Source organism: Micromonospora sp. BL4, from assembly GCF_003667505.1.
GTDB lineage: Bacteria > Actinomycetota > Actinomycetes > Mycobacteriales > Micromonosporaceae > Micromonospora.
In genome coordinates this window covers 57239-114909 of record NZ_RCVJ01000054.1, presented here as the reverse complement: position 1 = coordinate 114909, position 57671 = coordinate 57239, and the positions used below count along the sequence as shown (strand labels likewise).

Genomic DNA, 57671 nt, shown 5'->3' with positions numbered 1-57671 from the left:
CTGTCGAGTATCAGTCGGCCCACGGCGGGAACCAGTTCCCGTAGCTTCACGGCCGGATTCGCAGCGTCCGCTCAGGGCAGGTTGATCGTGTACTCGGCGGTGTGCACCTTTCCGCTCACCTGGAAGTCGAAGAACGCCCGGTACCGGCCTGAACTCGGTGCCGTCAGCCAGAACTGGACCGCACCGTCGACAAGCTCCTGTTCGGGATGGACGTGCACGTAGCCGAGGTCGCCCTCGCGGACGACGACCAGGTGCCCGTACGTGCCCAGGTACCGCTCGAGCTGGGCGGGCGTGGTCGTGTCGGCGCTCTTGACCTGGAACTGCATCGGCGCCGTCACTCCCACGGCCGGGGTGCCGTTCATCGACACCGCGTACGGCCCGGCCGTCGCCTGTGCCTGCGCCGGCGGGAGGGCGGTGGGGGTGTGCGCGCCGGGCACGGTGTGGTCGACGCCCAGCACGAGGGGTATCTGCGTACCGTTGGTCGTGGTGACGGAGAAGTCGGCGTAGACGCGGTAGCCGCCCGGTCGGGCCAGCGTCAGCGGGACGCTCCAGGTGCCGTCGGGTGCCATCGTCGGATGCAGATGCTGGTAGCCGGTCAGGTCGCGTCCTACCACGATCATGTGCAACGGCTTGTCGTGCACGACCGCGAACTGTGTCGCGGCCTGCCGGTCGGTGCCGACGATCCGGAAACGGTAGTCGGCGCGTACGCCAGCCGGTTGAGACCGCTCCAGCGGTTGCAGGGTGTAGCCACCGGCGCCGATCGTCGTCCCGGTCGCCAGCGTCTCGCCCGTCGCGCCGTCACCCGGATGGGTGTGTGGGCCGATGCCCGGCGCATGCTGATGCCCGTCGCCCGCGGACACCGCCTGCCCTGAGGCCGGCGAACCGCCACCTGGCTGCCGCGCGTTGTTGGCGGCCGGGCTCTGGTCGGCGGTGCCGATGCGGCCCAACCCGAATCCAGCCAGCAGGGCCAGCACCAGCCCACCGACGAGCAGCGCCAGGTGGCTGTTGCTCAGCCGGGATCCCGGTGCCATGGCGGCGACGTCCACGTCGGACGCCGATGCCGGGTCGACGAGCCCAGGCGGCGACTCGGCGTCCGTCCTGGCGAGGGCCCTTGCCTCCCGATCGGTCGGAACCAGATCGACCGCGACGCCCGTCCGGGCCACGACAGTCGTGTTGCCCTTGCGCGCCGCCGGCACGGTGCCGGGTCGCCGCCTGCTGCCGGCGGCGGGCGCACCAGCGCCGGTGGCCGCACCGGTCCTGCCGCCGACGGTCTTGTTTCCGGAACGGCCACCGGAACTGCGTCGGCCGGAGGTCGCCGGCGATGTGCGGCTCCGGCCGGTGGGCCTTCCCCTGGAAGCCGGGCGGCGACGCCAAACGACGAAGGCGGCCACCACTGCCACGGCGGCCACCGCCCAGCCGGCCCAGGTGATCGCTCCGGGGCCGTCTTCGTCAGTCGACTCGACCGGGGGAGCCGCCGCCGGTTCGGTCGCCGACCCGGCCGGTGTGGTCGGTACCGCCGACGCTTGCCCGGACGTCTTGTGCTGCTCGGTGGCGGCCAACAGCGCCGGGTCCGGCTGGTTCGTCGGCGAACTCCACCCCTGCGGCGCAGCAGTCGTGCGCCCGCTGTAGCGGAAGGTCATCGTGCCTCGGACCGTGTCGCCGTCCGAGGCGACCGACAGGTAGCTCACCGAGTACTGACCCGTCGCGGGCAGATGCGCGAGGGCCACCACCGCCGGGAACCCTGTCGTGTACTCGCGTGGCTCGAACTGCCCGTTGACCAGGAAATACTCCCGCACCGGCTTGTCCAGCGGCTTCGGCTCCCCGTACGTCCAGCCGTTGTCGATCCGGCTGCCACCCGGGGCGGTGATCGTGAAGTACGCGTTGGCGGCGACCTTCTCGGTGAAGTACAGCCGCACCGACGTCAACGGCTCGCGCACCGTCGCGGCGGCCGCAGGGGTCGACATGGCGAGAGTCCCGTGGGCTGCGGCCGGCTGACCGGACGCGAGCAGTGCGACCACCGAGGCGAGGGCGAGCGCGAGCAGGCCCGAAACCACCCGGCCAGGAGCCTGAGGGAGATGACGCATCTGAATATCCTCGCCGTGCCGAGGCTTTTTGCAATAGGGCGCGATCTTTTTCCTCAGATAGCAAAAGTTGGAGGTGCGCCGACGGTGCTGCGCCGCAACGAGTTCCGCGGCGGTATCTCGTGGCCGGTTGTAGTCGTCTGGTCCCAGCCCGGCGATGCTCAGTGCGAGTTCAGGGGGCCCGCGCCGTCATGCGACACCTGGCTCGATCGGTTGGAACAGAAGATGGATGGCACCGTCGAGGTCCAGGCGCTGAATGTTGATGCCGTACACCGGTTCGAGGACGGCGGGTTCCAACACCTCGTCGACGGTGCCTGCGGTGACAACCCCCTCTTGCCCCAGCAGCACCAGGTCGTCGCAGTATCGGGCGGCGAGGTTGAGATCGTGCAGGACCACGATGGAGCAGGTGCCCAGGTTCCGGACCAGCTGAAGGATCTCGTGCTGATAGCGGATGTCGAGGTGGTTGGTGGGCTCGTCGAGGAGCAGGTGGGTGGCCTGCTGGGCGAGGGCACGGGCGATGAGCACACGTTGACGTTCACCTCCGGAGAGGCGGGCGAAGGCCCGGGTCGCGAGGTGCGCGGCGCCGACCCGGGTCAGGCAGCGGGCGGCGATCTCGTGGTCGGCCTTACCGGTGCGTTGGAACGTTGACAGGTGTGGCCCGCGGCCCAGGAGCACCAACTCCGCGACGGTCAGCGCCGTCTCACCGCCGGTCTCCTGGACGACGACCGCGAGCCGCCGGGCGGCTTCCCGTGGGGCAAGGGTGCCCAGGTTGTCGCCGTCGACCAGTACCTGCCCGGCGCCGCTGCGCAGGGCGCCGTAGAGAAGCCGCAGCAGGGTGGTCTTGCCGCTGCCGTTCGGGCCGATCAGGCCGAGTACCCGGCCGGGCCTGGCGGTCACGCTCACCCCGTCGATGACGGGGTTCGTGCCGTACCGCCAGGAGACCCCGGTCGCCTCGATCACGCGGGCGCCTTGAAACGCTGCACGATCCGCTCGAGGCCGTCGATCGACAGCGGGGTCGGCGGCTCGGTGAAGTTGAACAGCTGGGTCATGACGTTCCCGGTACGGACCGCGTTGAGCTTCTCGGCGCCGGGGAGACCGGTCAGGGCCTGCTCGACGGCCTTGGGGTCGCCGTCGTTGTAGAGCAGGATCAGCACGTCAGGGTTGCGGCCGAGCAGTTCTTCGACGGTGACCTCGAAGACGCGCTCCTTGACGTCGCCGAAGACGTTGCGGAAACCGGCCGCCTCCAGCTGCGGCTGGGCCATGCTGGTGGTGCCGTAGGCGTAGGTGGTACCGCCGCCGACGGTGGGGTAGAGCACCGCCGCGGTACGTCCGGACGCGGAGCCCACCTCGGCCTTGACCTTGGTCATCCGCTCCTTCAGCGCGGTGACCGCCGTCGCCGCCTCGGCCTCGCGGCCGAACACCTTGCCGTAGGTCTGCATCTGGGAGTAGATGTCGTCGAAGGTCGGCACGGTGGTGCTGTCGGGGCACATCGCGGGTTCCTCGAGCAGGGGGATACCCACGGCGGAGAGGGTGTCACGGGACAGGTTGTTGGCCTCGCCGAGGACCAGGTCCGGTTGCTGGCTGATCACCACCTCTTTGGAGATCTGCAGGTGTCCGCTGGTGTCGGTCTTCTCGGTCAGCAGCGGGACCTTGTCCAGTTCGGCCAGGGTCGCGGCGTCGTAGTACTCCTTCGGGTACTGCCCGGCCCGGGCGGTGACCCGGTCCATGACACCGAGGGAGTGCAGGTACGGGACGGCGGCGCTCTTGAGTAGGACGACCCGCTTCGGCGCGCTGGTGAAGGTGACCTTCGCGCCGCAGTTGGTGAGAGTGACCGGGCTGCCCTGGCCTGCCGTTGTGGGCTCGTCACCGGCGCCGCCGCATCCGGCGGCGAGCAGCACGAGAGCGGCGGTGGCGGCGGTGACGGCGAGACGCCGTGTCTTCATTCGGTTTCTCCTTGAGACGGGCCGGGTTCAGGCGCCGGAGGCGTGCAGACGGCGGATCAGGATCAGCAGGAAGGGAGCGCCGAGCAGCGAGGTGATGATCCCGATCGGGATCTCCTGGGGGGCCAGCAGGACCCGAGCGAGCACGTCGGCCCAGACCAGGAGGACGGCCCCGAGGATGGCGGCCACCGGCACGACACGTACGTGTGGCGCCCCGACGAGGCGGCGGGCCAGGTGCGGGACGACAAGCCCGACGAAGCCGATGCTGCCGGCGGCGGACACCAGCACGCCGACGCTGAGCGAGACCACGACGAGCAGGCCCATCCGGAATCGGGCGGGTGACACACCCAGGGTCTGCGCGGTCTCGTCGCCGATGGCCAGCGCGTCGAGCCGTCGCCCGACGATGGTCAGGTAGAGGACTGTGCCGCCCAGCACGATCGCGGCTATCAGCAGCAGGGCGTTCCATCGGGCCAGTCCCAGCGACCCGAGGAGCCAGAACATCACCGAGCGGGCCCCCTCGGCCGATCCGGACGCGAAGATCAGAAAGCTGGTGGTGGCGTACAGCGCGTATCCGACCGCGACCCCGGACAGCAGCAACCGGAGTGAGGTCAACCGGCCGCCGCTGCGGGCGATCAGGAAGACCAGCAGTGACGCCGCGAGCGCGCCGGCGAAGGCGCTGGTGGACAGGGCGTACTGGCCGAACCCCGCGCCGGCACCGAACAGGATGGCCGCTGCGGCGCCGCTGGAGGCGCCGGAGTTGATGCCGAGCAGGTACGGGTCGGCCAGCACGTTTCGTACCATCGCCTGCAGCGCCACCCCGCAGACCGCGAGCCCGGCGCCGACGAGCATGCCCAGCAGCACGCGTGGCAGCCGGACCTGCCAGACGATCGCCTCCTGCGGCGGCGTCCAGGTCACGTCGCCGGGTACGCCAAGCAGTTGGTGCCCGATGATCCGGGCCACGGTCAGCGGGGGGATCCCGATCGCACCGGACCCGACCGCGACCACGCCGGTCAGGATCAGCCCGGCCGTCAGCGCGAGCAGCCAGATCGCCGTCCGACGTCGTTGCGCCGCGACACCGAGTAGGCCCTCCGATCCCTCCGACAGGCTGGTGGCCATCGCCGTACTCCCTATTGCCGGTATATGGCTTCTGCCAAAGCTTGGCAATAAGCTAACAGCAAGATCAATCGGGTGGAAGTCGGTGAGCCGCTGGTCACAGCGGAGTTCCGGCCTGCACGCCGCCGAGCGTCGAGGCTGCGGGCGTACGCGCCGACCCGGCACGTCGATGACGGCCCGCAGCCCATCTGGTGACGCGGCGGCGGGGGCGCTGAGTTTTTCCGATCTTGTACCCATCCGTCTGCGGGTCGGGCTCGAATGCCTCATGTCAGCAGCACTCGAGTACAGACATCTGAGGAGTTCGTATGAAGCGGCGCCTGTTTGCCACGGTCGGCGTAATCACCGTGCTGGCCCTGTCCGCCTGCGGGGGCACCGACAGCGAGAACACGGCCGGCGGTGCGAGTGCCCCGCCGAGCATGTCGGCGAGCGCGCCGATGGCCTCGGCGTCGCCGTCGATGATGGCGGGGCAGTTCGGCTCGGGCTGTGCGTCGGTGCCGACGGACCCGGCGAACCCGGGCAGTTTCGAGGCGATGGCGAAGGTGCCGGTGGCCACCGCCGCGTCCGGTAACCCGCTGCTCTCAACGCTGGTGACGGCCGTGAAGAAGGCCAACCTGGTGGACTCCCTCAACGGCGCGCAGGGCGTGACGGTGTTCGCGCCCACCAACGAGGCGTTCGCCAAGATTCCGAAGGCCGACCTGGACAAGGTCCTGGCCGACGACGCGATGCTGAAGAAGGTCCTGACCTACCACGTGGTGACGACCCAGCTGTCCCCGGACACCCTGGCCGGCACCCACAAGACGCTGCAGGGCGACGACGTCACGGTGACCGGCAGCGGCACGTCGTTCACCGTCGATGGCACTTCGATGGTGGTCTGTGGGAACGTCTCGACCGCCAACGCCACCGTGTACATCGTCGACACCGTTCTGATGCCCAAGAGCTGATGGTGTCCACCGACATCGAGCCCCGGCCGGCGACCCGCCGGCCGGGGTGGTCCCGGAGCATCACCGCCACCCGTGGCCTGGTCGTCGGCGTGCTGACCGCCGGGGTCGCCCTCGGCGTGGCGCATCTCGTCGCGGCGTTGGTCAATCCCGCCGCCGACCCGGTGCTGGCAGTCGGCAGTGTCGCTATCGACCTGGCACCGCAACCGCTCAAGGCGTACGCCATCCGCACCTTCGGCGCCAACGACAAGATCGCCCTTCTTGGCGGCGTCTACACCCTCCTGACCCTGGCTGCGGTGCTGCTCGGCGCAGGGGCGGTGCGGCGGCGTCGCTACGGCGCGGCCGGTCTCGCCGCGTTCGCCGGTCTCGGTGTTGTCGCCGTCCTGTCCCGCCCGATCACGACGCCGGTGGACATCCTGCCGGTACTGGCGGGTGCCGGCATCGGGATGGCCGCGATGCTGGTGTTGGTGCGCGCCGCCCGCACGGTCACGGCCAGCGCGTCGAGCCGGCCGCGGCTGCTCAACCGCCGCCAGTTCCTCGCCACGACGGCAGGGGCAGCGCTCACCGCCGGCGCCACGGCAACCATCGGCCAGGCTGTCGGTCGCCGCAGCGCGGTGGGTGCCCGTGCCCGCGCAGCCGTTCGCCTACCGCCGCCGGTGCGTCCCGCACCGCCGCTACCCGCCGGTGTGTCCGCCAGGGTGGACGGGGTCTCGGCGTTCCGCACCCCCAACCGGGACTTCTACCGTGTCGACACCGCCCTCACCGTCCCGCAGGTCGACCTGGAGACCTGGCGGCTGACCCTGGACGGGGCGGTCGACCGGCCCCGCACCTGGACATTCGACGACCTCCTCGCCCGTGGACTCGTGGAGCGCGACATCACCCTCAATTGCGTGTCCAACGAGGTCGGCGGCCCCTACGTCGGCACCGCTCGCTGGAGCGGGGTTCCCCTGGCGCCGCTGCTCCGCGAGGCGGGTATCCACCCCGGGCAGAACCAGCTCGTCAGTCGCTCAGTGGAGGGCATGACCATCGGCACGCCACTCGAGGCGATCCTGGACGGCCGCGACGCGCTCCTGGCCGTGGCCATGAACGGTGAACCCCTGCCCCTGGAACACGGCTTTCCCGTCCGCATGCTCGTACCCGGCCTCTACGGATACGTCGGCGCCTGCAAATGGCTCACCTCCATGAAGGTGACCACGTTCGACGCGTTCGACCCCTACTGGGTACAGCGAGGGTGGGCCGCCGACGCACCCGTCAAGACCGCATCCCGCATCGACACCCCGAAACCCTTCGCCCAACGGCGGGCCGGCCCCGTCATGCTCGCCGGTGTCGCCTGGGCGCAACGTCGCGGGATCACCGCCGTCGAGGTGCAGATCGACGACGGGCCGTGGCGGCAGGCCCGCCTCGCCGACGGCCCGTCACCGGACCTGTGGCGGCAGTGGACCTACCGTTGGGACGCGCCTGTCGGCAGTCACACCCTGCGCGTCCGGGCAACCGACGGCACCGGCGCCACCCAGACCGGGCAACGGGCCACACCCTTTCCTGACGGCGCGACCGGCTGGCACAGCACCACCGTCACCATCACCTGATCCGGCGCCCTCGGCGCAGGCCGGTCAGCTGGCTGCTCACGACCGCACCAGATGAATGGCTCGCCGCCCGGACCGGAAAAGAACTCGGTCCAGCACCCATCCGGTGGTCGCCCCGCGACGAATCCCTCCCGACAGCAACCGAATGCCAACGCCGATCCGGCGGAGACGGAGATTTGTTGTGAGACTGTCCCGAGCCCTGCTCACCGTGCCCGCGGCAGCGCTGATCCTCGCGCTCCCGGCAGTCGCGTACGCCGACGAGAGCGTGCAGGTCCAGTTGCAGGACCTCAACGAGACCGGTGCCACCGGTACCGCGACGTTGACCGCGACGAGCGGCGGTGACCTGAAGGTCATGGTCCGGTCGAAGGGCATGACGCCGAACTCGCCGCACGCCCAGCACGTGCACGGCGCCGCGAACGGCATGGACTTCCACTGCCCGGACAAGTCCGCGGACGCCAACGGCAACGGCTACGTCAGCACCGAAGAGGGCCTCAAGATGTACGGGGACATCTTCATCTCGCTGACCACCACCGGAGACACGACAAAGGCCAGCGGCCTGGCGGTGGACCGGATGCCGAAGGCCGACGCCAAGGGCAACCTCAGCTACGAGCGCACCATCCCCGCTGCGGACCTACCGAAGGGCACCGTCGAGCACCTGAAGGACCTGCACCTCGTGCAGCACGGCATCGACGCCAACAAGAACGGCACGTACGACATGGAGGCGCTCGGGGAGTCGACGTTCGCCAAGTCCGTCGGCGTCAACGGCATCCCCGCCGAGGCCACCGACCCCGCGACGTGCGGCATGGTCAGCGGCGCGGCCGCCGGCTCCGTACCCGCCGGGGGAGTCGCCACCGGCGACGGCAGCACCTCCGGTGGGTCGCCGATGATGATGTACACCGTGGGTGGCATCGCGCTGCTCGGCGCCGCCGGTGCGGTCGTCGCGCGCCGCCGGCTCGCCGTCGAGCGCTGATTCGGATCATCCGATGGACAACGGCGACGCACCAGTGCCGACCGACCGCCGCCAGGGGCACCGCACCCTCCTGACGGTGGCCGGCGTCCTCACCGTGACGGCGGCCGTGTCGATCGGTCTCGCGGTGGCCGACCGGGGTGGTGATCCACCTCGGCCCGACGCCTCCGCTGCGGCACCAGCCGCGAAGGCGTCGCCTGCTCCGGCGACCAGGCCGGGCGAACTGACCTCGGGACCACTGATGGCCAGCTCGCCGCCGGTGCGGGTGTCGATCCCGTCGTTGCGGGCCACCGCCGCGATTGTCGCCCTCGGCCTACAGGCGGACGGTGCGATGCAGGTGCCGGACAGCGCCGCCGACGTGGGCTGGTTCACCAAAGCACCGACGCCCGGGGCGCTCGGTCCGGCCGTGCTGGCCGGGCACGTCAACTGGAAGGGCCGTCGCGGGACGTTCTTCGATCTGGGCAAGCTGTCCGTCGGCGCCGGCATAACGGTCAACCGTCAGGACGGCAGTACCGCGATGTTCACCGTCAGCAAGGTCGAGCAGTATCCCAAGGACCACTTCCCCACCGATGAGGTGTACGGGGCCACCGACCACGCGGCGCTCCGCCTGATCACCTGCGGCGGCCAGTTCGACGACACCACTCAGCACTACCGCGACAATGTCATCGTCTACGCGCGCCTCGCCCACGCTCATGCCGCCTAGCACCGGAGTAACCGGCGGCGGCACAACGCACCGCCGCCAGCACAGGAGAGGACATGCCGACGATGAGCGGTGACCCGGAACAGGCGCGGCGGTTGCGATCGGTGCCGCCGGACACCGCGAACCCACCGAGCGCCGACGAGTTGCTGTCTCGGGTGGCACGGGGTGACGAGGCCGCGTTCGCGGCGCTGTACGACGCCGTGGCGGGCAGGGTCCTCGGGTTGGCCCGCCGGGTGGTGCGCGACCCGGCGCAGGCGGAGGAGGTGACGCAGGAGGTGATGGTCGAGGTGTGGCGCACCGCTGGCCGCTTCGACGCCGGTCGTGGCTCGGCCTCGGCGTGGATCCTCACCATGGCACACCGCCGGGCGGTGGATCGGGTGCGCTCCGAGCAGGCCCACACCGACCGTGCCTCGCGGGTCGCCGCGACCGAGTCGCACGCCCCCTACGACGAGGTGGTCGAGGATGTCACCGCCCGGTTGGAGCGGGAACAGGTCCGCCGGTGCCTGGGCCGGTTGACGCCGGTGCAGCGGGAGGCGGTGGCCCTGGCCTACTACGGCGGCCACACCTACCGTGAGGTCGCCGAAAAACTGAAGACACCGCTGCCGACGGTGAAGACGCGGATGCGCGACGGGCTGATCCGGATGCGCGACTGCCTGGGCATCGAGATGGAGGGACGGGCATGAGCGCCGACATCCACACCCTCGCCGGCGCGTACGCCCTGAACGCGGTCGACGACCTCGAGAGGGCTGCGTTCGAGCGGCACCTGACCGACTGCGAGCCGTGCCGCCGGGAGGTGGCCGAGCTGCGCGAGACGGTTGCACGGCTCGCCGACGACACCGTCGTCGAGGCCACACCCCCGGGGTTACGGGAGCGCACCCTCACCCAGGCGGCGCGCACCCCGCAGCTGCGCTCCGGTGCCGCAGACGACAGCGCGAGACGGCAGGCAGGCAGGTGGCGACGGCTCACCGTGGCCGCCGCCGCAGCCGTCCTCGTGGCCGGTGGGGCGAGCGCGGTCACCTGGACCGTGAGCAACGATCGGATCAGCGACGAGCAGGCCAGCAGCGCCCAGGCCCGGCAGATCGCCGCCGTCCTGGACGCCCCGGACGCCCGGGTGTTCGAACGGTCGCTGCAGCCCGGCGGCGCCGCGACCGTGGTGGTCTCGCGCGACCGCGACCGAGGAGTGGTGCTGCTGCGCGACCTGCCCGAGCCCGGCCCGGGGCGGATCTACGAACTCTGGCTCATCCGTGGCAGCGAGCCCCGCAAGGTGGGACGACTCGCCGAGGGGGTCCGGGCGTCGACCGCGGTCATTGGCCCGATCGCCGAGGCTGGGACGTTCGGGGTGTCCAATGAGCCCGTGGGTGGCTCCGCCGCCCCGACCCGGATCGTGGGTACGGTCGAGCTGAGCTGAGCCCGGGCCGGCCGCGGTCACGCTGTCGGCCGGCCCGACCCGTTTCCTGCGACCACGCCGCCGTTGAAGATGCCGGTCGTCTGAGCTTCACCGGTGAGGAGGCCGGGGTTGAGATCGTTGTTGGTGTAGGCGGCGCCGCGCTGCGTCCCGGCGACGGCCTCCTGCGTCAGCCGCGCGTTCGATGGCGGCAGCGGCACCATCAGCACGCTGAAGTTCTGTCGCGGATCGGTAAACCCTGGGGCCCGGTGCGGTGTCTTGGTAACCGACGGGGACCGGGAGGCCAGATGCGAGATTCGCGTGGTGCGGAGTTCGACGATTTCGTTCGTGCGCGATCGGTGGCCCTGCTGCGGGTTGCTTATCTGCTGACGGGTGATCGACACGCGGCGGAAGACCTGCTTCAGGAGGTGCTGGAGCAGGTGTACGTGCGCTGGCGTCAGGTGCGAACCACACCGGAGGGCTACGCCAGGCGGGCACTGGTCAATCGGGCCGCCAACCGGTGGCGGCGGCGCGCCCGGCGGCCTGAGCAGACGCTGGGAGACGTGGACCGCGTCGAACAGGACCACGCCGATGACGTGGCGCTCCGCGAGGCGGTCATTGCGGCGCTGCTCACTCTGCCGCCTCGGCAGCGCGCCGCGGTCGTCCTCCGATACCTGGAGGACCTGTCCGTCGCCGACGTGGCCGCCGCACTGGCCTGTTCCGAAGGCGCGGTGAAAAGCCAGGCGTCGCGAGGCCTCGCTCACCTGCGAGAGGCGTTCGCCGGATCCGACCTCGTCGTGTCCTTCACCAACATCTCCCGGAGCTCGCGATGACTATGCATGACAGTGACGTGCGCGCCATCCTGCAGCGCGCGACGGATCATGTGACCGGCCCTCCGGACCTTCTCGACAAGGTGCGCCGAGGTGGGCGACGCCGGATCATGCGTCGCCGGGCCGTCCTGGCCGCGGCTTTCGCAGTTGTCGTGGCAGCCCCTCTGGTCGGTGCACTCCAGTTCCCGGGCACCAGGGACCGGGGCGAGGTCGCCTCGCCGATCTTCGGCCAGGCGACACGTGGAGACCTGGCTGGCGACAAGGGTTATCTGCGGCAGGTCCGCGAGAGGTGGCTGCGTCGCTTCGAAGAGAACGCTCTGGACGAAGGTCTGCGCGGCGAGCCGCACGTGGTCTGGGCGGGACGTACGCCGGCAGGCCCCGCCGCCTACGTCGCCCAACGCACCGCCAACAATCCGGCGGTGAGTGATCCGCCGGGCGACCGCATGGTCGCGGTCGCGGCGTTCGTCGAGCCCACCGCCGACGGGCCACGTGTCATGGACCCGGAATCGGTTACCGACACCGGCACCCACGGCAACTCGCAGGCCGCCCTGCTGGGCCCCGATCGAAACGTGCTGCTCGTGCTCGACGCCGGAGCGCCGGTCGAGTTCTCGCCGGAATTGCGGTACACGGCAGACGGCAGGATCGACCGTACCTTCCAGCCGGTCGCGTTCCGGGACGGCGCCGCCGTACTGCAGGTGCCGCCGCAGCGCACGAAGATCACGGTCGCTCTCGCCAGGACACCGGTCAGCATGGAAAACCAGGTCCACATCACCAACGCCACGGACATTCTGTTCCCGAACGACGAGGACCTGCCGCCGCAACCGACCCTCAGCCACACGCTGGCCGGCGCGGAGGAAGTGTGGGGCGACAAGGACGTCTCTGCGGAGCCGGCCTTCGACGCCTACTACGACGCGGGCGGCGCCCACACCCACGACGGGTCCCCCCTCCTGTACATCAAAGGTGCCACCCCGGACGGCCGGCGGCTGCTGCTCCAAACCATTCAGTACGACGACGACCCGGCCCGCGTGATCGTGCTGCTCGCCCGCGGCGACGGTCCCTTCACGGCGGCGGCCAGCGGGTTCGTGGACTGGAATGCGCCGTTGCCGGTGCGGCTGCGGCTGCCCGACGAGCAGGGCATTCTGGTCGCCGCCGAGGGCGCAGCGCTCAACTATCGGATCGGCACCGGGAAGTGGCACGACGCCGGCCGAGACGCGGCCCTGCTGCCCCACAACGCCACCGAGGTCCGTGTCACCCCCACCAACGGCAAAGCCAGCACCGTGACCACCGGACCCTGACCGCCGAGCCTCACCGGCAGCTCGCGGCCCGCAACGCGGGCTGCGAGCTGCCCGTCAGACCAGCCCAGCTCATCGTCGGTGGTCTGCCCCACGAAGTCCGCCGCGGATTGCCGCCTTCGAGAGTCCATCATGGAGCCCGGACGCGGTGTACCGTCGCCGCATGACGGTGCTGCAGGAGTTTGTCGCCGCTCTTTCCAGCGGCCAGATCCAGGTTGTCGACCTCACCGCTCCGCTCTCGGACCAGACCCCGATCCTGGGTCTGCCCGAGCAGTTCGGCCAGACCTGGCCGTTCCAGCTCAGCGAGATCAGCCGATACGACGACCGCGGTCCGGCCTGGTACTGGAACAACTTCTCCACCGGCGAGCACACCGGCACCCACTTCGACGCCCCGGTGCACTGGGTCACCGGTCAACAGGGCGCGGACGTGTCGCAGGTCCCGGTGAGCCAGTTGATCGCCCCGGCGGTGGTGATCGACCACGCCGCCGACGCCGCCGACGACCCTGACTTCCTGCTCGAGGTCGAGCACATCAAGGCGTGGGAGGCGGAACACGGTGCCCTGCCCACCGGTGGCTGGCTGCTCTACCGCACCGGCTGGGACGCGTACGGCGACGACCCGGAGCGGTACGCCAACGGCGGGCGTACCCCGGGCATCTCCGTCGAGTGCGCCCGCTGGCTCGCCGAGGAGTCGCCGATCCAGGGCGTCGGGGTGGAGACGGTCGGCACCGACGCGGGCGCCGCGCATTCGTTCGACCCGCCGTTCCCGTGCCACTCGTTCCTGCTCGGCCAGGAGAAGTACGGCCTGACCCAGCTCCGTAACCTGGCGCAGTTGCCGGCGACCGGCGCGGTGGTGATCGCCGGGCCACTGCCGATCGTCTCCGGGTCCGGCAGCCCGTGCCGGGTCCTCGCGCTGGTCGAACGGTAGGACCGGGTCACAGATGCGGGTAGCGGAGGTGGTCGGGCGGGTTCTGCACGGACACGGCGCACGCTACGTCTTCGGGGTGGTCGGCAGCGGCAACTTCCATGTCACGAACGCGTTGGTGGCGGCCGGCGCCCGGTTCGTCGCGGCGGCCCACGAGGGCGGCGCGGCGAGCATGGCCGACGGGTACGCCCGCACCTCCGGGACGGTCAGTCTGCTCTCGGTGCACCAGGGTCCGGGCGTCACCAACGCGCTGACCGGCCTGACCGAGGCCGCGAAGAGCCGTACCCCGATGGTGGTCCTGGCCCCGGAGGCGACCGCGCCGCGGTCGAACTTCTTCATCGACCTGCCGTCGCTCGCCGCCTCGGTCGGGGCCGACTTCCATCGGGTACGCGCGACGCACGCGGCCGAGGACGCGAGCGCGGCGTACCGGGCCGCCGCCCGGGGCGCGACGGTGTTGCTGGCCCTCCCGTTGGAGGTGCAGAGCACCGTGACCGAACCGTGGTCCGGCCCGGTCCCCGCGGTCGCGTCGACCCCGGCCGCCGCCCCGCAGGTCGAGCCGTTGCTGGCGGCGCTCCGGGCCGCGCGTCGACCGGTCTTCATCGCGGGTCGGGGCGCCCGGGCGGCCCGGGAACCGCTGGTCCGGCTCGCCGACGCGTGCGGCGCGCTGCTCGCGGTCTCGGCGGCGGCGAAGGGGCTGTTCTCCGGGAACCCGTGGAACATCGATGTGGCCGGCGGCTTCGCCACCCCGCTCGCCGTCGAGCTGATCGGCGCGGCGGACCTGGTCGTCGCGTGGGGCAGCACGCTGAACATGTGGACCACCCGGCACGGCGAACTGATCCCGCCCTCCGCCGTCGTCGTCCAGGTGGACCAGGACCCGGCCGCTCTCGGGGTGAACCGCCCGGTTGACCTGGCGGTGGCCGGTGAGGTGGCGGGGGTCGCCGAGGCGGTGCTCGATCGGCTGGGCGCCGGCTCCACGGCGCCCGTGGACGCCGGGGCCGATGGCTGGCGTACGCCGGAGCTGGCACAACGGATTCGCGACCACGGCCGGTGGCGGACGGTCCCGTACCGGGACGAGGGTATGTCGGCGCGGGCCGGCGCCCCGGCGACGATCGACCCGAGGACGCTCTCGGCCGCCCTGGACGACCTGCTGCCGTCCGACCGGACGGTGGTGGTCGACTCCGGCAACTTCATGGGCTACCCGTCGATGTGGCTCGACGTGCCGGACGTGGCCGGATTCTGTTTCACCCAGGCGTTCCAGTCGGTCGGGCTCGGGCTGGCCAGTTCGCTCGGCGCGGCGGTCGCCCGGCCGGACCGGCTCACCGTCGCCGCGGTCGGCGACGGTGGCTTCGTCATGTCCGCAACCGAGTTGGTCACCGCGGTCCGGCTGGCGCTGCCACTGCTCGTGGTGATCTACGACGACGCGGCGTACGGCGCCGAGGTGCACCACTTCGGCCCGGACGGGCACCCGCTGGAGACGGTCACCTTCCCCGAGACCGACCTGGCCGCGATCGCCCGTGGTTACGGCTGCGACGGGTTGACCGTCCGGACCGTCGACGATCTCGGGCCGGTACGCCAGTGGCTCGCCGGCCCGCGTACCCGGCCGCTGGTGGTCGACGCCAAGGTCTGCGCCGCGCGCGGCTCATGGTGGCTGGAGGAAGCGTTCCGTGGCCATTGAGCCACCGCCGGATCAGGGCTGAAGCCGACCGGGGGCGCGGCGAGTCCGACCAATATGAGACGGGCGGGATACCCTACCTGCGCTGCCTGGAACCGCCTGACCGGAGGAGTCGATGCTGGGATGACGGCAGGGCGACCGATGCCCGACCAGGACGACGTGCTCGGGTACTTCGAGACGCTGTCGAACTGGGGACGGTGGGGCGACGAGGACGAGCTCGGCACTCTGAACCACATCACCGACGACGTCCGGCTGGCGGCGGCGCGGGCCGTGCGCCACGGCAGGAGCGTGTCCTGCGCTTGGGAGGTTGCCGTACCGGAGGACGCGGAGCGGTCGACGACGACGTGCCCGTGCGCCGCCGACATGCCGGGTGCCGAGAACATGCCGCCCGCCTTCCACGCCGACCGGCGCTGGGGTTTTTCGTCCGAGCGGCTCGGCATCAGTTTCCACGGCAACACGCTCACCCACGTCGACTCGCCGTGCCACATCTTCTGGGACGGCACGATGTACAACGGGCGGTCGCACTCGTTGGTCGACGCCACGACGGGTTCGGCGTGGGCGGCCGTCACGGCGGCGGCGAACGGGATCATCACGCGTGGTGTCCTGCTGGACGTTGCGAGGGCCCGCGGTGTGCCGTGGTTGGAACCGGGGCAGGGCGTGTTTCCGGACGACCTTGAGGAGGCCGAGCGTCGCCAGGGTGTACGGGTGCGGTCCGGCGACGCGGTACTCCTGCGGACCGGCTATGGCCGCGCCCGGCACGAGGCCGGCGCGGCCGGCGGTTTCACGCAGGCCGGCTGGCACGCGTCCTGCCTGCCGTGGCTCCATGAACGCGAGGTCGCACTGATCGGCGCCGACACCCCGCAGGACGTCCAGCCGTCGGGGTACGAGGACGTGTTGATGCCGGTTCATGCCGTGAGTCTCGTCGCGATGGGCTTGTGGCTGCTCGACAACTGCGACCTGGAGGCGTGCGCGGCAACGGCTGCCGAGCTCGGCCAGTGGGACTTCCACCTCGCGGTCGCGCCGGTTCGCTTCGCCGGCACGTCCGGCAGCCCGGTCAACCCGATCGCCACATTCTGATCGCGCTTCACGAGGGGTGCGATGCCATCGGCCCGCCCTCGTGAAACGCGGTCGTGGGCGGTGAGCACACCCGCCCAACGTCGCAGTGCCGTCATGGTGCCGGTGACCGCACCAGGGCGACGCGTCGTCGGTAGTCGGCGGCCACGGCTACGACGAGGGGGCCCCAGGCGACCAGTGGCGCGTAGTATCGCAAGACGTCCCAGCCCGGAGCCGGAAGTGCCGGACCGTCCTGGCCTATCCCCACCCAGCCGCGTTCCACGAAATGGAACCTGCTGTTCAAGAAGAAATATGCGCAGATGGCGACGAGCAACGAGCCGCCGATCAGCGCGACGAGCACGACCGGACGTGCCGGGATGGGACGACCCCCGAGCAGCGGCACCCAGCGTGGGACCTGTTGTCCCCAGCGGTGCACCAGTCCGAGTGTCGACAGGGCCAACCCCATCGACAGGACGGACAAGAAGATCATGTACCACGTGGTGGCGGCGTCGTCCGTGAACACGAGGGACAGCCGCCAGGCGGCAGACGGTAGGACGCAGACCGGGACGGCGTAGGCGGCCCAGACGGCCCAGGGCGACGGGGCGGCGGCCCAGGTACGGCCAGGGTCAGCGGGATTCATGAGCGCTCCGATCTTCGAGGGTTGACGTCGTTGAGGCCCCGGCTGCGGTCGACCCGACCGGTGGCTCGCGCCGAGAGGCCGGTGTTCGCGACGCGGGCCGGACGCGGCCGGTGGCGAGGGCGTAGCCGGTGGTCGTGACGCCCAGCGACACTCCCCAGCCGAGGAACACCAGCAGCGTGGCGGCCACCGCCCACCCCTCCCACACGTCGGACCAGCGCAGGTCACCCGCGGTCAGTTGGCCGACGAACACCGCGACGCTCAACACGCCGTAGGTGATCAGCGCGAGCGCCACCACCCCGGCCGGGATCACCGCCAGCAACCGGGGGACCGGCCGACCGCCCAGTCCCGGCACCCAGCGCGGGAACTGCTGCCCCCACCGCTGAACCAACCCGAGAACGAGCAGGCCGGCGAGCGGCGGGACGACGGTGATCGCCACGCCCGTCGGGATGGAGAGATTCAGGTGGATGTCATCCAGCTCCCGCTGGGAGATGCCGAACGGAACGCCGAGCACCCACAGCCCGTGCGGCACCGCCCAACCGGCCACCGGCAGCGCAACCGCCACGTACGCCCAACGGCGGGTCCACCGCGGCACCGGCCGGTAGCCGGGAGCCACCGGTCGGCGCGGCGGACCGGACGAGTTCGCCAGCCCGGCGAACAGGACGCCACCGGTCACCAACGCGAGCCGGGCGCCGAGGTCACGCCAGTCCGAGGGACGCCCCGTCAACGCCGCCGGGACCTCGAAGAGCAGATGCAGCGGGAACGCGACCACCATAAGCAGCGTGGCCGCCACCCAGCTGCCGGCGGCCGTGGAACGGCCCGGGAACCGGACCGAGCACGCCACCAGCACCGCCAGGGCGACACCGACTCCCAGCGCTCCCCAACCTGACCAGAACGGCGGCGCCTCGACCCGGTCCGCGCCGCATCCCCCCGCTGGATCGACCAGAGCGGTCCGGTCGCAGGCGGTGTACCCCCACCGGCCGCCGGCGATCCAGTACAGACGCAGAGCCACCTCACCGACGACGAAGACGACGCAGGCAACCGCCCACCGCCCGCCCCAGAAACGCTGAATGACTGGCATGAATCAATAAGACGTGGCGACGGACCGGGTGTCCTCCCGTGCAGAAGGGAACACGCTCCCTCTGCTCGGGGAGCGGCTTCCGGGATGCCGGGGTTGAGGAAGAACCGGGACAGCGGTCAGCGGTTGAGGTGGGCCGCGAGGCCGCCGAGTTCTTCGCTGGCGATGAACACCGACCGTACGTTGAGGATGGCTTCTTCGACGTGGGCAGGGCAGCCCCACACCGCATCGCCCCACGACTCCCGGGCGTGCGGGCCCGTGCCCAGCACAACCCGCACGTCGCGGCCGGTGTAGGGCTCTCCCGTGCGTAGACCTGGTCCAGCAGGGCGAGGAAGCCCTGACCGGCCAGCTCCGGCACCAGGTCCGCGAGCGCGACCCCCGTGCGAGCCCGCACCTCCTCTCCGGGCGGATGACCGGCTCAATCGGGGTGGTCGAATCGGCTACGGCGCCGTCCGGGCGGGTGTGCCCTGCCGCCCAGCCGCAGGGCTGGTGGGGGGACGGGCGGCGGTCGACGCCGGCTCGGCGGCGCGGCCCCGCCGCGCGTCCACGGCCAGCAGCGTGAGGGCGACCAGCGTCAGCAACCCGCCGACGAGTGCCAGCGGGCGCGCCCCCGAGGTGGACAGGAGGGCGCCGCCGAGCAGTGATCCGCCGGCGATGCCGGCGTTGAAGGCGGTGCTGACGCCGGCCGACGCCATGTCGGTGCTGCCCGGAGCCAGTTGCAGCATCCGGCTCTGCACGGCGGAGCCGAACGCCGCGTAACCGAGGCCGATCCCGGCGAGGAGTACCACCGTGCCGGGCCGGAGCGCGCCGAGCGCGTACAGGCCGAACAGCGAGGCCGTGCCGATGCTCAGCGGCGTCAGCAGGGAAGCGATCGGCCGGGTGTCCAGGGTCCGGGCTGCGGCCAGGGTGCCGACGACGCCGGCCGCGCCGGAGACGAACAGCAGTGGTGCCAGCAGCGCGTCCGCGAAGCCGCTGACGTCGAGCAGGAACGGGGTGACGTAGGTCTGCAGGGTCATGAAGCCGCCGATGCCGAGGGCGGTGGCGATCAGCAACAGGGCGAAGCGCCGCCCGTCCGGTGCGGTGCCCCGGGCGGCGCCGCCGGCGGCCGGGGGATACGAGGGAAGGAGGACGAGCACCGCGGCGGCGGTCGCCAGGCCGACCCCGGCCAGCACCGCGAACGCCACGCGCCAACCGGCCTGCTGCCCGAGCCAGGTGCCGATGGGTACGCCGAGCACGGGGGCGAGCGTCGCCCCGGTCGCGAACAGCGCCACCACCCGGCCGCGCACCGCGACCGGGAAGAGCCCGGTCACGGTCGCTGTCGCGATGGACCAGAACAGCGCCTGGGCGAGGGCGGTCACGAGGCGGGAGCCGGCCAGCACGGCGTACGTCGGCGCGAGGGCGGCGGCGGCGTTCCCGGCGGCGAACAGGAGCATCGTGACGCCGAGCAGGTGACGCCGGGGGATCCGCTGGGTCAGCCTGGCCAGCGGCACGGACGCCAGCACGACCACGATGGCGTACCCGCTGACCAGCAGACCCACCTGTGAGCGGGACCGGTCGAGGTCGGGTGCGATGTGGGTCAGCAGGCCGACGGGCAGCAGTTCGGTGGTGATGAACGCGAACGCGGCGAGGGAGAGGGCGACGAGCACGGCCCTGGCCCTTCGCGGCGACACCTCTGGCGCCATGCCCCACCCCCCTTTTCATGGTCACCGTAGTCGAGGGATCCGACCCGCTCAGGGGCGGTCGCGGGTCGTCGCGCCGCAGCGTGGTCGGCGCCCTCGGTACGGCCGGGGCACTCCCAACACAATCAGGCTCCCCGTTGACAGGCGGTAGGAGCGGCGGACACCGACAATGGAAAGGGTGGCACCCGCCTTCGTCCTGCACCATCACCGCAAACCGCGACCGCACTTTGACCTGCGGCTCGAGGAGGACGGTGTGCTGCGCTCCTGGGCGGTGCCTCGCGGCCTCCCGGACAGTCCCAGCGACAACCGGCTCGCGATCGCCGTGCCCGACCACGACCTCGAACACCTCACCTACGAGGACGCCGACAAGTCGATCGCCGATATCGGTACGTGGGAGGAGCACGACCGCACCGACCGCCGGATGCTGTTCACGTTGCACGGCCGCACCGGCCACCGGCGATACGCGCTCATCCACACGGGCGCGGGCTGGCTGCTCCACCTGACGAAAGAGCAGCCGCCGGACGAGCGCGGAGTCATGGGTGGGGATGACGGGTGATGCCGTCCAGGATGGTCGTCAGGTTGTGGTGGAAGGTTTCCTCGGCGTCGAGGTGCGCGCCGTCGATGACGAGCCGGGCGACAGTGGGGTAGCGGCCCGTCTCCAGCATGCGTGTCAGGTAGGGCCCGAGAGCGGCCTGCCAGGCGGACACGTCGGTGCCGGTTGAACGGGCGGTGCGGCGCTCGGTGATCTCCCTGCGGAGCGCCCCGACGATGAACGCGTTGAGGGCGCCCACAGCCCGCTGAAGGTCGTCGACACTGCGCACGCCAGGGGCCTGGCTGAGCGCCGCCGCGGTCGATTCGCCCACGGCGAGCGCGTGCGGTCCCAGGTGTGGCCTGCCGCCGAGCAGGTCGACGAACCACTCATGCTCCAGAGCGGCATCCCGGGTCCGGTGAACGACGGCCAGCACCGTGGCGCGCCACTCGGAGTGCTCCCCGGCCTCGGCGATCTGGGCATACACGGCGTCGACCATCAGATCAAGCAGCTCGGATCTGTTGGTCACGTAGTCGTAGAGCCGCATCGGACCGACACCGAGCTCCTTGGCGATCTTGCGTACCGACAGCCCGTCGAGGCCGTGTGCGTCGGCGATCCGGATCGCCGTGGCGGCGATCTTCGCGCGGGTCAGGGGCACCGGCGCCGCCCGGGGCTGGGGCTCGGGCCGTTCCCAGACGGGCAACGGCGCGCTACCGTACGGCGTATCCATAGAATACAGCGTACGGTAACGGAGATGATGATGCGAATCGCGATCGCCGGCGGCGGCCTCGGCGGCCTGACCCTGGCCCGGATCCTGCGCCGGCACGGCATCGACGCGGTGGTCTACGAACGCGAGGCGAGCCGATCCGCGCGACCACAGGGCGGAATGCTCGACCTGCACCCGGAGTCCGGGCAGAAGGCGCTGGCCGAGGCGGGCCTGGCCGGCCGGTTCCGGTCCGAGGCACGGCCGGAAGGCGAGGAACATCGCATCCTCGACCCGGCCGGACGCATCCTCGTGCACCACGAGCCGGAGCCCGGCTCGTTCTCCGGACGTCCCGAGATCGATCGGAGCGTACTGCGGGATCTTCTGCTCGATTCACTCCCTCGCGACGCGGTCGCCTGGCAGCACCGGCTCGTCGCGGCGACGCCACGACCCGACGGAGGCTTCGGGCTGACGTTCGATGGCGGCCGAAGCGCCGACTGCGACGTCCTCATCGGCGCGGACGGCGCACGCTCGGTCGTCCGATCCCTGCTGACCGACGCGACACTGTTCTGCGTGGCCACCCTGGTGGAGCTGAGCATCAGCGACGTCGACCGGCGCCACCCGCGTCTCGCCGAGCTGGTTGGCCCCGGAAACCTCTGGTGCATCGGCGTGAGCCAGATCCTGGCAGCGCAACGCCTCGGCGACGGCAGCATCCGAGTCGGGATCTCCCTACCCGCGGACGAGCGCGACCTGGACAGCTACCGCAGCAAGCGCGCTCTGCTGGACATGTTCGATGGCTGGGACCCCGGCCTCACCGCACTCATCGAAGCCGGAGACAGCACGCCGACCCCACGCAGGATCGAGGCGATGCCCACCGGCACGCGCTGGACCCACCAGCCGGGCATCACCCTGATCGGTGACGCCGCGCACCTCATGCCACCGGTCGGCGAGGGCGCCAACCAAGCCATGCTCGACGCCGCCGAACTCGCCGCCGAACTCGCCGCGAATCCCGCGGACCCCGATTCGGCGATCCGGACGTACGAGGAGGCGATGTTCACCAGGATCCACCCGATCGCCGAGATGTCCGCGCGAGTCCAGGCGATGATGCTGTCCCCAACCGCAGCCGACGACATCGTTCGCTTCTTCACGCCGCGGCCCGCCGAACCGGCAACCGCAGATTGACCACGCGCGACGCAGCCCGCCCGCCCGTGGCCGACGCTCCTGCCCTGCCTGTGCCGCGCTCGGGACCGCGACGTCAGCGGGTCGCGCCGGAGCTGCGGCTCACCATCAGTTCGGCAGCGTCGACAACCTCGAAGTCGTCGCCGCGCAGACCGCCCAGCTTGTGCAGCGCGTCGTTGTCCCATCGCCGGTCGGGCGCACCCGAGATGAACCACGCCGAGCCGTGGTCGGCGACGATGACGCCGTACCGCTGCATCGCCTCGGCGACGATCCTGGCCTGCCGGGGCAGCCGGGCGACGTCGACGGAGCGCTTGAGTCGCAGTCGCTGACCCAGCTGAGGCAACGAGGGGTCCTTGTCAGCGGAGGCGGAGTGCGACGCCGGCCAGGTCCAACCGCTGCGGGTGCGGGGCACGGTGACCCGGATCGCGTGGTCGATCCGTCCGGCTGCCACCTCGTCGTAGCGGACCAGACCGGCGAGGATCGACAGCCCGGCGGCGTCGGCGGAGGTCCAACCGGCTGGCCGCATGCGGTTGGAACGCAGGTCGAAGATCGCCCCGGATTCCGCTCGCCAGCCTCCGCCGGCCGGGTGAGCGTCGAAGAGCTCGTACGCGCGGCAGGCGTCGCGGTCCCAGACGATGACGTGCCGGTCACCGTCGCCGCGCGGCCCGCCCTCGACCGCTGCGTCCGGCGGGATCGGATATGGCCCGGCGTCGCTCTCGTCGCCGTAGGAGAAGGTGACCGGCACCCGTCGCTGCCCGGCGCCGACGACGGTGACCGGGATGCCGATCGGAGCGCCCTGCCACAGGCCGGCGCCGAAGTCGGCGTGCACGGCGGCGGCCGATCCGATGCTGCCGATGATGGCCGCGGAGCCGGGGTGCACGGGTAGCCGGGAGACGTCGGCGTGCCACACGTTGTCGGCGGGGAACACGCGGCACGCCGCGGCGGGCGGGCGCGGGCGGGCGCCGATGCCGCTCCGTGCGGACGGACTCGACGCCGGGACGGTCGGTGCGGCGCTCTGCGCCGCCGCCGTGCCCGGGACGGGAACGCCGGAGGTGGGCGCGGCGGTGGTCGTCCGCTGCGGGGTCCCACAACCCGCCAGCAGGACGACGGAGAGCGTTGCGACGACGCCGGCGCGGCGCGGGATCGGTGCGAGCATCTCGCGCATCCTGCCGCAACGGTGGTGACAGCGTCCATCGCGGTGCCGTCCGCGTCGCGCAGCGATCAGCCGGTTCAGACGTCGGTGACGTGGTACGACTGCTTGAGCGACGAAGCGACGAAGCGGGCGGGCCGGTGACGACCAACAGAGTGGCCAACCTGCTGCGCAGACGCGAGAGTCCGCAGCGGCCGACCTTCCTCGAACTGTTCTTCGATCTCGTGTACGTCTTCGCGCTCACCCGGATCGTGCACGAGCTGGTGCTGGACTACACCAGGGGTCACGTCGCCGACACGTTGACCACGTCCCTCTCGGAAAACGGCGAGACTCTGCTGCTGCTCCTGGCCCTCTGGTGGATCTGGGCGCAGACGGCGTGGACGACCAGCAGATTCGACCCGTTCCAGCCCGCGATCCAGTTCGTCGTCCTCGCGACGATGTTCGGGAGTCTGCTCCTGGCGGTCGCGATCTCCGGGGCTCTCGCCGAGACCGGCCTGCTTTTCGCGAGCACGTACGTCGCGATCCAGGTGGGCCGCACCCTGTTCTTCGTACTCACCTTGCGGGGTCACGATCTGCGCCGCGTCAACATGCTGGCGCTGGTCTGGTTCAGCGTGTCGGCCGTGCCGTGGATCGTGGGAGCTTTCGCACCAGAGTTGACGCGCAACTCGCTGTGGGCGCTGGCCCTGGCGATCGACTACGTCGGAGGTCGCCTCGGCTGGCCGGTACCGCGGCTGGGCCGCTCGCAGGTGTCCTCGTGGGCCGTCGCGGGCGACCACCTGGCCGAACGCTACTGGCAGCTCGTCATCGTCGCGCTTGGTGAGACGATTCTGACCTCCGGCTCGAGTCTTCTCCGCGGTCCGATCGTGGCGGAACGAATCATGGCCCTCACCCTGTCGTTCCTCACCACGGTGTTGCTGTGGCGGATCTACTTCTACCGAGCCGGCCAGATCCTGGGCGAGGCCGTCGCGGCATCCGCCAAACCCGGCCGGCTCGGTCGGTCGGCCGAGTTCTCCCACCTGCTCATGGTGGCCGGCATCCTGGTCACCTCGGCCGGTTCCGAACTCGTCCTCATCGATCCGGTCGGACACGCCAAACACGCCTGGGTCGCCGCCATCCTCGGCGGGCCCGCGCTCTACCTCGTCGGGCGCTCGGTATTCGAGTACGTGACCTTCGCCCGCGTGTCCCGGCCGCGACCGATCGGGATTCTCGTCCTCGCGGCCATCGCGCCGGTGATGGTCGGCCTGCCGCCACTCGCGGTCGCCGCAGTAGCCGCCGCCGTCCTGCTCGGCATCGCCGTCCCGGATGCGATCCGCGCCCACGGGCGCCCACTTGAGCAGGCCTCGCCGCCACGCTGACGCGTCCCCGCAGCTTCTGTAACACCGACGCTTCGCCGCGCGAAGAGAGGGTGTAACGGCAAACAGGGAGGAGAGCCTGTGCATGACCCTGGCTCAACGGAGGACGACATCTCCGACATCGCAGTCGATCCAGTGGCCCTTGAGGTCTTCTACCGCCGGCACGTGGAGGCCGTGGGCCGGTTCGTGGCGCGGCGGGTCGACGATCCCCACCTCGCCGCCGACCTGACCGCCGACGTGTTTCTGGCGGTGATCGAATCGGCGGCGGGGTACCGGCCTGACCGCGGTAGCCAGATCGGCTGGCTGCTCGGGGTGGCCCGCAACGTCATCGCCGACGAGCGGCGGCGGACGGCTCTACGACTGCGGGTGACCGGTCGGATGGCCGGACGACGGGACCTGGACGCCGACGACATCGCCCGCATCGAAGAGCGCATCGACGCCGAGTCGGCGGCTCGCCGCACCTATCGGGCGCTGGGCGGGCTGTCCGAGGGAACCCAGGCGCTGGTCGAACTCGTCGCCGTGGACGGCCTCACCGTCGCCGAGGCGGCGGCCGCGTTGGGGCTGTCCCCGGTCGCTGCGCGGGTCCGCCTGCACCGTGCCCGTCGCACCGTCCGTGCCGTGCTCGCCCGCCCGGCCACCACCCTCGCCTGATGGAACGGAGATGCCGCAATGACCAAGATTGAGCAGGCGCCGCACGGTTTCGAGGAGCAGCTCCTCACCGATCTGAAGGCGCACGTCGTCCGGCGGTCCGAGACGGTCTCGGCGGCCCGTCCGGTCGGACACCCCACTCGGTTCCTGCGCGGCTGGCGCCTCGCCGGAGCATTCGGGCTGGCGCTCACACTGACCGTCGGCGCCCTCGCGGTGCAGACGATGGGGATAGGTGAACAGCCGCCGCCCACGGCCAACGCGTCGGAGATCTTCCGGCTGGCGGCCGAAGCCGCCCGGCAGCAACCCGATCTCACCGCCCGACCTGACCAGTACGTCTTCACGGAAGTCCTGGCGACGCTGCGGGAGAGACCGGGCGGCGGGCCCTACACCACGGTACGGGGGCAGAGGTGGGAGTCGGCCGGGGGAATCGCCCACACGCAGGGGCGTTACCGGCCGGAGAGTGAACCGAACGGGTGGAGCGAACTGCGAGTGCTCCGCATGGGTGATCCCGCAGATCCCCGCAAGGAGCTCGATGAGCTCCCGTCGCCCGCGTACCACGGCGATCTGCCCACCGACGCAGACGAACTGCTCCGCTACCTTCGGGAACACCCAGTCGACCTGCATCTCCCTGAGGGAGCGGATGAGGAGGCCGTGTACGGGGACGAGAGCATGGTGTACACCACCGCACGGTCGATGCTCGACGGCTACGTGCCGCCCCGGGCACTGGCGGCGCTGTACGAGTTGCTGGCGCGGCAACCCGGAGCGGTCGTCATCTCGGGCGACGTGGTGGACGCCGCCGGGCGGCATGGGGTGGCGATTCGCATGCCCGGCGTGATCGGTGGCAACCAGGACTTCATCTTCGATCGGGACACCCACGTCTACCTCGGCACCCGCGGCACGGTGGTGCGCGACGGCAAGGAGTCGCTGTATTCGGCCGCGGCGCTGCTGCGGGTCGCGATCGTCGACCGGCCGGGCCAACTGCCCTGATCCAGGTGAGCGCAGCCACGCCCGCCGGCAGCCGGCAGCCCCTGGATGACCTGGTCCGAGAGCTGTCGGCCCGGCGCCGGTGTCTTCGGTCAGCCGGCCGCCAGCCGGAGGCCGAGTGCGACGAAGGCGACGGCGCAGATCCGGTTGATTCGTCGCGACCAGCGGCCGTCGCTCATCCGGCCGGCGAGGCGTCCGGCGCCCGCGCCGAGGGCGATGTCGACGGTGAGCTGCACCACCACGAAGACGATGCCGAGCAGCACCAGCTGCGCGGTGGCGTTGCCCGCGGCCGGGTCGACGAACTGCGGTAGGAACGCCACGCTGAACAGGATCATCTTCGGGTTGAGCAGATTGGTCACCAGCCCGCGCAGGAACGCCCGCCCGGTTCGGTCTCCCTGCCCCGGGTCACTGGTGAGGGGATCACCGGAAGTGCGCAGCGCTCGCACACCGAGGACGATCAGGTACGCCGCCCCGGCCCAGCGGATCACCGTGAACAGCGTCGGCGAGGCGGAGACCAGGGCGGCGAGGCCGCAGACGACCGCCGCGATGTGCACCGCCTCGCCTGCGGCGACGCCGAGAGCGGCGACGACGCCGGCGCGGGTGCCGTACCGGGCGGCGTTGGCGACGACGAACATCATGTCGGGGCCGGGGGTGAGCATGAGTACGACGATCGCGGCCAGGTAGCCGGCGAGGGCCGCCGCGGACAGTCCGAGCACCTCTCAGCCCTCCTCGGCGCCGTCGAGCAACGCCCGACGCAGGGCGAGGCGGTGCTCGCGGCGGATCTGCGCCTCGCGGTAGCGGCGCCGGTCGCCGTCGGTCTCGGTCAGCAGCGGCGGCACCGCCCGTGGTTGCCCCTCGTCATCGATCGCGACCATGACCAGCTGCGCGGTGGCCACGTCGACCGGCGGCACCGCCCGGTCCCACCGGTCCGCGCTGACCTTGACGGCGACCTCCATCGAGCTGCGCCCGGCCCAGGTGATCCGGGCGTCGACGTGGACCACGTCGCCGACCCGCACCGCCCGCAGGAACGCGGTCTCGTCGATGGCGGCGGTCACCGCGGGCCCGTCGGAGTGGCGGGCGGCGACCACCCCGGCGACGGAGTCGATGAGATTGAGGATCCGGCCGCCGTGGACCGTGCCCATCAGGTTGGTGTGGTGCTGGTCCATGATCTGCGACAGGGTCAGATGCGACGCCGACGGGGGCCGGCCGGTGAGTGTGGCGCTCTGGTGCATGGGGTCATCCGTCCTCGGGAAGCACGCCGTCCGACCAGCCGGCACGCACGTCGAGGACACGCCGCAGCGCATCACCCGCCCGACCCGCCCGCGAGGTCGACGGCAGCGCACACACGTCGTGTGTGCGCAGCGCGGGCAGGTCTTCGGACTCGTGGGCGTGACCGGGGCTCACCGGTCTCCTACTGGCCGTCGCTTCCCATGCCCTGCGGGCCCAGTGCTGATGACGGCGGTCGTTCCCACTCACCGCTGCGGGGCAGTCCCGGACTTTCACCGGGTTCCCTCTTACGACGCCCGAGCGCGTCAACGCCCGGGCGAACCAGCGCCAGGAACCACCCTATCGGCCCCGGTCAGCCGGCCGGCCGGCCCGAAGCCGGATGTGAGACAGCTCCCTCGTCGCCGCGGGCTCCGCCGGTGACGCGTGGCCGGATGTGGTGCCCGGCTCAGCTGAGCGGTTGTCGAACCGAGCGGATCGAGACAGGGGGGTGCGCGATAGCGACAGATTATTGTTAATATCGCTCACGAAACTCCACGCTGGACTGCCGGCGCCGTACCCCGAGGAGTCGCGATGACCGAGCGGCAACCGTGATCCTCGCCGTTGCGCCGAACCCGGCGCTCGACGTGACCTACGGGCTGGGCGAGCTGAACCGGGGCCGGGTGCAGCGGGTGCGGACCGTCAGCGAACGCCCCGGTGGCAAGGCCGTCAACGTCGGCCGGGTGCTGCACGAGCTGGGGGAGCGGGTCCTCGTCACCGGCATGTGCGGCGGTCCCGGGGGCGTGGCACTGCAGGCCGCTCTCGACCGGGCCGGTGTGCCGTCCGACCTGCTCGACGTACTGCCGGACGTCCGGCGCACGCTGGTCGTCCAGGAGACCAGCGGAATGACGACATCGTTGTGGGAGCCCGGCTACGCGCCGGTGGACCCGCCCGCCGCCGCCGACGCCCTGACCCGGCACGTGAGCGAACTCCTGGCCGGTGCCGACGCGCTGGTCGTCTCCGGCAGCCTGCCGCCCGGCGTGGACCCGGGGCTGCCGGCCCGCCTGGTCGACGCCGCGGTGGCCGCTGGAGTGCCGGCCGTCGTGGACGTCAGCGGCCCGGCTCTGCGAGCGGCGGCCGACGCTGGCGGGGCGGTGCTGATGCCGAACGCGGATGAGCTGGCCGAGCTGATCGGTCACCGGCCCTCGACGCCAGCCGAGGCGGTGCGGGCGGCCTGCCGGCTGCTGCCTCCCGCCGGACGGGTCCCCGCCGTCGTGCTGACCCTGGGCACCGACGGGATGGCTGTCGTACGGCCGGATCGGGCCCTGCTGGCCGCGCCGCCGGAGCGGATCCAGGGGAACGCGACCGGCGCCGGGGACGCGGCCTGTGCGGCCGTCGCCCGGCATCTCGCGGCGGCCGGGTCGCTGGACGCCGTCGACTGGCGAGCCCTGCTCGTCGACGCGGTGGCGCTGTCGGCGGCGGCCGTGCTGCGACCGGTCGCCGGTGAGGTGGACGTCCGCGCGTACCGGCGCTGGCGTGATCAGGTGAGAGTGGAGGAAGCATGACTCTGGCTTCGATGGCGGAACTCGTCCTCCCGGCGTCGCGGGACCGCCGGGCCGTCGGGGCGTTCAACGTCATCCAGCTCGAGCATGCCGAGGGCATCGTGGCCGGCGCCGAACGCGCGGCACGCCCCGTTGTGCTGCAGCTGTCGGAGAACACGGCCCGCTACCACGGCAGCCTGGCGCCACTGGCGCTGGCCTGCCTCCGGATCGCGGCGGAAGCGTCCGTGCCGGTCTGCGTACACCTGGATCACGCCACCCGACGTGAGCTCGTCGAGCAGGCGGTCGAACTCGGCGTGCCCTCGGTGATGGTCGACGCGTCCGGGCACCCGTACGAGAAGAACGTCGCCGTGACCGCGGAGCTGACCGCCTGGTGCCATACGCGCGGGGTCTGGGTCGAGGCCGAACTCGGTGCGATCGGCGGCAAGGACGGCGCGCACAAGCCCGGGGTACGGACCGATCCGGACGACGCGGCCGCCTTCGTCGCCGCCACCGGCGTTGACGCGCTCGCGGTCGCGGTCGGCTCCTCGCACGCGATGCTGACCCGTGACGCGGTCCTCGACGACGACCTGATCGCCGCGATCGCGGCGAAGGTGCCGGTGCCGCTGGTCCTGCACGGCTCGTCCGGGGTCTCCGAGGCGGGCCTGCGGTCGGCAGTCGCGAGCGGCATGTCGAAGATCAACATCGCGACCCATCTCAACGCGGCCCTCACGGGTGCGGTCCGGCGCGCGCTCGCCGCCGACGAGGACCTGGTCGACCCGCGCAGGTATCTCGGTCCGGGCAGGGATGCGGTGGCCAACCAGGTCGCCCATCTGGTCACGCTGCTCGCCCCGTGACGGCGCGGGCGGGCCTCAGGCCAGCAGCACGTTGACCCCGGCGGCGCGCAGGTCGGCGACGACCTTCGCGTCCGCCCCGTCGTCGGTCACCAGGGTGTCCACCGCGTTGACGTCGCAGATCCGGGCGAAGGAGTGCCGGCCCAGCTTCTCCGAGCCGGCCACGACGACGACACGACGGGACCGCCGGACCATCGTCGCGTCGATGCCGGCTTCGCCCTCGTCGTGACAGGACGTGCCGCCGTCGGGGGAGAACGCGTCGACCCCGAGGATCAGCACGTCGAGCCACAGCTCGTTCAGGACCATCGTGGCCAGCGGCCCGGTCAGCTCGTACGACTGGGGCAGCGCCACACCGCCGAGAATGACGGTACGGACGTGGCGTCGTAGCACCATCTCCGTGGCGATGTTGAGCGCGTTCGTCACCACCGTCACGGCCGGCCGCTGAACGGCCTGGGCGAGGTCGACCCGCGCGGCGAGGCGTCGGGCGGTCGCGGACGTGGTGGTGCCACCGTTGAACGCGACCACGTCGCCCAGTTCGACGAGCTCGCAGGCGATCGCGGCGATGCGCTCCTTGGCGCCGTTGTCGCCCCGGTCCCGGTAGCGGACCGGCAGATCGTACGAGACGGACGTGGCCACGACGCCGCCGTGCGTCCGAGCCGCCAACTGTTGCTCCGCCAGGGTGGTGAAGTCCCGACGGACCGTCGCCTCGGAGACCTGCAGGGCGCTGGCCGCCTCGGTGACGGACAGCCGGCCGCGCGCGCCCAGGATGTCGAGCAGCGCCTGCAGTCGCTGGGGACGGTCGCGGCCGTCGCCCCGGTCGGTGGCGGCTTCGACCGTGCTCACTTGACGGCCCCCGCCGTGAGACCTGCCACCAGGCGCTTTTCCACCATCGCGAAGAGAATGATCACGGGCACGATGCCGACGATAGAGACTCCGAAGACGTATTGCCACGCCGAGTCGTACTGGCCGACGAATTTTGTGATGGCGACGGTCAGCGGCTGGTTCTCCGCCGTGGTCAGAATGACGAGGCTGGCCGCGAACTCGTTCCAACACGCGACGAACGTGAAGATGATCGCGGTGACGATGCCCGGCCAGACCACCGGCAGGGTTACCCGCCGCAGCGTCTGCAGTGTGCTGGCACCGTCGATCATTGCCGCCTCGTCTATCTCCTTGGGCACCCCGGCGAAAAAGCTGTGCATGATCCACACCGCGAAGCTGAGGTTGAACGCGCCGTTGACGAGGATCATAGCGAGCCAGGTGTCGTCGATGCCGATCGCGAGGAACTGCCGGAACAGTCCCGCCGCGAGGACGGTCGGCTGGAGCATCTGGGTCACCAACACCAGGAGAAGAAACGCGAGCCGTCCGGGGAAGCGGTGCTTCGCCGTGTAATAGGCGGCCGGCATGGCCACCACCAGGACCAGCAGTGTCCCGCAGGCCGAAATGACGATGGTGGAGACCAGGTTGTAGGCGAGTGGCGTTTCCGGGGTGGACCACATCGACGCGTAGTTCGACGGCACCCATTCGGTCGGCAGGTAGGTGGCCGGAATGCGCAGGATCTCCGAGTGCCGCTTGAACGAGCCGATCAGCATCACCAGGTACGGCGCCAGGAAGAACAACGCCACCACCGCGCCGGCCAGTGCCATCAACCACCGGCGGGAACCGTGACGCCGTCCGCCACGGCCCCGGATGCGACCGTTGCCTCCGTCGGCGCGCGTCGACCTGTTGGCGTGCGCCCGACCCGCAGATCTCGTTGTTGTCGTCGCCACGGTTCACTCGTCCCTCATCGGCCGGACAACCCGCAGGTAGATACCGATGACCGCGAGGACGATGACGAAGTTCACGACACTCAGTGCGCTCGCCGTCTCGATCTGGCGGTCCTGCTGGATGTATTTGAAGATCAACGTGGTGGTGGTGTCCGCGTCGTACCCGGGAATGCTGCCGGTCAGCGTGCGGAGGATGGGCAGCGAGTTGAAGACGTTGATGATGTTGATCAGCACGGCGACGGCGATCGCCGGCCGCAGGACCGGGAGGACGACGCTCCAGTACGTCCGCACCGATCCGGCGCCGTCCACCGCGGCGGCTTCCACCACCTCGCGCGGCACCATCTGCAGCCCGGCGAGGATCGTGTACGTGGTGAACGGCAGCGAGACGAACACCGCCACCGCCATGGCCACCAGGAATGCCGGCACCGGCTGTCGGGTGAAGCCGAACCCGGTATCCAGAATGCCGACGTCGACCAGGAACTGGTTCATGACGCCGTAATAGGGATCGAGGCCGTAGTAGAAGACAGTGGCCGTCATCACGACGCTGGCCGCCCACGGGACGATGACCGCGAGTCGAACCAGCCGGCGTCCGGGGAAGGCCTTGTCCAGGAATTGCGCGAGCGCCATGGAAACGAGCAGTGTCACCAGGACGACGCCGACCACCCAGATCGCGGTGTTGAGCAGCACCCTGCCCAACGCGGGGGAGTCGAACAACGTCGCGTAGTTGTCGAACCCGGCCGAGCCGCGGTCCACCCCGACCGGCGACACGTCCCGGGTCGAGGTCCAGAGCAGGTAGCCGGCCGGGAACAGGACGATGGTGACGATCAGCGTCAGCGCCGGCGACAGCCATGGAAGTGCCGCCACCAGGTCCCGGCGTGCCTGACGACGTGCCGAGATCGCGGGTGCCGGCACTTCCATGCGGTGGTTGGTCGTCATTCTGTTGACCGCGCGGGCTCTAGCCGTTGGCCTTGGCCTGGATCTCATCCAGCACCGCTCGGGGCGCCTTGCCCTGCCCGATCTGTCCCATCAGGCTCTGCATCGCGCCCTGGGTCGCCGCCCACTGCGGGTTCGTGCTGGGGTAGAACCGGGCGTTCGGCAGGACCTCGAGGAAGCTCGCGATCTCCGTCTTGCCCGCCAGCGCCGCCGCACCGGTTCTGGTGGTGGGCAGGAACCCCTCGGTGTCGACGAACTTCGTGTAGACCGGCGCGCTGAACACGTAGTCCAGGAAGGTCTTGAGCGCTTCCTTCTTGTCACCCTCGTTCTTGAACGCCATCAGGTGGTCGGCGACCCCGAGGGTCATCGGCTGACCGTCCTTTGTGGGAATCGGCGCGCTCGCGTACTTGAGGCTCGGGTTCTTCTCCGCGATCTGCCCGACGGTGGGCGGCAGCGCCACCACCATGCCGATCTTGCCCTGGATGAACACGTCCAGCATCGGGGTCCGGTCGGACGCGCCGGGGTCGGGCTGGGTGGCCTTGTCGTCGATCATCCGCTTCATGAACGTGACGGCTTCGAGGTTCGCGGGGGCGTTAACCGTGATGGTCGACCCGTTGGTCCACGATCCGCCGTTGCCGAAGGTCCAGATCGAGGTCTCCGCCTGGGCCTCCTCGCTGCCCAGCGGCATGCCGTAGCCGTAGACGCCGTCGCCGAGACCGGCCACCTTCTTCGCCGCGTCGTGCAACTGGTCCCAGGTCTTCGGCGGTGCGGTGACGCCGGCCCGCTCGAACAGCTCGGTGTTGTAGAACATCGTGCGGGCCGAGGCGATCAGTGGCAGGCCGTACATGGTGCCGTCGATCGAGGCGTTGTCCGCGAAGGACTGCTGGAAGTCCGCCACGGTGTTCGCCGAGACCACGTCGCCGGCGGGGTACAGCAGGTCGTCCGCCGCGAAGCCCGAGAAGGCGTCGATGTTGAGGATGTCGGGCGCCGCGTTCGACTGGATCTTCGTACGGACGACATCGTTGATGTTGTCCCAGGACTGGATCTCCAGCTCCACGTTGACGTCCGGGTGGGCCGCCTCGAAGTCGGCGATGATGCCCTCCCAGAGCGCCTTGGTGCCGTCGCTGTAGCTGGGCACCAGGAACGACAGCGTGCTGCCGTCCTCGCTCTGCCCGTCGCCGCCGCCGAAACCGCAACCTGTCAGCGTCAGGCCGGCAACCGCTACGGCTGCCCACGAACGCAAGAATCTCTTCATATCCGCCTCCACCGGCGCAGGAACATCGCCACAGTCGTGATCGGAATTCTGGCTAGCAGTGACCGTTCATGACTGGTTCTCATCAGAACCCGTCAGGATCAAGCTGTTGCTTGGGCAGTCTGCGTCGCCGCACTGAGCAACGTCAAGGCCTCTCGCGGTAACCGCTGCTCAGCCCGTGGATGGTCTCGCCCGGGGTTCGGTGCATGTTCCTGATCGGTTCTGCGACCTTCTTGACATATTCGATCAGAGCGCTCCATTCTGGAGACTCTCCAAACCCGCTCGCATGAACCCTGAGGACGAGGCACCGATGAGTGAAGGAACCTTCCTGGCGGCCGAGATCGCGACCCAGCCGGATGACTGGCTCCGCGTCCTGGACGTCCTGCCCTCCGTGGCGATGGACCTGCCGCAGCCTGGCGAGCGGGTCGCGGTGCTCGGATGTGGAACGTCGCTCTTCGTCGCCCAGGCGTACGCGGCTCTGCGCGAGAGCGCCGGCGAGGGCAGCACCGACGCGTGGCCGGCCAGTGAACACCACCTCGGGCGTGGCTATGACCGGGTGCTCTGCATCACCCGCTCGGGCACCACGACCGAGGTGCTCGACGTTCTCAAGCAGCACCGGGACGGAACGCCGACCACGGTCATCACCGCCGACGCGGCGTCCCCGGCCGTGAGCATGGCCCATCCGGTCGTGCTCGGTGACGTCGACGAGCGTTCGGTCGTGCAGACCCGTTTCGCGACGACCACGCTCGCGTTGCTGCGGGCGGCCCTCGGTCACGACCTGCGTCCGGTCGCCGAACAGGCACGGCAGGTTCTCGCGCGTGGTGTCGACGCGACGAGCCCGGCCGCGACGGCCGACCAGATCACCTTCCTCGGACGCGGCTGGACGGTCGGGCTCGCGCACGAGGCAGCGCTGAAGCTGCGCGAGACGACTCAACTGTGGACCGAGTCGTACCCCGCCATGGAGTACCGGCACGGTCCGCTCAGCATCTCCGCGCCCGGTCGGGTCGTCTGGGCGTTCGGGCAGGTCCCCGCCGGCCTGGCGGACCAGGTCCGGGCCACCGGCGCACATTTCGAGTGGTCCGAGGTGGATCCGCTCGCCGATCTGGTCCGCGTCCACCAGTTGTGCCTGCTGCGAGCCGGCGCCGCAGGGCTCGACCCGGACCGGCCGCGCCACCTGTCCCGGTCGGTCATCCTCGACGGCTGACCGCTCGACACCCGGGGCCCGGCTGGGCTCCGACCTCCCGGGCCCGGGTGGTCCGTGCTGACCGATCCCGTGCGCACCGGTCGGCACGGCTAAGCGAGCGTGCCAGGATCCCGCACCAACCGATCACCTTCGAGCAAAAGTTCTCCCTCCGGCCATTGCGCTCGCAAGTGGAGTGATCGATACTGCTTGAAATTTCGCGTGACAAGTCACATTCCCGCAGAGGAGCTGATCCACGTGAGTCCCAACGAAGCCATCCCGGGCGAGTCCACCGAGGCGGCCGGGTCCCACCCGTCGCGTCGTAACGTCCTGAAGGGCGTCGGCGCGCTGGGCGCCGCCGCCGGACTGGGCGGCGCCCTCCTTCCGGGCACGGCAGCCGGTGCGGCCCCCGCCGCCGAGCCAGCCCGGATCAAGGGCAAAGAGAAGTCGATGGTCAACGTTCCCTTCGAGGGCTTCGACGAGGTGCGCGTCGGCATCATCGGCCTTGGCAACCGAGGTGGAGACCAGGCCATGCGGTGGGCCGCCGTCTCCACCATCACCGCGGTCTGCGACATCCGGCCCGACCACGTCGCGGAGACCATCAGCCGGGTCATGGCGCAGGGCTTCCAGGACAAGGAGCCGGTCGGCTACTCCAACGGCGAGGAGGACTACGAGCGGCTCGTCCGCCGGGACGACATCGACCTGATCTACATCGCCACGCCGTGGGAGTGGCACCACCCGATGGCCAAGGCGGCCATGGAGCACGGCAAGCACGTCGCCATCGAGCTGCCGATCGCGCCGCACCTGGACGACATCTGGGACCTGGTCCGTACCTCCGAGCGCACCGGCAAGCACTGCATGCTGCTGGAGAACGTGAACTACTTCCGCCCCGAGATGCAGATGTTCAACTTGGCCAAGGCGGGGCTCTTCGGCGAGTTGCAGCACGCCTCCGGTGGCTACGTCCACGACCTGCGCTGGCCGTACACCTTCGGGGGCGCGTACTACCCGGAGCACTGGCGGCGGCGCTGGCAGACCCGGATGAACGCCGCCCACTACCCGATGCACGGGCTCGGGCCGGTCTCGGCCTGCCTGGACATCAACCGCGGCGACCGCTTCGACGAACTCGTCGCGGTCGCCTCACGGCCCAAGGCGCTCGCCCTGTTCCGCGAGGAGGACCCGCGGGTCGGCCCGGACCACCCGTCCTGGGACGACGATCCCTACATCTCCGGGGACCGCAAGCAGGTCTTCATCAAGACCGTCAACGACCGGTTCATCCGGGTCGAGCACGACGTCAACTCGCCCCACCCGTACAGCCGGGAGACCACGCTCACCGGGACCCGGGGCTCCCTGGAACTGGACAACGCCCGGATCTACCTGGAGTCGCTCGGTCACACGAACCACGCGTGGCGGACCGGCAGCGCCTTCAGCACGATCATGAACCAGCACGACCACTGGATCTGGCCGGCCCTGCAGAATCTGGCCAGCCAGTACGGTGGGCACGGCGGTGGCGACTTCATCTCCATCTTCCGTCTGGTCCAGTTGATGCGCCTGGGCATGACCCCGGACATCGACGTCTACGACTCGGCGGCGTGGTGCTCGGTGATCCCGCTCAGCCACGAGTCGCTGAAGGGCAAGGGGTTCAAGTCGGTCAAGGTGCCCGACTTCACCCGCGGCCACTGGCAGCAGGCACGCCCCACGTTCGACCGGCCGCGGCCGGAGGACCCGTGGCTGGACGGCGACGGCCGCCCGCGCCGGTAGGCACGGGCACGGGCTGAGCTGACGCTCCCGGGGTCGGGCACGAACGATCGTGTCCGTGCGCGACCCCGGCGCCCGGGTCGTCCTCCCCGTCGTGACCGGCCGCGTCCGTGGCAGGGGCTGACCGCGGGGTGCGGTCGTCCGGTCAGACGAGCCGACCGTCGTGGGCGAGCAGGGCGATCTGGGTACGGTTGTCGAGGTCCAGCTTGGTCAGGATGTGCGAGACGTGGGCCTTCACGGTGGTCACGCTCATCAGCAACCCGGTGGCGATCTCCGCGTTCGAGCGTCCCTGCGCGATGGCCAGCACGACGTCGCGTTCGCGGGGCGTGAGCAGGGCCAGCCGGTTGCTCGCGTACTCGTAGGACTCGGCGCCGGACGCCACCCGCTGCATGAGACGGCGCGTGACCTCCGGCGACAGCATCGGGTTGCCGGCGGCGACGGCACGGACGGCCTGACTGATCCGCTCCGGCGGGGTGTCCTTGAGCAGGAAGCCGCTGGCGCCGGCCCGCAGGGCCCGCACCACGTGCTCGTCGGTGTCGAACGTGGTGAGCACGATGACCTCGGGTGGCCGGGGGCGGCGGCGCAGCCGTTCGGTGGCGATGATGCCGTTGACCCCCGGCATCCGGATGTCCATCAGCACCACGTCGGGCATGTGCCGGTCCACCGCCGTGATCGCCGCACCCCCGTCGGCCGCCTCGCCCACCACCACGATTCCGTCGGCGCCGTCGAGCATCATCGTCAGCATTCCCCGTACCAGCGGGTCGTCGTCGACGATCACGACCCGAACCGGACCCGTCACGTCGGCCACGGCAGCCACGCGGTGAGGTGGAACCGACCCGAGGCGTCGATGTGGTGGGCGACGCGACCGCCGGTGAGGGCGGCCCGTTCGGCGAGGCCGATCAGGCCGGTGCCGGCGCTACCGGTGGCGCCGCTGTCAGCTGTGGTCGGGTTGCTCACCGCGATGCTCAGGCCGGAACCGGGCGCGCCGCCGAGGGCGAGCCGGACCGGCTGCCCGGCGGCGTGCTTGCGAGCGTTGGTCAGCGCCTCCTGCGCGATCCGGTACGCGGTGCGACCGACCGCCGTGGGGACCTCGACCGGCGGTCCGAGCGGGTCGTCGACCTCGATGTGCTGCCCGGCCGCCCGGGCCTCCTCGACCAGGCGCGGCAGGTCGGCGAGGGTCTGTCCCGGTGGCGCGTCCGCCGGCGCCTCGGCGTCGTCGTTGCGCAGCAGCGTGATGACCTCGCGCAGCTCGTCGAGGGCGTGGTGCGCGCTGGCGCGGATCACCCCGGCCGCGGCGCTGAGGCGTTCGGGCGGGGCGTCCGGCCGGTACTCCATCGCGCCGGCGGCCGCCGCGAGCAGCGACAGCCGGTGGGCCAGCACGTCGTGCATCTCCCGCGCGATCCGCGTGCGCTCCGCGGCCCGGGCCTCGACGACCCGGCGTTCCTGTTCCTGCTCCGCCCGCCGGGCCCGGTCGCGCAGCGCCGCCAGCAGAGCGTGCCGGGCCTGCGCCCAGGTGCCCCAGCCCAGCAGCGCCGCGTACGCGGCCGTCATCAACACGAGCCGCCACCCGTACGGCAGGCTGGGCATCGGCCGCCAGACCGCCTGCACCGCCTCGCCGACGACGCCGACCACCGCCACCGTCGCGGCCTGCCGGAAGGGGCGGTTACGGGCGGTGTACAGCACCGCGAAGCTCGCCACCGGGGTGGCCACCGGCGACAGCGCCACCAGCACGCCCGCCAGTACGCCCACGACCTCCGGGCGGCGGCCGACCACCGGGACGAGGGCGAGGGCGGCCACCGCCAGCGCGACATCGGCGCGGATCAGGGCGGTCGACCCGGAACGGGTGGCCGACCACAGCGTGATCGCGACGAGCACGGCCATCGCCACCGTCGCCACTCCCGCCGGGACGGAACGCCACGCCCGCGGCGGGCCGACTTCGCACGTCGCCGCATCCACCAGCGCAGGTTACTGGGCTCGCGCAGGGCCGGACCACCTCCTTTGGTAGTACGCGGCGCTGCCGTCGGATGTACCCGGCGCGGCCTCGGGACCGACGTGCCCGACCCGTGCCGGTCCACAGACTCGTGGCATGACGAACAACCTTCTCCTGCGCCGAGCCACGGTGGTGGCCGGCGCGATCCTGGTGGCGGCGGCGGAATTCACGATCCTGCACTCGGTGGCCGGCGTCGACCTGGCGGCCGGCTCCGGAAACTCGACCCGCCAGATCACCGTGGCCGCGGTCGTGGTGGCCGCCGTGGTCGCGGCACTGGCCGGCTGGGCGCTGCTCGCGGTGCTGGAACGCCTGACCGCGCGGGCCGGCACCTGGTGGACCGCGATCGCCGTCGCGGTGCTGCTGCTGTCGCTGCTGGCCGGACCGCCGAGCGGCGTGGGCGCGGGCGCCAAGGCGACTCTCGCGCTGCTGCACCTGAGCGTCGGCGTCGTCCTCATCCTCGGTCTGCGCCGGGCGCGTCCGGAAGGGCTGAACCGATGACGACCCTGACCGTACGCAAGCACGACGGCGCCTTCGTCCTGGACTCCGCTGCCGGGCCGCGCGCCTGGCTGCGTACCGGCTGGACCTGGCGGTGCGCCGAGATCCGCACCGGCACCGGCCTCTGGACGGTCGGGCCGACCGACCGCCGGCGTATCGCGGTCACCGCCCGCGCCGAGCACGGCGTGGCGGTGCGGCTGGACCCGCGCGGGTCGCACGTGCCGGGGCCTGGCGGGATGGTGCGCTGGGCCCCCGGTCACCGCTGCGGTGAGCTGGTCCGCGACGAGCACCGGCTCGCGGTGCGCCTTACCGGCCGGCCGGGCGGGGCGATCCGGGTCGACGTCACCGGCGAATGGGCCGAGGTGGAGCTGGTGGCGCTCACCGCCTGCTTCGCGCTGATGAGCAGGCGGCGGCAACGCACGCTGATCATGATGGCCGTCATCGGCGGCGCCGGTGGCGCGCCCACGGGTTGACCCGAGCTGACGCCGGGGTGGGGCGTCGACGTCGACGTCGAGCAGGGCGTTCCGCCTCAGCGCCGAGGTGATCAGGAAGAGGTGGCTGATCGCCTGCGGGTAGCGATGCTCTCGATCCAGACACGTAGATCTAGCTGTTTGTCGATGGCTGGACTAACGTGCGGCCTGAGCAGATCAAGGAGGCTTGCCATGACTCAACCTCCCAACCCGTCCGAGACAGTCACCAAGGTCGAACAGTTCGGCTACCGGCAGGAGCTGAGTCGGACCCTCAGCTTCACCGACCTGCTCATCTACGGACTGATCTTCATGGTGCCGATCGCACCCTTCGGCATCTTCGGCAGCGTGTACGCCGGCTCCGGTGGAATGGTCGCGCTGGCCTACATCATCGGCATGGTGGCGATGATGTTCACCGCCCTGTCGTACGCCCAGATGGTCCGCGCGTTCCCCATGGCCGGCTCCGTCTACAGCTACGCCGGTCGCGGCATCGCACCGCCCGCCGGCTTCCTCGCCGGCTGGGTGATCCTGCTCGACTACGTCCTCGTGCCGGGTCTGCTCTACCTGGTGGCCAGCGTGGCCATGCACTCCCTCGTGCCCGGTGTGCCGGTGTGGGCGTGGCTGGTGGCCTTCGTCGTGCTCAACACCGTCGTCAACTTCTTCGGCATCCGGATGACCGCCCGGGTCAACCGGGTGATGCTCGCCGCCGAGCTGGTCATCCTCGTGATCTTCCTGGTCGTCGGCGTGGTCGCGCTGGCCCAGGGCAAGGGTGCGGGCTTCTCGCTCCGGCCGCTGTTCGACGCGGACACCTTCTCCTGGTCGCTGGTCTTCGGCGCGGTGTCGATCGCCGTCCTCTCCTTCCTCGGCTTCGACGGGATCTCCATGCTGGCCGAGGAGAGCCGCGAGGAGGCCCGGCAGATCGGCCGGGCGATGGTCGCGGCGCTGCTGCTGGCCGGCGCCCTGTTCGTCGTGCAGACGTGGGTCGCGGCACTGCTGGTGCCGGACGCGCCCGGCCTGCTCGACAACGGCGACCCCGAGGGAACGGCGTTCTACGACGCGGCCCGGGCGGCCGGCGGGGGCTGGCTGGCCGGGTTGACCGCCCTGGCCACCGCGATCGCCTGGGGCTTCGCCAACTCCCTGGTCGCGCAGGCCGCGACCTCCCGCCTGCTGTACGCGATGGCCCGCGACCGGCAGATGCCGCGCTTCCTCGCCCGGATCAACCCGAAACACAAGGTGCCGGCCAACGCGACCATGCTGGTCGCTGCCATCTCCCTGGCGCTCGGCCTCTACATGGCCAGCCGGGACGACGGCATCTCGCTGCTGTCCACACTGGTCAACTTCGGCGCCATGACCGCGTTCCTGGCACTGCACGTCTCCGTCGTGACCCACTACGTGGTGCGCAACGGCAGCCGGGACTGGCTGCGGCATCTGGTGGTGCCGGTGATCGGGTTCCTGATCCTGCTCTACGTCGTCATCAACGCCAAGGTCGCCGCCCAGGTGCTCGGCTTCGTCTGGTTGGGCGTCGGGCTGCTGGTCCTGCTGGCCTTCTACCTGACGGGCCGGCGTCCCGAACTCGCCGCGCTCGTCGACGTCACCCACGACAGCGCCGACGAGCCGGTGAAGGAGCCGCAGTGAACACGGACGTGGTGAAGTACCGGCCGGAGCCGGATGAACTCTCCTACACCTTCGGCGGGCGCGAGGCGGTGCGCCGGGTGCGCCCCGGCACGATCCTCGAGCTCTACACCGAGGACTGCTTCGGCGGCCGGGTCCGCGGCACCGACGACCTGCCGTCGCAGGTCTGCCAGTTCCCGTACCTCAACCCGGTGACCGGGCCGATCCACGTCGAGGGCGCCGAGCCCGGGGACACCCTGGCCGTGCACTTCGTCTCCATCGAGCCGGCGCGGGACTGGGCCGTGTCCACCACCTTTCCGCACTTCGGCGCGCTCACCGGCACCCACACCACTCCCACCCTGCAACCTCCGCTCGACGAGGTGGTCTGGCGGTACGACATCGACGTCGCCGCCGGCACGGCGACGTACCGGGCACGCCGGGGCGACTACACCGTCGCGCTGCCGCTGGATCCCATGCACGGCACGGCGGGGGTGGCACCGGGTGCCTTCGAGGCGCGGATGACGATCACCCCGGACGCGCACGGCGGCAACATGGACACCCCGGAGCTGCGGGCCGGAGTCACCGCGTACTTCGGCGTGAACGTGTCGGGAGCGCTCTTCGCCCTCGGTGACGGGCACTGCCGGCAGGGGCACGGCGAGGTGTGCGGCACCGGCATCGAGGCGGCCATGAACACCACGGTCGTGGTGGACGTGGTCAAGGGGGTCGGCACCCCGTGGCCGCGGCTGGAGTCGGACGACGCGTTGATGTCCACCGGCTCGGCCCGTCCGCTGGAGGACGCCTACCGGATCAGCCAGCACGACCTGGTGACCTGGACCGCCGAGCTGGTCGGGCTGGATCAGCTCGACGCGTACCAACTGGTCAGCCAGGCCGGTGAGGCCCCGGTAGGCAACGTGTGCGACACGAATTACACGATGGTGGCGAAGGTGGACAAGCGCTATCTGGGCGGTGTCGGCGGGTACGAGGGGGTGCACGACCGGCTGCGTGAGACGGCCCGCCACTATCTGACCCACCGCTGACCGGGGCAGGGGCCGAGCCCTGCCCCCGCGGAGCATGACGCGGCACATCGAGCGCGGTCAGGTCGCGTTGGTGCAGCGGTGGGCCGTACAGCGGAGGTCAGTCGCTGTGGCGACGGCCGGTGGAGTGGAGTGACCGGCGGTCGCTCTCCTGATCCGGCGCGCTGTCCGCCACCGGGTTGCCAAGCCGGGCCACCCAGTCGACGAACTCCGCGTCCTGCCTCGGCAGCGGCTCGCCGTCCGCCGGGGTGCCCGCGTCGGCCCGGGACCTGTTGCGCCGGAACAGGCCCAGCCGGCCGCTGGCCCGACCGCCGTCCCGCCCCGCCTGAACGACGGTTGCCGGGGCGGCCGGCGCGGGGACCGCCTCGACCGGATCGGGCCCGGTGGGGCTGGCCGTCGTGGCGTCGGTCGTGGTCCGGGGCCGGGCGCGCTGGGCGTTCGCGAGGGCATCCCAGTTCGCGGCGTCGATCAGGTTGGGCAGGGGCGGCCGGAGCCGAGGGGGGAGCGCCGGTTCGGACCCCTCCTGCGTGCCGGCCGAGTGGGTCGCCCCGGCGCCCGGAGCGGGCTCGGCCGAGGGCGGCACCCGACGCGCCGGTACGACCTGCCACGTCGCCTGAACCGGCGTCCGGTCGGTCTTTGGCGGCTGGTACATCCGGCTGGTCCCCGGGGCGACGCGTGCACCGTCCGCCTCCGTCGTCGCAGAGCCGTCCCCGCCGGATCCCGCGTGTGGGTAGGTCGCCGTCGCGGGGGCCGGCTCCGCTGTCCGCGGGGTCTCGCCGAGGTCGGTGGGCGAGGCGGTGGCAGCCGGTGCGGCGGTCCGCGTCGTGGACTCGGCCGGCACGGCGCGGGCGTCCCGGTCGTCAGCCGGCGCACCGATGCCCAGCGGTTCGGCTGCGGTCGGCAGCGTCGCCGCCGTCGCGCCGGCGACCGGCCCCGTGGCGGCGAGGGCGACCGGCTCGTCCGCCGCACCACCGGCGGCGGCCATCATGGCCTGCGGCACGGCGGAGTCGGCGGACAGCGGGCGGAGGATGTCGCTCGGCTCGACGGCCTGCGCCTCGGCGGCGCGGGACAGGAGCGGCCAGCGGAACAACGCGGCAGCGGCCGAACCGAGCGCACCGGCGGCGACGGCGAGCAGCGCGTAGTAGTACGGCGTGATCTGGTACCGGTCGACGGCGTCGCCGGGACCGGCGGCAAGGTAGGCGAACGCGACCAGCACTGCGCCGGCCATGCCGGTCGCGCCGTTGACCAGCGGCGGGTGCCCGCGCCAGCGGGCCAGCCCACTGGTCACGGCGCCGAGGAGCAGGGCCACCGCCGGCAGAATCAGGATCGCCTGTCGGGGTGCCGTGCCGGCGTCGAACGCGGTCGGCTCCAGCACACCGAGCCGTACGGCGGGCAACGGCCCGGCGGTTGCGAGCGACGGGACGATCGAGACGAGCGCCAGCAGCCAGATCACGCCGCCCATCGCCGCCATGTTCCAGCCCAGCGGCGGCTTCACCAGTGCGGCGATCGCGGCACCCCCGCCGACCAGCGCGCCGAGGATCGCGCAGATGCCGACGGCCCACATCGGGTCCACAGAGAAGGGCTCGGCGGCCTGGGCCGGCCGGACGCAGAGTGGCGCCACGACGATGGCGCCCAGCGCGGCGGCGGCGGCGACAGCCAACATTCGGCCCGTGCTCCCCAGCGCCCCGTGCCGGCGGGCCAGGCGTGCGGTGACGATGGTGCCGGCCACGGTGGCGTGTGCCGCGAACCAGCCCACCCAGACGAGCTGGGCAGGCCACCGGTTGACGGTGGCGCCGGTGGAGTCGCTGGTGAGCTGGACGATGCCCAAGCTGAACGCGAAGCCGAGCTGACCGGCGCCGGCGAGCACGCCGACCCCGATCGCCGTGAGCAACAGTTTGCGCCAGATGCGAGAGACCATGTTCGGCAGGTTACGCACCTTACGAACCGGTTCACCCGCAAATGCCGGATTCACGTCCGACCACAGTGCCAGCGACTACCTCAAAGGACGGAAGTGGTGCCGGACCGCGTAGCGGTAGACCTCCCTGCCGAGTTTCGCCCCTTCCACATCGGCCGTGCGGAAGTGGACGCCGCCCCAGACGCGCGCGCCGATGAGCTCGTTGAGCGCCTGCGAGAAGCTGGTGAACTGCCGGGTCGTGCCGGAGTCGACGCTGGACCCACTGAACGTGATGTCGTCTCGACCGAAGAAGTGTTGGTACAGCGACATCCGCGCACCGGTGCCGCAGGCGTGGCCGGAGGGGTACTCGGGGAACGGGGGCGTGACGAGGAACGACTGCCAGCCCGGGTCGGCGGTCGTCCTCGGGTTGCCGTCCGTGTCGGCCAGGTGGATCGCCGTGACCGGACGCCAGTAGCTCCAGAAGTCCTTCTGGCTGAAGCACGCCACTCCTGAGTCGGCCACGATGAGATCGGTCATCGCGAAGAAGCGCGCGGTCTGCAACGCGTCCAGCTGTTGGGTGACGGCGAGCTGGCGCTTGATCTCCCAGGAGGCGGAACGCCGGTCGTGCCACCAGAGCGCGGCCTCCGTCTGGTCCCGGGTGCGCACCGTGCTCGTCGCCGAGCCGACCTCCTTCACCTCGTTGAGGTCGCGGGCGTACGCGCTGCTGGTCAGTCGTGGCGGCGCGGGTGTGCGGAACGTCGACGCGCGGGGGAGGAGGAACGGTCGCATGTGCCCGGTCCAGGCGCCCTGCGACAGGAACAGCGGCGGCGTGGGTCTCCACTGGCCGGGTCCTGTCCCGCTGGCCCACTGCTGGTCCCCGAACGCGCCGTCGTCCTGCCGATCGGTGACCATCGCGGCCGCGGCTCGCGCCCCGATCGCAATGCCGCCCCGCTTCGAGCGCCCGTCGGGAATCGCGGCCAGAGCGGCGTCGTACTGGGCTCGAAGACGTTCCTGCTGACCGGGGAAGAGGGCGGCGAGCACGCCGTGCGCGGCGGCGGCGACGGCAGCGTCCACCGACTCGGTCCCGCTCGACGGCGGTGCGGAAAGGTACGGCTGGTACGGGGTGCCCGCGATCGCGTTCAGCGCGTCGTAGACGGCTCCGTTCACCATCGCGAAGCTGCGCACCTGCTCGTTCGGTTGCTGAGCCGCGACGTCCCAGATCGCCGTCTGGGCATTGAGATCCCAGGTGACCACCGGATTGGTGGTGCCGGCGCCGGAGGTCGCGGCGGCGGCGCGAGGCGCCGGCCCGATCATCGTGGAGGCGACCAGCGAGCCGAGCGCGATGGTGGCGGGAATGATGCGGGACCAGGTCGCACGGCGTCTCTGGCTACGGCTCGTCATGATCTCCCCGTCGGTAGGTTGTCGATGCTGACCGTCGAAGGCGCGCGGCGTACGAAGCGGAATCAATGACGCTCGAAACATAGCATCGCCGGTCTTCGATGGCTGGCCCTTCCGGTCGCCGTCGAGCCGCCCGCGCTGCTTCCGGCCGCCCGGCGGGTAACGATTTCCCGTTGCGCTCGAACCCCTCTGCCCGCCTCGGGTCTGTGCCGACGAAGGTTCAACCGGGGGTGGTCGGCGGATGAGAAAACGTGCGCTCGGCCTTGATTAGGAAATCGATTGCTGGAACAGTGGCGCCATGAAGGTCGCGGCGGTCCTCGGCGTGGACATCGGCACATCGAGCAGCAAGGGCGTGCTCGTCGACGTCGACGGCCGCGTCCTGCGGTCGTCCACCCGGACGCACGAGGTCAGCCGGCCGCGGCCCGGCTGGGTCGAGATGGACGCCGACGTCTGGTGGCACGAGTTCGTCGCGCTCACCGCCGACCTGCTGGCACCCGGCGACGCCGAGGTCGTCGCGGTGGGGGTGAGCGGCATGGGCCCGTGCGTCCTGCTCACCGACGCCGCGAACGTTCCGCTCCGCCCGGCCATCCTGTACGGCGTCGACACCCGTTCGACCGAGCAGATCGCCCAGCTCAACGAGCGGTTCGGCGCGGACGAGATCCTGCGGCGGTGCGGCTCGGCCCTGTCCAGTCAGGCGGCGGGCGCGAAGGTGGCCTGGATCGCCGAGAACGAGCCGGACCTCTACCGGCGTGCCCGCCGGCTCTTCATGCCCAGTTCGTGGCTCGCCGTCAAACTCACCGACGAGTACGTGCTGGACCACCACTCGGCGAGCCAGTGCACGCCGCTGTACGACACCGACCGCCACGACTGGTACCAACCGTGGGCCGCCGAGATCGCCCCCGGCCTGGTCCTGCCGCCGCTGCGCTGGCCCGGCGACGTGGCCGGCCGGGTGACGGCGGACGCGGCGGCGACGACCGGACTCCCGCCGGGCATCCCCGTGATCACCGGGACCATCGACGCCTGGTCGGAGGCGATCAGCGTCGGCGCGCAGGGCGTCGGCGACCTCATGCTGATGTACGGCACGACGATGTTCCTGGTCCACACGGTCGCCGCCCGGGTCACCGACCCGTCGCTGTGGGGGACCGTCGGCGCCCTGCCGGGGACCCGCAATCTCGCAGGTGGCCTGGCGACGTCCGGGGCGATCACGGCGTGGCTTCGCGAGCTGTTCGGTTCGCCGGACTATCCCGACCTGCTCCGCCTCGCCGAGGCCTCCGGCCCGGGCGCCCGAGGGCTGCTCATGCTGCCGTACTTCGCCGGCGAACGGACGCCGATCCTGGATCCGCAGGCCCGCGGCATCCTCGCCGGTCTCACCGTCTCGCACGACCGTGGTGACCTCTACCGCGCCGCGCTCGAGGCGACGGGCCTCGGCGTACGCCACAACATCGAGACCATCGAGGCGAGCGGCGGTGACATCCGGCGTGTCGTCGCGGTCGGCGGCGGCACCCGGGGCGGGCTCTGGACGCAGATCGTCTCGGACGTCACCGGACGCGCCCAGGTGATCCCCGCGCAGACCATCGGCGCCAGTTACGGCGCGGCGTTCCTGGCCGCGCAGACCGGGTGGCCCGTCTCGATCGAGGCGTGGAACCCCGTCACGGAGGTCTGCGAGCCACGGGCCGAGTTCGCCGCCGACTACGACGAGCTGTACGGGCTGTATCGCGAGCTGTACACGAGTTCCAGGCGGGTCGCGCACGCGCTCGCCGCACGTCAGGTCCGTTTCCTGGCCGTCGCTCCGACGGACGCCGGGAAAGAGCAACGCACCGAAGGAGTCGCCCCATGACCAGTTACACGCTGCCCGTGGCCGTCAAACCGCCGACGGCGGCACCCGGCACCGTCTACACGGTTGCCAGCGGCGATCTCCGGCTCAGCGCGAACGTCACCTGCTGGCCCACGCAGCAGCAACTGGAGGCCGACCTCACCGCGGCGGTCAACGCGCTCGGCTGGAAGGTCGAGCGCGGGCACGGTGTCGATCCGGGCAAGGGACACGGCTTCATCGACAGCCAGCGCGCGGGCATCGAGGTCTTCAAGCAGATCCCCGCCGACGCGCCACTGATCGTGGTCGAGGCCGTCTGGCAGTACAGCCACCACGTCCTGGCCGGGCTGCGCAGCCACCGGGGGCCGATCCTCATCGTGGCGAACTGGAGCGGCGAGTTTCCCGGCCTGGTCGGCCTGCTCAACCTCACGGCGAGCCTCACCAAGGCCGGCATCCCGCACTCCGCGCTGTGGAGCCGGAACTTCACCGACGAGTGGGCGATCGGCGGGCTGCGGACCTGGCTGGAGACCGGCGAGCTGCGCCACGACACCAGCCACGTACGCGACCTGCCCGCCCTGCCCGACGACCCGGAGGTCGAGCTGGGCCGGTCGCTGGCCGGCCAGCTCGCGACGGAGAAGGCCATCATCGGCGTCTTCGACGAGGGCTGCATGGGGATGTACAACGCGATCTTCGACGACGAGTTGATCAATCCGCTCGGCATCTACAAGGAGCGGCTGTCGCAGAGCGCGCTGGTCGCCGAGATGGCGCGCGTCTCCGACGAGGAGGCCCGGGCGGTCCGCCGGTGGCTGGACGACGCCGGGATGACCTTTCACGTGGGCACCGACGAGGCCAGCGAACTGACCGAGGCGCAGTTGCTCAGCCAGTTCAAGATGTACGTCGCGGCCCTGCGCATCTCCGACGACTACGGCCTGGACGCGGTGGGCATCCAGTACCAGCAGGGCCTGAAGGACACCGTTCCGGCCAGCGACCTCGCCGAGGGTCTGCTGAACAACGTCCAGCGGCCGCCGGTGCTCAGCCGCGACGGGAGCCGCGAGCTGTACCCGGGGGCGCCGTTGCCGCACTTCAACGAGGTCGACGAGGGGGTGGCGGTCGACTCGCTCGTCACCAACCGGATCTGGACGGCGATGGGCCTCGACCCGGCGACGACGCTGCACGACATCCGGTGGGGCGAGCGGTACGGCGACGACTTCGTCTGGGTGTTCGAGATCTCCGGCTCGGTGCCGGCGTCACACAACGGTGGCTACGACCGGTCGTACAGCATGCGCCAGCCGCCGATGTTCTTCCCGCTTGGCGGAGGCACCCTGAGCGGGGTGTCGAAGCCGGGGGAGATCGTCTGGTCCCGGGTGTTCATCATGGACGGTGTGCTGCACGTGGACCTGGGTCGCGGCACCGTCGTGGAGCTGCCGGCCGAGGAGACCCAGCGCCGGTTGGACGCCACCACCCCGCAGTGGCCGATTATGCACGCCGTCCTGCACGGGGTCGACCGGGACCAGCTGATGGCGCGGCACAAGGCCAACCACGTCAACGTCGCGTACGCGCCGGACGCCGCGACCGCCGACAGGGCGCTGCGGGTGAAGGCGGCCATGTTCGCCGAACTCGGGGTCCGGGTGCACCTGTGCGGTGAGGTCAACCTCTGAGCGACGGCGGGGCCGCCGGCGGTGCGGATCGGAGCCGGTGGAACACGGACGGGGAGCCTGACGGTGTACCGGGGGCAGGCTCCCCGACCTCCACCCCGGGCCGCCGGCCCGCCGGCTCGGACCGCGTCGGCGGTGGGCTCGCCGGTTACGAGGTTCCGCTCGGGCGGCTGGAGCTCTCGCGTACCTGGAGGCCCGTGCTGAGGGTGACGGTCGACGGCGGCCGCGTCGGGTTGGCGATCCGTTCGGTGAGCAGCACCGCGGCCGCCCGCCCCAGGTCGTACGTCGGCTGGGAGACGGTGCTCAGCGATGGTCTGACCAGGTGGGCCCAGGGTATGTCGTCGAACCCGACCACTCCGAACTCGGCCGGCACCTTGAGCCCGCGGTCGACGAGACACTCGACGGCGCCGACGGTCATCAGGTTGTTCGTGGCGAAGACACTGTCCGGCGGGTTGTCGCTGTCGAGCAGCGAGGCCATGGCCCGGTAGCCACCCTCTTCGCGGAAGTCCGCGTACCGCACCAGGTTGTCGGTCGTCTCCCGGCCGTGCGACCGCAACGCGTGCTGGTAGCCGCGGAGCCGCTGGGCGGCCGTGGAGATCCGGCGGGGACCGGTGATGCAGGCGACCCGCTGGTAGCCGTTGTCGAGCAGGTGGGTGGTTGCCAGCTCGGCCCCGTGCACGTTGTCGACGAGCACGGTGTCGATGTTGACGCCACGCAGTTGGCGGTCGATGGCCACGACGGGGATGCGTGCCTCGACGAGCCGGTTGATGACGGTGGGTCGGCCCGACGTGGAGATGATGACACCCGCCATCCGCTCGGCCAGGGCCGCGGCGATGTACCGGGACTCCTTCTCCGGGTCCTCGTCGCTGTTGCACAGGACCACCGAGTAGCCGGCGCCCTGGGCGACGTCCTCGACGCCTCGGACCATCGAGGTGAAGAAGGGGTTCCCGATGTCGGAGATGATGACGGCCCAGAGGCTGGTCTGACTCAGGCGCAGGTTGCGGGCGACGGCGTTGGGGCGGTAGTCGAGGTCCTGCATCGCCTGCTGCACCCGGGCGGCCATCACCGGATCGACCGTGGTCCGGCCGTTCAGCACCCGCGACACCGTGGCGGGCGAGACCTGAGCCTGCCGCGCCACGTCATAGATCGTCGCCATTCGCCTCCATCCGCTCGGCTCTCCTGATGTTGTGCTCCGGCGCGGCCACCCAGCACGCGCCGGTGCCGGAACCCGGCATCCTACGGCCGGGTAGTGACCGACCCGTGACCGGTGTTTCGCGCCGGTGTCCGGCGCTGATGTGGTCGCCGACCGGGCCTGCCGCGGTCATCTGTGGACGGTGGGCCGCGGGGGATCACCCCGACCTACCACCGCCTCGGCCCTCGATGTCACGAGAATACGCCCCTTCCCGTACGAGCAGTCACGGACCGACGGCGCACGGTTGCCCAGGCGTACCGCCGTCAGGAAATCCGGTGCGGACGACGAGTCGGGGCACGAAGGGCCTCCCAGTGGCCGCAACGGCTGCGGCATGCTCACGCGAGCGGAGAAATCGTTTGCTCGGCTCTGATCGAGGACCATAAGAGCGGGCCGGGTCGCTGTCAACTACGGCGGCCATCGGCGGCGACAGAGGATTGACCGCCGCGTGGAGGCGTGCCTACCCTGTCGCTGTTGCGGTGAGAAATCGATTCCTTGACATCGCCTCGCAACCCGCCCCACCCACCGACGTGGAAGGCGCTCATGACACTCACCACCCACGCACCACGGACCCCCGCTCGCCGGCTGCTGCGCGCCGCGTTCACCGCGGCGCTGCTGGCCGGAACCGCCCTGGTCGGCCCAGCCGGGCCGGCCTCCGCCGCCCCCACCTCCGCCGACAACGGCCCCACCGGATGGGACGTCTACCGCCGGCTCGACCGTCTCGCCGAGCTCCCCGACGGTCCGCGGGCCTACCAGTTCTCCAGCTTCGACCGCAGCGGCGGCAACGACGACGGCTTCTCCGGCCAGTACTCGTGCCTGCGCACCGGCGCCGACGGCTGCGTCCTCGCCGAGGCCACCGGCTCCGGTGAGATCGACTCGATCTGGTTCACCCGCGACGAGGGCAACGTCTCCGCCACCGGCACCATCAAGGTGGTCCTCGACGGTGTGACCGTGCTCGACGCTCCGCTCCAGGACGTGGTCGACGGCAAGCTCGGCGCGCCCTTCGTCTACCCGGTGGTCGCCAACGCGGCGCAGAGCTCCGGCGGCGTCTACATCAAGGCGCCCATGACCTACCGCAGCTCGATGCGGGTGACCACCGAGAAGAACCCGATCTTCTACCACGTCACCTACCGCAAGTTCACCACCGCCGACGGGGTGCGCACATTCGACCCCTCGGACCGCGCGTTGGACGTCATCGACCAGCTCAAGGCCGCCGGCACCCGTGACCCGAAGCGCCCGGAAGCGGGCGCGACGACCACCGACCGCGAGTTCAGCGTCCCCGCCAAGGGCGCGGTCACCCTCGCCAGCGGCGTCGGCCCCGGCGCCGTCAACGCGCTCCAACTGCGGATGCCGCAACTCGTCGGGCCGCCGACGCCGGTCGCCGACGACGGGCGCGCCTACGGGCCCGACGGCGGCAGCGAGTTCCGGGTGGCCGTCGACCCGGCCAACACCGGCGTACGGCTGACCCGCCGGCTGGACCCGCACATCGGGCACCAGCGGGCGCGGATCCTGGTGGACGGCGTACCGGTCGCCGAGTGGCCGGCCAACGACCCGGTGCCCTTCGGCACCTGGCTCGACCAGACCGTCGAGCTGCCGGCGAGCGCCACGGCCGGCAAGTCCACGATCACCGTGCGGAACCAGTTCGTCTCGTCGGACCTGGACGTCAACGAGTTCACCTACTGGGTCGACAGCCTGGTCGCCGGGACCGCCAAGCGGACCGACACCCTCGACCTCGGCCCGTCCCACGTCGACGCCGAGGCCGCCCACGGCTACCGGATCACCGCGCAGACCTGGCAGGGCAGCAACACCATGAGCTACCCGGCCGACGCCGACCGCAGGGCGGCCGTCGCGGCCTCCGACGCGGTGCTGCGGGACAGCCGGCTGCGCATCACGTTCGACGGCGAGACCACCGTGGACGCGCCACTCGGCGAGTTCTTCGGCACCGGCCTGGGACTGCACCCGGTGAAATCGTTGATGTTCGGCGTGGACCCCGCGACCGCGACGCTGTCGGCCTGGTGGCCGATGCCCTACCGGTCACGGTTCAGCATCGAGTTGCGCAACGGCTCATCCGTGCCGATCACGTCGTCGGTGGCCTCCGTGACCACCGCACGCTCGGCCCGCTGGGCGCCGGCGCTGCGCCCGACCGGCACGGCCGGCTACTTCCGGGCCACCGCGTCGAGCGCCGACACCACCCCCGGCAACGACCACCTCTTCCTCGACGTGGCCGGACGCGGCAAGTTCGTCGGGGTCACGCACACCATGGAAGGGCACATCCCCGCGGGCAACCAGCGCAACTACCTCGAGGGCGACGAACGGGTCTACGTGGACGGCGCGCAGAGCCCGAGCATCCACGGCACCGGAACCGAGGACTTCTACGAGAGCGGCTGGTACTTCAACCACGGCACGTTCTCGGCGCCCACCAACGGCAACCCGGCCCACGAGGTCGGTGACTACGGCTGCCGGTACGACTGCACCGGCGCCTTCCGCCTCATGCTCGCCGAGGCCGTGTCGTTCTCCACCGACCTGCGGTTCGGCATCGAGCACGGCCCGGGTGACCAGGACCCGGCCCGGTACGGCTCGACCGCCTACTGGTACGGGCAGGACACCGTCGGGCAGCGCTGGACCGACACCGTCGACGTCGGCGACCCCGCCAGCGAGTCGGCGCACGGCTACACCTCGGGCGGTGCGCGTCAGGTGCTCACCGCGACCTACGAGGGCGACGACGGCGCGCCCCGACCGGTGACCGACGACCTCCGCGCCTCGACCACGCCGGTCCGGTTCCGGGTGGCCGTCGCCTCGGGCAACACCGGCGCGGTGCTGCGCCGGGTGGGGGACCAGAGCGCCGGATACCAGTCGGTGCGGGTCCAGGTGGACGGCCACGACGCCGGCACCTGGTCGCAGCCGCTGGCCAACGGCTCGCACCGCTGGCTGGAGGACGAGTTCCGGCTTCCGCCCGCGCTCACCAGGGGCAGGTCGGCGGTGACCGTCACGCTGACGCCGACCGCCGGCTCTCCGGCCTGGTCCGCGGCCCGGTACGCGGTGCTCAGCGAGGTCACTCCCTTCGTCGACCAAACCAAACCGACGCAGGTAGCCGGGCTCACCGCGACGAGCGGCACGACGAACGCGGTGGCACTGACCTGGCGGCCGGCCACCGACGACGTGTACGCGCCGAGCTACCAGGTGTTCGCCTCGCGGCAGGCCGGGTTCACGCCCGGGCCGGACAACCGGGTGGGTGTCACGACCCGGCCGAGCTTCGAGCACAGTGGCCTCGGCCTGCGTGAAACCTGGCACTACCGGGTACGCGCGGTGGACGCCGCGGGCAACCTCGGCGCTTACTCGGCACCGGCGTCGGCCACCACCGGCGACACCCTGCGGATCGAAGCCGAGTCGCTGCTGCCCGCGGTCTCGGCCGACGCTCCGGCGGACGTGCAGGGCGACTGCTGCGGCATCCGCTGGTCCCGCGGCGCGCAGTTGTGGTTCCGGCCGGACGCGCCGAACAAGAGCGTGACCGTGGCGTTCGAGGTACCGACCACCGGCACCTACCAGCTGAGACTGGTGCAGACGCTGGCCCGCGACTACGGCACCAACACGGTCGCCATCGACGGCGCCCGGATCGGCGAGGCGTTCGACGCGTACCGCTCGCCGGACGTGGTCGTCAGCGACCCGCTCGACTACGGCCAGCGGGAACTGTCGGCGGGCCGGCACACCCTCACCCTCACGGTGACCGGCAAGGCCGCCGCTTCGAGCGGCTACCTGGCCGGCCTCGACTACATCGAGGCTCGCCTGACGTCGTGACCCGGTCGGAGTCGGAGGCCCGCACCAGGGCCTCCGGCTCCGTCCAACCCCCAGATCCGCAGACGAGCCACGAGGTGCCGTATGACAGATCGGCCGCTGGTCCGGATGACCGGCATCGGCAAGCGGTTCGGCGGCGTGCACGCCTGCCGCGACATCGACCTCACCGTGACCGCCGGTGAGGTGCACGCGCTGCTCGGCGAGAACGGGGCCGGCAAGTCCACGCTGATCAACGTGCTCTCCGGTGTGATCACCGAGCACGACGGCACGATCGAGGTGGACGGGGAGCCGGTCAGCTTCGCCGGCCCGGCCGATGCCCAACGCGCTGGCATCGCGACCATCCACCAGGAGCTGGACCTGGTGGCCGGGCTGTCCATCGCGGAGAACATGTTCCTCGGGCGCGAGCCGCGTACCCGCCTCGGCACCGTCGACATCCGGAGGATGCGCCGGCAGGCCGAGGCGCACCTGCGGACGCTCGGCGCGGACCTGGACCCGCGCCGGCTCGTGGGGTCGCTGCGCGTCGGCGAGCAGCAACTGGTCGAGATCGGTCGAGCCCTGTCGCTGCGCGCGCGAGTCCTGATCATGGACGAACCGACCGCGGCGCTGGCCGACGCCGAGGTCGAACGGCTCTTCGCGACGATCGCCGAGCTGCGCCGGGCCGGAGTCGGCATCGTCTACATCTCGCACCGGATGGCGGAGATCGAGCTCATCGCCGACCGCGTGACCGTGCTGCGCAACGGCACTGTCGCCGGCACCGTCGACCCGCGGCTCGCCTCCCGGGAGGACATCATCCAGCTCATGGTCGGCCGGTCGGTCGACGCGCTCTTCGGCGAGGGCCGCAACGAACCCGGTGACGTGCTCCTCGACGTACGCGGGCTCGCCGTGACGCCCCGCCGGCCGGTGCCCGGTCGGACCGAGCCGGCCGGCGTGGATCTCACCGTGCGCTCCGGAGAGATCGTCGGCCTCGCCGGGTTGATGGGCGCCGGGCGTACCGAACTGCTGGAGACGTTGTTCGGCGCGGGCGGTTCCGGCCGGCGCGTCGGCCAGGTGACCATCGGCGACCGGCCGTACCGCCCCGGTGGCCCCCGGGCGGCACTGGCGCGCGGGGTGGCCTTCGTCCCCGAGGACCGGCGCGGCGCGGGGCTGATGCTGGAGCACTCCGTGGCGGACAACGTCGTGCTCTCCGCGCTGTCGTCGCTGACCACGCTCGGGCTGGTGCGCCGCCCGCTGCTGCGCCGGACGGTGGCCGAACAGCTCACCACCCTGGCGGTGAAGGCGGCATCACCGTCGATCCCGGTGGCGACGCTCTCCGGTGGCAACCAGCAGAAGATCGTGTTCGCCAAGCAACTGCTGAGGCGACCACGACTGCTCCTGCTCGACGAGCCGACCCGGGGAGTGGACATCGGCGCCAAGGCCGAGATCTACCACCTGCTGCACCGGCTCGCCGACTCCGGCATGGCGATCCTGCTCGCCTCGTCGGAGCTGCCGGAGCTGCTGAGCCTCTGTGACCGGGTGGTCGTCCTGCACCGTGGTCGCACCGTGGCCATGCTGCCCCGCGCCTCCGCCACCCAACAAGCCATCCTCGCCGCGGCCAACGGGGACGACGTCAAGGAGTCTCGATGAACCCGCCCAACCCCACCACCGTCGCCGCATCGCCGCCGGAAACACCGCCCAGCCGTCGCGCGATCCGACTGCCGAAGGACCGGCACGCGATCGTCGACAACTTCTTCCGGTTCCAGAGCCTGTTCGGGCTCGTCGCCGTCTTCCTGATCGCGATCGCCGTCTCGCCGTCCCGCAACGGCGAGAACGTGTTCCTCAGCTCCGGGAACCTCGCCAACATCGTCCGGGCGGTCTCGGAGATCGGCATCATCGCGGTCGGGATGACGTTCGTGATCCTGATCGGCGGCATCGACCTCTCCGTCGGGGCGGTGCTCGGGCTCGCCGCGGTCGGATCGGCCACGTTGATGGTCGACAGCGGCCTGGGCATCGTGCCCACGGTCCTGATCGTGCTCTTCATCGGCACCGCGTTCGGGGCGACGCAGGGCGCGATCGTCGCCCGGATCGGGATCCAGTCCTTCATCGTCACCCTGGCCGGCCTGCAGGCGGCTCGGGGCATCGCCCGGATGTGGTCCGGTGGACTGGGCATTCCGATCGCCTACGGCGAGGGACCGCAGGAGGCTCCCGAGGCGTTCTCGCTGCTGAGCGGCTCCATCAACGGAGTGCTGCCGGTACCGGCCCTGATCTTCCTCGCCATCGGCGTCGGCGCGCTCCTGGTGCTGCGCAGCACCGCCTTCGCGCGGCACGTCTACGCGATCGGCGGCAACGAGAAGGCCGCCCGGCTCTCCGGCGTGCCCGTACGGCGCGTCCGGGTCACCGTCTTCGCGATCTCCGGCCTGCTCGCCGCACTGGCCGGGATCATCCACGCCGGTCAGCTCAACCAGGGCAGCCCGAACGACGGTGCCGGCTACGAACTGGACGCGATCGCGGCCGTGGTCATCGGCGGGACGAGTCTCGCCGGCGGCAGCGGATCCATGGGCGGCACGATCGCCGGCGCCCTGCTGCTCGGGATCCTGAACAACATCCTCGCCCTCAACAACATCGACGCGAACGTGCAGCTGGTCGTCAAGGGACTGGTCATCGTGGCTGCCGCCGCGTTGCAGAGGCTCCGCCCCCGCATCGCCTGACCCACCACCACCTTGGAGGAAACATGCGCTACGCCCGAAGAGCCATCACGATCCTCACGCTGACCGCGCTCGCGCTCACCACGGGATGCAGCGTCGAGAAGGACGGCGGTGACAACGGCACCGACGCCTCCGCCCAGTGCGGCGGCGGCAAGGACTTCCTGATCGGCATGTCGCAGGCCAACAACGCCGAGCCGTACCGGCAGGTCATGAACGACGACGTGAGCACCGCGGCGAAGGCGGTGCCCGGGTTCCGGGTCGTCGTCTCGGACGCGGCCCAGGACAACAGCAAGCAGGTCGCCGACGTGGAGAACTTCCTCTCCCAGGGCATCAACCTGCTGATCATTTCGCCGAACGAGGCGAAGCCGCTCACCGCTGTGGTGAAGAAGGCGTACGACCAGGGCATCCCGGTCATCGTGCTCGACCGCAAGGTCGAGGGTGACGCGTACACCGCCTTTATCGGCGGCGACAACGTGGCGATCGGCAAGGCGGCGGGCGAGTACTACGCCAAGACGCTGCTGCCGCAGGGCGGCAAGGTCGTCGAGATCTCCGGCCTGCCCGGCTCCACCCCGGCCGCCGAGCGCGCTCAGGGCTTCCGGGAGGGCATCGCCAGCAACCCGAAGATCGAGATCGTCGCCACCCAGACCGCCGAGTGGCTGCGGGAGAAGGGGCAGAGCGTGATGGACGCGATGCTCAAGGCCCAGCCCGACATCGACGCCGTGTACGCGCACAACGACCCGATGGCGGAGGGCGCCTACCTCGC

52 protein-coding genes and 1 riboswitch (1 of these 53 cut by a window edge) are annotated in these 57671 nt (G+C 71.1%); of the genes, 30 read left to right on the top strand and 22 right to left on the bottom strand.

Going from position 1 to position 57671, the window contains the following annotated elements; all coding sequences use genetic code 11:
- Positions 1-71: 71 nt before the first annotated feature.
- The 4 genes from EAD89_RS03475 to EAD89_RS03460 form a co-directional block, all read right to left on the bottom strand.
- Complete coding sequence (locus EAD89_RS03475) at positions 72-2084, bottom strand: copper resistance protein CopC (protein WP_121674676.1); 2013 nt, start codon at positions 2082-2084, stop codon at positions 72-74.
- Between the two features lie 186 nt (positions 2085-2270).
- Positions 2271-3041, bottom strand: a complete 771-nt coding sequence (locus tag EAD89_RS03470) for an ABC transporter ATP-binding protein (RefSeq protein ID WP_121674675.1) — start codon at positions 3039-3041, stop codon at positions 2271-2273.
- On the bottom strand, positions 3038-4024 hold the full coding sequence (locus EAD89_RS03465) for an ABC transporter substrate-binding protein (RefSeq protein ID WP_121656251.1): 987 nt from the start codon (positions 4022-4024) through the stop codon (positions 3038-3040). The genes EAD89_RS03470 and EAD89_RS03465 overlap by 4 nt, the downstream gene beginning before the upstream one ends.
- Before the next feature lie 27 nt (positions 4025-4051).
- The gene (locus EAD89_RS03460; RefSeq protein ID WP_121674674.1) at positions 4052-5137 is read right to left on the bottom strand and encodes an iron ABC transporter permease; all 1086 of its coding nucleotides are present in this window, start codon (positions 5135-5137) and stop codon (positions 4052-4054) included.
- A gap of 302 nt (positions 5138-5439) precedes the next feature.
- On the opposite strand from EAD89_RS03460, the gene EAD89_RS03455 reads away from it, so the two are divergent.
- The 6 genes from EAD89_RS03455 to EAD89_RS03430 all read left to right on the top strand — a co-directional run bounded on the left by EAD89_RS03455 (position 5440) and on the right by EAD89_RS03430 (position 10730).
- A complete protein-coding gene (locus EAD89_RS03455) occupies positions 5440-6075 on the top strand; it encodes a fasciclin domain-containing protein (protein WP_121674673.1) in 636 nt (211 codons plus the stop codon).
- 77 nt (positions 6076-6152) lie between these two features.
- Positions 6153-7658: a molybdopterin-dependent oxidoreductase gene (locus EAD89_RS03450; protein ID WP_233578160.1), complete on the top strand. Its 1506-nt coding sequence runs from the start codon at positions 6153-6155 to the stop codon at positions 7656-7658.
- Between the two features lie 178 nt (positions 7659-7836).
- The gene (locus tag EAD89_RS03445; protein ID WP_199733400.1) at positions 7837-8625 is read left to right on the top strand and encodes a hypothetical protein; all 789 of its coding nucleotides are present in this window, start codon (positions 7837-7839) and stop codon (positions 8623-8625) included.
- Positions 8626-8638: 13 nt separating this feature from the next.
- Positions 8639-9325: a class F sortase gene (locus tag EAD89_RS03440; protein ID WP_121674671.1), complete on the top strand. Its 687-nt coding sequence runs from the start codon at positions 8639-8641 to the stop codon at positions 9323-9325.
- 53 nt (positions 9326-9378) lie between these two features.
- Entirely contained in the window at positions 9379-10005 is a 627-nt protein-coding gene (locus EAD89_RS03435; protein WP_233578145.1) for a sigma-70 family RNA polymerase sigma factor, read from the top strand.
- Entirely contained in the window at positions 10002-10730 is a 729-nt protein-coding gene (locus EAD89_RS03430) for an anti-sigma factor (RefSeq protein ID WP_121674669.1), read from the top strand. Before EAD89_RS03435 ends, EAD89_RS03430 begins: the two co-directional genes overlap by 4 nt.
- Positions 10731-10747: 17 nt before the next feature.
- On the opposite strand, the gene EAD89_RS03425 is transcribed toward EAD89_RS03430, so the two are convergent.
- Positions 10748-10936, bottom strand: a complete 189-nt coding sequence (locus tag EAD89_RS03425; RefSeq protein WP_121674668.1) for a hypothetical protein — start codon at positions 10934-10936, stop codon at positions 10748-10750.
- Between the two features lie 78 nt (positions 10937-11014).
- Here EAD89_RS03425 and EAD89_RS03420 point away from each other — a divergent pair, with 78 nt between their 5' ends.
- From EAD89_RS03420 to EAD89_RS03400, 5 genes are all read left to right on the top strand, one after another.
- Positions 11015-11539 carry a SigE family RNA polymerase sigma factor gene (locus EAD89_RS03420; protein WP_121656259.1) on the top strand — a complete coding sequence of 175 codons (525 nt, stop codon included), beginning with the start codon at positions 11015-11017 and terminating at the stop codon, positions 11537-11539.
- Positions 11540-11556: 17 nt separating this feature from the next.
- Positions 11557-12831, top strand: a complete 1275-nt coding sequence (locus EAD89_RS03415; protein ID WP_158610703.1) for a hypothetical protein — start codon at positions 11557-11559, stop codon at positions 12829-12831.
- Positions 12832-12991: 160 nt separating this feature from the next.
- Entirely contained in the window at positions 12992-13753 is a 762-nt protein-coding gene (locus EAD89_RS03410; RefSeq protein ID WP_121674666.1) for a cyclase family protein, read from the top strand.
- A 13-nt stretch (positions 13754-13766) separates the two neighbouring features.
- On the top strand, positions 13767-15425 hold the full coding sequence (locus EAD89_RS03405; protein WP_121674665.1) for a thiamine pyrophosphate-binding protein: 1659 nt from the start codon (positions 13767-13769) through the stop codon (positions 15423-15425).
- A 120-nt stretch (positions 15426-15545) separates the two neighbouring features.
- On the top strand, positions 15546-16499 hold the full coding sequence (locus EAD89_RS03400) for a cyclase family protein (protein ID WP_233578143.1): 954 nt from the start codon (positions 15546-15548) through the stop codon (positions 16497-16499).
- Between the two features lie 91 nt (positions 16500-16590).
- Here EAD89_RS03400 and EAD89_RS03395 read toward each other — a convergent pair whose 3' ends face one another.
- The 4 genes from EAD89_RS03395 to EAD89_RS03380 all read right to left on the bottom strand — a co-directional run bounded on the left by EAD89_RS03395 (position 16591) and on the right by EAD89_RS03380 (position 19872).
- Entirely contained in the window at positions 16591-16998 is a 408-nt protein-coding gene (locus EAD89_RS03395) for a hypothetical protein (protein WP_147458744.1), read from the bottom strand.
- Between the two features lie 103 nt (positions 16999-17101).
- Complete coding sequence (locus EAD89_RS03390) at positions 17102-18193, bottom strand: hypothetical protein (protein WP_121674662.1); 1092 nt, start codon at positions 18191-18193, stop codon at positions 17102-17104.
- 116 nt (positions 18194-18309) lie between these two features.
- On the bottom strand, positions 18310-18468 hold the full coding sequence (locus EAD89_RS30660) for a hypothetical protein (RefSeq protein ID WP_233578140.1): 159 nt from the start codon (positions 18466-18468) through the stop codon (positions 18310-18312).
- Between the two features lie 162 nt (positions 18469-18630).
- Positions 18631-19872: an MFS transporter gene (locus EAD89_RS03380; protein WP_233578138.1), complete on the bottom strand. Its 1242-nt coding sequence runs from the start codon at positions 19870-19872 to the stop codon at positions 18631-18633.
- A 166-nt stretch (positions 19873-20038) separates the two neighbouring features.
- Here EAD89_RS03380 and EAD89_RS03375 point away from each other — a divergent pair, with 166 nt between their 5' ends.
- Positions 20039-20425, top strand: a complete 387-nt coding sequence (locus EAD89_RS03375) for a DNA polymerase ligase N-terminal domain-containing protein (protein WP_121674661.1) — start codon at positions 20039-20041, stop codon at positions 20423-20425.
- Here the strand turns inward: EAD89_RS03375 and EAD89_RS03370 are convergent.
- Positions 20403-21128: a TetR/AcrR family transcriptional regulator gene (locus EAD89_RS03370; protein WP_233578136.1), complete on the bottom strand. Its 726-nt coding sequence runs from the start codon at positions 21126-21128 to the stop codon at positions 20403-20405. The genes EAD89_RS03375 and EAD89_RS03370 overlap by 23 nt on opposite strands.
- Positions 21129-21152: 24 nt before the next feature.
- Here EAD89_RS03370 and EAD89_RS03365 point away from each other — a divergent pair, with 24 nt between their 5' ends.
- Positions 21153-22283 carry an FAD-dependent oxidoreductase gene (locus EAD89_RS03365; RefSeq protein WP_368666332.1) on the top strand — a complete coding sequence of 377 codons (1131 nt, stop codon included), beginning with the start codon at positions 21153-21155 and terminating at the stop codon, positions 22281-22283.
- 73 nt (positions 22284-22356) lie between these two features.
- Here the strand turns inward: EAD89_RS03365 and EAD89_RS03360 are convergent, their stop codons facing one another.
- On the bottom strand, positions 22357-23436 hold the full coding sequence (locus EAD89_RS03360; protein ID WP_158610702.1) for a hypothetical protein: 1080 nt from the start codon (positions 23434-23436) through the stop codon (positions 22357-22359).
- A gap of 134 nt (positions 23437-23570) precedes the next feature.
- Between EAD89_RS03360 and EAD89_RS03355 the strand changes: the two genes are divergently transcribed.
- From EAD89_RS03355 to EAD89_RS03345, 3 genes are all read left to right on the top strand, one after another.
- Entirely contained in the window at positions 23571-24785 is a 1215-nt protein-coding gene (locus tag EAD89_RS03355; protein WP_158610701.1) for a low temperature requirement protein A, read from the top strand.
- A 78-nt stretch (positions 24786-24863) separates the two neighbouring features.
- Positions 24864-25433, top strand: a complete 570-nt coding sequence (locus EAD89_RS03350; RefSeq protein WP_199733399.1) for an RNA polymerase sigma factor — start codon at positions 24864-24866, stop codon at positions 25431-25433.
- An 18-nt stretch (positions 25434-25451) separates the two neighbouring features.
- Entirely contained in the window at positions 25452-26417 is a 966-nt protein-coding gene (locus EAD89_RS03345) for a CU044_5270 family protein (protein WP_121674658.1), read from the top strand.
- Between the two features lie 89 nt (positions 26418-26506).
- On the opposite strand, the gene EAD89_RS03340 is transcribed toward EAD89_RS03345, so the two are convergent.
- On the bottom strand, positions 26507-27130 hold the full coding sequence (locus EAD89_RS03340; protein WP_121674657.1) for a LysE family translocator: 624 nt from the start codon (positions 27128-27130) through the stop codon (positions 26507-26509).
- A 3-nt stretch (positions 27131-27133) separates the two neighbouring features.
- On the bottom strand, positions 27134-27646 hold the full coding sequence (locus EAD89_RS03335) for an acyl-CoA thioesterase (protein WP_121674656.1): 513 nt from the start codon (positions 27644-27646) through the stop codon (positions 27134-27136).
- Between the two features lie 116 nt (positions 27647-27762).
- Positions 27763-27982, bottom strand: a riboswitch (cobalamin riboswitch).
- A 246-nt stretch (positions 27983-28228) separates the two neighbouring features.
- Between EAD89_RS03335 and EAD89_RS03330 the strand changes: the two genes are divergently transcribed.
- Both EAD89_RS03330 and EAD89_RS03325 read left to right on the top strand, forming a co-directional pair.
- Complete coding sequence (locus tag EAD89_RS03330) at positions 28229-29182, top strand: 1-phosphofructokinase family hexose kinase (RefSeq protein WP_199733398.1); 954 nt, start codon at positions 28229-28231, stop codon at positions 29180-29182.
- Positions 29179-30012, top strand: coding sequence for a class II fructose-bisphosphate aldolase (locus EAD89_RS03325; RefSeq protein ID WP_121674654.1), 834 nt, complete (start codon positions 29179-29181; stop codon positions 30010-30012). The genes EAD89_RS03330 and EAD89_RS03325 overlap by 4 nt, the downstream gene beginning before the upstream one ends.
- Positions 30013-30027: 15 nt before the next feature.
- On the opposite strand, the gene EAD89_RS03320 is transcribed toward EAD89_RS03325, so the two are convergent.
- The 4 genes from EAD89_RS03320 to EAD89_RS03305 form a co-directional block, all read right to left on the bottom strand.
- Complete coding sequence (locus EAD89_RS03320) at positions 30028-30795, bottom strand: DeoR/GlpR family DNA-binding transcription regulator (protein WP_199723532.1); 768 nt, start codon at positions 30793-30795, stop codon at positions 30028-30030.
- Positions 30796-30848: 53 nt separating this feature from the next.
- Positions 30849-31652: a carbohydrate ABC transporter permease gene (locus EAD89_RS03315; protein ID WP_121674653.1), complete on the bottom strand. Its 804-nt coding sequence runs from the start codon at positions 31650-31652 to the stop codon at positions 30849-30851.
- 126 nt (positions 31653-31778) lie between these two features.
- Entirely contained in the window at positions 31779-32708 is a 930-nt protein-coding gene (locus EAD89_RS03310) for a carbohydrate ABC transporter permease (RefSeq protein WP_199733397.1), read from the bottom strand.
- A gap of 19 nt (positions 32709-32727) precedes the next feature.
- Positions 32728-33960, bottom strand: a complete 1233-nt coding sequence (locus EAD89_RS03305; protein WP_121674652.1) for an extracellular solute-binding protein — start codon at positions 33958-33960, stop codon at positions 32728-32730.
- 307 nt (positions 33961-34267) lie between these two features.
- Between EAD89_RS03305 and EAD89_RS03300 the strand changes: the two genes are divergently transcribed.
- Together EAD89_RS03300 and EAD89_RS03295 are read left to right on the top strand one after the other, a co-directional pair.
- Positions 34268-35161 (top strand): SIS domain-containing protein, encoded by an 894-nt coding sequence (locus EAD89_RS03300; RefSeq protein WP_121674651.1) that lies wholly within the window; start codon positions 34268-34270, stop codon positions 35159-35161.
- 234 nt (positions 35162-35395) lie between these two features.
- Complete coding sequence (locus EAD89_RS03295; protein WP_199733396.1) at positions 35396-36895, top strand: Gfo/Idh/MocA family protein; 1500 nt, start codon at positions 35396-35398, stop codon at positions 36893-36895.
- Between the two features lie 142 nt (positions 36896-37037).
- Here EAD89_RS03295 and EAD89_RS03290 read toward each other — a convergent pair whose 3' ends face one another.
- Together EAD89_RS03290 and EAD89_RS03285 are read right to left on the bottom strand one after the other, a co-directional pair.
- A complete protein-coding gene (locus EAD89_RS03290) occupies positions 37038-37700 on the bottom strand; it encodes a response regulator transcription factor (RefSeq protein ID WP_121656305.1) in 663 nt (220 codons plus the stop codon).
- Positions 37688-38848 (bottom strand): sensor histidine kinase, encoded by a 1161-nt coding sequence (locus EAD89_RS03285; RefSeq protein WP_233578135.1) that lies wholly within the window; start codon positions 38846-38848, stop codon positions 37688-37690. Before EAD89_RS03285 ends, EAD89_RS03290 begins: the two co-directional genes overlap by 13 nt.
- A gap of 130 nt (positions 38849-38978) precedes the next feature.
- Here EAD89_RS03285 and EAD89_RS03280 point away from each other — a divergent pair, with 130 nt between their 5' ends.
- The 4 genes from EAD89_RS03280 to EAD89_RS03265 all read left to right on the top strand — a co-directional run bounded on the left by EAD89_RS03280 (position 38979) and on the right by EAD89_RS03265 (position 42492).
- Positions 38979-39380, top strand: coding sequence for a DUF6069 family protein (locus tag EAD89_RS03280; protein ID WP_121674649.1), 402 nt, complete (start codon positions 38979-38981; stop codon positions 39378-39380).
- Positions 39377-39850 carry a hypothetical protein gene (locus tag EAD89_RS03275; RefSeq protein ID WP_121674648.1) on the top strand — a complete coding sequence of 158 codons (474 nt, stop codon included), beginning with the start codon at positions 39377-39379 and terminating at the stop codon, positions 39848-39850. Before EAD89_RS03280 ends, EAD89_RS03275 begins: the two co-directional genes overlap by 4 nt.
- Before the next feature lie 189 nt (positions 39851-40039).
- Positions 40040-41479 (top strand): APC family permease, encoded by a 1440-nt coding sequence (locus tag EAD89_RS03270; protein ID WP_121674647.1) that lies wholly within the window; start codon positions 40040-40042, stop codon positions 41477-41479.
- Positions 41476-42492 (top strand): acetamidase/formamidase family protein, encoded by a 1017-nt coding sequence (locus EAD89_RS03265; protein ID WP_199733395.1) that lies wholly within the window; start codon positions 41476-41478, stop codon positions 42490-42492. Before EAD89_RS03270 ends, EAD89_RS03265 begins: the two co-directional genes overlap by 4 nt.
- Before the next feature lie 97 nt (positions 42493-42589).
- Here the strand turns inward: EAD89_RS03265 and EAD89_RS03260 are convergent, their stop codons facing one another.
- Together EAD89_RS03260 and EAD89_RS03255 are read right to left on the bottom strand one after the other, a co-directional pair.
- On the bottom strand, positions 42590-44407 hold the full coding sequence (locus EAD89_RS03260) for a hypothetical protein (RefSeq protein WP_147458743.1): 1818 nt from the start codon (positions 44405-44407) through the stop codon (positions 42590-42592).
- A gap of 75 nt (positions 44408-44482) precedes the next feature.
- Positions 44483-45784: a vanadium-dependent haloperoxidase gene (locus EAD89_RS03255; RefSeq protein ID WP_199733394.1), complete on the bottom strand. Its 1302-nt coding sequence runs from the start codon at positions 45782-45784 to the stop codon at positions 44483-44485.
- Between the two features lie 295 nt (positions 45785-46079).
- On the opposite strand from EAD89_RS03255, the gene EAD89_RS03250 reads away from it, so the two are divergent.
- Positions 46080-47618, top strand: a complete 1539-nt coding sequence (locus tag EAD89_RS03250; protein ID WP_121674645.1) for an FGGY-family carbohydrate kinase — start codon at positions 46080-46082, stop codon at positions 47616-47618.
- Complete coding sequence (locus tag EAD89_RS03245) at positions 47615-49249, top strand: fucose isomerase (protein ID WP_121674644.1); 1635 nt, start codon at positions 47615-47617, stop codon at positions 49247-49249. The genes EAD89_RS03250 and EAD89_RS03245 overlap by 4 nt, the downstream gene beginning before the upstream one ends.
- Before the next feature lie 145 nt (positions 49250-49394).
- Here the strand turns inward: EAD89_RS03245 and EAD89_RS03240 are convergent, their stop codons facing one another.
- Complete coding sequence (locus EAD89_RS03240; RefSeq protein WP_121656283.1) at positions 49395-50402, bottom strand: LacI family DNA-binding transcriptional regulator; 1008 nt, start codon at positions 50400-50402, stop codon at positions 49395-49397.
- Positions 50403-50978: 576 nt separating this feature from the next.
- Between EAD89_RS03240 and EAD89_RS03235 the strand changes: the two genes are divergently transcribed.
- From EAD89_RS03235 to EAD89_RS03220, 4 genes are all read left to right on the top strand, one after another.
- A complete protein-coding gene (locus EAD89_RS03235) occupies positions 50979-54230 on the top strand; it encodes a DUF2961 domain-containing protein (RefSeq protein ID WP_121674643.1) in 3252 nt (1083 codons plus the stop codon).
- Between the two features lie 81 nt (positions 54231-54311).
- Positions 54312-55850, top strand: coding sequence for a sugar ABC transporter ATP-binding protein (locus EAD89_RS03230; RefSeq protein WP_121674642.1), 1539 nt, complete (start codon positions 54312-54314; stop codon positions 55848-55850).
- Positions 55847-56911, top strand: a complete 1065-nt coding sequence (locus EAD89_RS03225; protein WP_121674641.1) for an ABC transporter permease — start codon at positions 55847-55849, stop codon at positions 56909-56911. The genes EAD89_RS03230 and EAD89_RS03225 overlap by 4 nt, the downstream gene beginning before the upstream one ends.
- Before the next feature lie 23 nt (positions 56912-56934).
- On the top strand, positions 56935-57671 hold the 5' portion of the coding sequence (locus tag EAD89_RS03220; RefSeq protein ID WP_121674640.1) for a substrate-binding domain-containing protein. The gene runs 268 nt beyond the window's last position; only the first 737 of its 1005 coding nucleotides appear in the window; it begins with the start codon at positions 56935-56937; its stop codon lies beyond the right edge, outside the window.

Coding starts and splice junctions, on each gene's coding strand:
- EAD89_RS03475 (WP_121674676.1), bottom strand. CDS start 2,084: ATGCGTCATCTCCCTCAGGCTCCTGGCCGGGTGGTTTCGGGCCTGCTC.
- EAD89_RS03465 (WP_121656251.1), bottom strand. CDS start 4,024: ATGAAGACACGGCGTCTCGCCGTCACCGCCGCCACCGCCGCTCTCGTG.
- EAD89_RS03460 (WP_121674674.1), bottom strand. CDS start 5,137: ATGGCCACCAGCCTGTCGGAGGGATCGGAGGGCCTACTCGGTGTCGCG.
- EAD89_RS03455 (WP_121674673.1), top strand. CDS start 5,440: ATGAAGCGGCGCCTGTTTGCCACGGTCGGCGTAATCACCGTGCTGGCC.
- EAD89_RS03440 (WP_121674671.1), top strand. CDS start 8,639: ATGGACAACGGCGACGCACCAGTGCCGACCGACCGCCGCCAGGGGCAC.
- EAD89_RS03435 (WP_233578145.1), top strand. CDS start 9,379: ATGCCGACGATGAGCGGTGACCCGGAACAGGCGCGGCGGTTGCGATCG.
- EAD89_RS03430 (WP_121674669.1), top strand. CDS start 10,002: ATGAGCGCCGACATCCACACCCTCGCCGGCGCGTACGCCCTGAACGCG.
- EAD89_RS03420 (WP_121656259.1), top strand. CDS start 11,015: ATGCGAGATTCGCGTGGTGCGGAGTTCGACGATTTCGTTCGTGCGCGA.
- EAD89_RS03410 (WP_121674666.1), top strand. CDS start 12,992: ATGACGGTGCTGCAGGAGTTTGTCGCCGCTCTTTCCAGCGGCCAGATC.
- EAD89_RS03405 (WP_121674665.1), top strand. CDS start 13,767: ATGCGGGTAGCGGAGGTGGTCGGGCGGGTTCTGCACGGACACGGCGCA.
- EAD89_RS03400 (WP_233578143.1), top strand. CDS start 15,546: ATGACGGCAGGGCGACCGATGCCCGACCAGGACGACGTGCTCGGGTAC.
- EAD89_RS03390 (WP_121674662.1), bottom strand. CDS start 18,193: ATGCCAGTCATTCAGCGTTTCTGGGGCGGGCGGTGGGCGGTTGCCTGC.
- EAD89_RS03380 (WP_233578138.1), bottom strand. CDS start 19,872: ATGGCGCCAGAGGTGTCGCCGCGAAGGGCCAGGGCCGTGCTCGTCGCC.
- EAD89_RS03375 (WP_121674661.1), top strand. CDS start 20,039: ATGGAAAGGGTGGCACCCGCCTTCGTCCTGCACCATCACCGCAAACCG.
- EAD89_RS03370 (WP_233578136.1), bottom strand. CDS start 21,128: ATGGATACGCCGTACGGTAGCGCGCCGTTGCCCGTCTGGGAACGGCCC.
- EAD89_RS03365 (WP_368666332.1), top strand. CDS start 21,153: ATGATGATGCGAATCGCGATCGCCGGCGGCGGCCTCGGCGGCCTGACC.
- EAD89_RS03360 (WP_158610702.1), bottom strand. CDS start 23,436: ATGCTCGCACCGATCCCGCGCCGCGCCGGCGTCGTCGCAACGCTCTCC.
- EAD89_RS03345 (WP_121674658.1), top strand. CDS start 25,452: ATGACCAAGATTGAGCAGGCGCCGCACGGTTTCGAGGAGCAGCTCCTC.
- EAD89_RS03335 (WP_121674656.1), bottom strand. CDS start 27,646: ATGCACCAGAGCGCCACACTCACCGGCCGGCCCCCGTCGGCGTCGCAT.
- EAD89_RS03325 (WP_121674654.1), top strand. CDS start 29,179: ATGACTCTGGCTTCGATGGCGGAACTCGTCCTCCCGGCGTCGCGGGAC.
- EAD89_RS03315 (WP_121674653.1), bottom strand. CDS start 31,652: ATGGCACTGGCCGGCGCGGTGGTGGCGTTGTTCTTCCTGGCGCCGTAC.
- EAD89_RS03310 (WP_199733397.1), bottom strand. CDS start 32,708: ATGACGACCAACCACCGCATGGAAGTGCCGGCACCCGCGATCTCGGCA.
- EAD89_RS03305 (WP_121674652.1), bottom strand. CDS start 33,960: ATGAAGAGATTCTTGCGTTCGTGGGCAGCCGTAGCGGTTGCCGGCCTG.
- EAD89_RS03300 (WP_121674651.1), top strand. CDS start 34,268: ATGAGTGAAGGAACCTTCCTGGCGGCCGAGATCGCGACCCAGCCGGAT.
- EAD89_RS03280 (WP_121674649.1), top strand. CDS start 38,979: ATGACGAACAACCTTCTCCTGCGCCGAGCCACGGTGGTGGCCGGCGCG.
- EAD89_RS03275 (WP_121674648.1), top strand. CDS start 39,377: ATGACGACCCTGACCGTACGCAAGCACGACGGCGCCTTCGTCCTGGAC.
- EAD89_RS03270 (WP_121674647.1), top strand. CDS start 40,040: ATGACTCAACCTCCCAACCCGTCCGAGACAGTCACCAAGGTCGAACAG.
- EAD89_RS03260 (WP_147458743.1), bottom strand. CDS start 44,407: ATGGTCTCTCGCATCTGGCGCAAACTGTTGCTCACGGCGATCGGGGTC.
- EAD89_RS03255 (WP_199733394.1), bottom strand. CDS start 45,784: ATGACGAGCCGTAGCCAGAGACGCCGTGCGACCTGGTCCCGCATCATT.
- EAD89_RS03250 (WP_121674645.1), top strand. CDS start 46,080: ATGAAGGTCGCGGCGGTCCTCGGCGTGGACATCGGCACATCGAGCAGC.
- EAD89_RS03245 (WP_121674644.1), top strand. CDS start 47,615: ATGACCAGTTACACGCTGCCCGTGGCCGTCAAACCGCCGACGGCGGCA.
- EAD89_RS03240 (WP_121656283.1), bottom strand. CDS start 50,402: ATGGCGACGATCTATGACGTGGCGCGGCAGGCTCAGGTCTCGCCCGCC.
- EAD89_RS03235 (WP_121674643.1), top strand. CDS start 50,979: ATGACACTCACCACCCACGCACCACGGACCCCCGCTCGCCGGCTGCTG.
- EAD89_RS03230 (WP_121674642.1), top strand. CDS start 54,312: ATGACAGATCGGCCGCTGGTCCGGATGACCGGCATCGGCAAGCGGTTC.
- EAD89_RS03225 (WP_121674641.1), top strand. CDS start 55,847: ATGAACCCGCCCAACCCCACCACCGTCGCCGCATCGCCGCCGGAAACA.